The following is a 56161-nucleotide window of genomic DNA, read 5'->3' on the forward strand; positions in this document are numbered from 1 at the left end:
CGTCGCGCCGCAGATTATCTCGGAGATGAGCCGCTATAATTTGCTCACCGTTTACCACGATCAAATCGGGCAGATTATTGATTTAAAAAGCCACGCGTTACCGCCGCCGCAGGAAGAGAGCGATGACGCATGAGAGCAAGGCCGCCGTCGGCGGCCTGGACAGGTAAAACGCCGGGGATTAGCCGCCGGCTTTTTTGATGGCGGCTTCCAGCGAGGCTTTGTCTGCCAGCCCCGGGAAGACGGTGATGCTGGCTTCCGTGGCGCCGGTGGTCGGCATCACGATCACGCCCGGCGTGCCGCTCAGACCAATCTCCTGCGCCAGATCGTTTATGCTCTGCAGCACCGGTTCGACGTCGGCGGCCTTCTTCGCATCAAAGCCGGCTTTTTTCGCCTGCTGCTGGATATCCGCCGTCGTCAGCTTGCCTTCGTTATGGCCGGTAGCGTAAATCCCGTTATGGTAGGCCAGATAGGCATCCGCCCCTTTCTGTTGATAGATCTGCAGGCCGGTTTTTGCCGCCTCCAGCGAGCTTTCCCAGCGGCCGCCGAAAATCGGCCACTCTTTGAAGGCGAAGCGGGTCTGCGGGTGCGCTTTAATCACCTGCTCCATCACCGGCGCCAGACGGCTGCAGTAGACGCACTGGTAGTCGAAGAATTCGATCACCGTGACTTTGCCGTTGGCCGGGCCGTAGGTCGGGGTATTTTTATCCTGGGTCAGCACGGCGGCGTTCTTCAGCACCGCCTGAGTGGCCGCGCTGGCCTGCTGCTCAGCCTGAATTTGCTGCAGTTTCTGGCTCGCCTGCAGCAGGACTTCCGGGTGGGCGACCAGATAGTCGGCGGCGATTTTGCCGATTTTCGCCTCCTGTTCCGGGGTGAAAGTCGCCGGCGCGTCAGCGGCAGAGGCCATCGCCGGCAGTAAGACAGCGCTCAGCAGGGCGACAGAGAGGTATTTCTTGTGGCCAGACATAGTGGGGATCCTTGCGATAAGTGAACGGCAGGTGAGTCTGGGTGACAAAATATCACCCTTTTTCGCCGAAGCCTTGCCCAACGGCGCCTTGATTCGTAACTTTATTTTTCAGGCTCTCTCTTTCCCGCGCGATAGCGCAGGTCTGCGCCAGTGGTCAACGCGGCCCAGGCGGAGTACCCTGCGCAGCGGTTTTTCTTGCTCTTTTTTCAGGTGGTTTCTCTCGATATGTATGCATTTCTTCAACAATGGGACATGGCAGTGATTATGCTGCAGATTGTCGCCATCGACTTACTGCTGGGTGGCGACAATGCCGTGGTGATCGCCATGGCCTGCCGCAAACTGCCGCCGCAGAAACGCACCAAAGCGATCATCATCGGTACCGTGGGCGCCATCCTGGCGCGCGTTCTGCTGCTGGCGATCGCTTTGTATCTCCTGTCGCTGCCGTGGCTGAAAATAGTCGGCGCGCTGCTCCTGCTGTGGATTGGCATCAAGCTGGTCAGGAATGAGGAAGAAGAGAGCGAGGTTAGCAGCTCTGGCAGCCTGTGGCGCACCGCGATCACCATCACCGTTGCCGATGTGATTATGTCGCTGGATAACGTACTGGCGGTAGCTGCTGCGGGGAAAGGGCACATTGCGCTGGTCGCCCTCGGCGTGGCGATCAGCATTCCGGTTATTGTCGCCGGCAGCAAGCTGGTGCTGGTCCTGCTCACCCGCTTTCCCGCGGTGGTGCTGCTGGGCGGGATGCTCATCGGCTGGATTGCCGGGTCAATGCTGGTCAGCGACCCTACCATTCGCCAGCTGTTTCCCAGCGCCGGCGAGGGCACCGCGCGCCTGGCTGGCGCCGTCGGCGCGCTGCTGGTGCTATTCACCGGATGGCGCCGCCGCCCACGGCCGCAGGCGAAAGACTAATCTTATCCACGGCGCCGTCGACCCCGACGGCGTCAAGTTTCCGCCACTTTTCTTCCCCGTCAGGGCGCATTTGCCCTACGCTTTATACTGACGCCTGTTCCAGGGAATATGTAACCACCGCACTGAGCATAGATGAGATAAAATCATGGAATTGAAGGATTATTATGCCATTCTCGGGGTACAACCAACCGACGATCTGAAAACCATCAAGACCGCCTACCGCCGCCTGGCGCGCAAATATCACCCCGACGTCAGTAAAGAAAACGATGCCGAAGCCAAATTTAAGGATCTCGCCGAAGCCTGGGAAGTCCTGAAAGATGAGCAACGGCGCGCCGAATACGATCAGCTCTGGCAGCATCGCAACGATCCCGGCTTCGGTCGCCAGCGACAGACCCACGAGCAGAGCTACAGTCAGCAAGATTTCGACGACATCTTCTCCTCCATGTTTGGCCAGCAGGCGCATCAGCGTCGTCGTCAACACGCGGCGCGCGGCCACGATCTGGAGATCGAAGTGGCGGTGTTCCTTGAAGAGACGCTGGCCGAGCAGACGCGCACCATCAGCTATAACCTGCCGGTGTACAACGTGTTTGGCATGATCGAAAGCGAAACGCCGAAAACGCTGAATGTGAAGATCCCCGCCGGGGTAGTCGATGGTCAGCGTATCCGCCTGAAAGGCCAGGGAACGCCGGGGGAGAATGGCGGCCCGAACGGCGATCTGTGGCTGGTTATCCACATCGCCCCGCATCCGCTATTCGATATTGTCGGTCATAACCTGGAGATCGTCCTGCCGCTGGCACCATGGGAGGCCGCGCTGGGCGCGAAAGTGACGGTGCCCACCCTGAAAGAGAGCATTCTGCTGACGGTGCCGCCGGGCAGTCAGGCAGGGCAGCGACTGCGTATCAAAGGGAAAGGACTCGTGAGCAAAACCCACACCGGCGATTTGTTCGCCGTTATTAAAATAGTGATGCCGCCAAAACCAGATGAAAAAGCGCGTGAGCTCTGGCAACAATTGGCCGCCGCCGAAGCCAGCTTCGATCCGCGTAAGACATGGGGGAAAGCCTGATGGCTACAGTAACAGTGACGTTTACCATTACCGAATTGTGCCTGCGTACCGGGGTGTCGGAAGAGGAGCTGACGGAGATCGTCGGCTTAGGGATGATTGAGCCACACCAGCCGCAGGCGGACACCTGGCTGTTCGACGACAGCGCGGTGACAATCGTGCATCGCGCGGTACGCCTGCGTAACGAGCTGGAGCTGGACTGGCCGGGAATTGCGGTGGCGCTGACCCTGCTGGATGAGAACGCGCGGCTGACCCGCGAAAATCGCCTGCTGCAGCAGCGCCTGGCGCGCTTCCTCGCCCACGGATAGGGGCGACATCCCGGGTCGTGGCGTTCCGTCTTCGCGCCGGGTGGCGGCTACGCCATACCCGGCATACAAACTAAGCGCAGCGCAAGCCGGGGAGTTTCCCGGGTCGCGCAAACCGGGAATAGCGCTTAATCCGGTAACGAACCGGCGAGATTACGCGCGGAGACGCTCTCGCTCACCGGCGCGGGCGGCTCCGGCGCCTTAGCCGGGACGGCTGCTGGCGCGGCTGCCGGGGCGGGAGAGGCCGGCTGGATCTCAAGGAACGAGGCCAGCATCTTACGCAGCGTTTCCGGTTTAGTATCTTCCGCCAGCAACGCCGCCAGCATCGACGGCAAGCGGCTATCGACTTCCCCTAACGCCAGCCCCGCCAGCAGCGCGGTACGCGACATATCGCCGCGGTCGCCACGGTGATGGGCCTCAATTTTTGCGTCCGCGAAGCGCTCGCTGGCGCTGATATCCGGGCGCAGGTAAATCAGCACTTTTCTGCGATCCAGAGTCATAGACGCTCCTTAACCAATAATTTTCAGACCACGCACCAGGGCAAACTGCGGCTCTTCAGCCACCACGAAACGATCCTCGCGCAGACCCATCCGTTCACGAATGGCGTCGGCAACCAGCGGCGCGCCGCCGCCAATGACGATCGCGTGCGAATAGCCTTTAAAGCTATCGATGGCCGTCAGGACACGCGTGGTCAGACGTTCGATACTGTTATTGATCACCTTCTTCACCTCAGAAACCGCATCCGGATCGTTGATGTTGTCGGTCAGGTATTCTTCGTCGTGGCGGTTGATGATTATCTGGTCGACGTTATAGCTAGAGGTGTCGGTATTCGCCCGGGCCAGCGCCAGCTTAACGGCGTCGGTCACCAGCGATACGCCCAGCTTCGGGTCGCCGTAAATGCGCGAAACCGAGGTCATCTGCCCGGCGACCATTGAAATATCCAGCGTGGTGCCGCCAAGGTCGATAATCAGCACCGAATGCGACGGTTTCAGCTCATCACACAGGCTAATGCCCGCCGGAATCGATTCCGGGCGCACGGTAACTTTAGTGATATTGAACACCACGCCTTTATTCAGTTTAACGTCGCGCAGCAGGCTCTTTTTCTTGCGCTCAATATTGTCGAGGCGATATTGCGCATCTTCATCATAAAATTCGGTCAGCGGCAGGGTGACCACAATTTCAACATCCTGCGGCTCAAGACCGCTGGTCAGCAGCGCATGATGGACAGCGATGGAGTTCAACGGGCTGTATTGCCAGTCAATGTTATTGGTTGGGAGCGCATCGGGGGTGATCAGGTCGAATGAGTACTTTTCATCATCCACCGTGTAGTTAAAAGGCTTTCCCGAACCGAAGGTGGCAGACCAGCCGCGTTTAAAACTGTTGGGGCTGATATGGGTGAAAGTTTCGCCATCTTGCTCCCACAGCATTTTGATATTGGTTGAACCATCATCGATAAAAATGCGCATTGCATTGCTCCATCACTGAGACAAATAAGAGAAAAATGTAAGACCCAAAAAGAGTAGCAAGAGTTAAAAAGCAGCGCAAGATCACGAAAAAGAGACAATTCTGAGTTTTATTTGAGAACAATCGGAGAAACAAACAGTCCGGAACGCTCAAAAAGAGAAATAATTGAGATAAAATAGAGAACTACAGTTTTCTCTTTCTGTCTTTTTAAGACACTGTTTTTTGCTCAAAAAGAGAGCATCCCTCCCCTCTTTCGTCAGCGGTTTTCGCACGCTTTTTACACCTGATTGGGTACCACAATCGGCCGTTCCGGCTCGACGTCATTTTCCGGTACCCGGCGATATTTATCCAGCAGGTGAATCTGAATCCGTCGCAGCATATCGCCATTCAGTTTGTAATAACGGAAATAGAGAAACAGCGTCAGAGCAAAAAAGAGCGTCGGCAGCGCAATCATAATCACCTGCATCCCCAGCAGCGTGTGGGACGACTGCACAACATTCGGCACGTAACCGATGATACCGAGCACGATAGCGATAAACCAGGCCGCAAACGCCGAACCGGCTTTTACCACCAGCGTCTGCACCGAGTAGGCGATGCTTTCGCAGCGGATATTCATCGTATATTCGCCATAGTCGACGGTATCGGCCACCATAATAACCTGCAGCACCCAGAACAGCGCGGTGCCGATATTCAACAGCATCCCGGCCAGCGAAATCAGCGCGATGTTGTAAACGCCGCCCAGCGCCATCAGCAACAGCACGCCGCAGCCCAACACGGGCATGATCGAAGCACCCGCCCACAGAATGCGCCGCGACAGCCCTTTCACCAGTCGTGGGAACAGGATCAGCGTCAGCAAATTCGCCGCCCCGGCGTAGGACATGTAATACGGGAACATCTCCGCGCTGCCAATCACGTAGGTAAAGTAGTAAATCGCAAAGCCAGCGATAATGTTCGCCGCCGTGTTATAGGCCAGCGCCATGCCTAACAGGCAGGCCAGCTGATCGTTTTTATAGATCAGCGCCACCATCTGGCGCAGTGAGAGGTGGCTGGAGTCTTCGCTCACACCACTGTCGGAGGAGTAAACCTCATGCACGTTGCGCAGGGTGACGAGGGTGGAAACGACGAAAAAGGCGATCAGCACCAGAGTGAACATCTGAAAACCGAAACCGCGATCGGCGCCGCCGACGGCGTTGACGAACGGCAGCGTGACGCCGGCCGTGACAAATCCCGCCAGACTGGCGAAAAAGCGCGGGTAAGGCACCAGCTGCTCGCGTTCGCGTTTATCGAGGGTAATGGTCGGCACCAACGACCAGAACGGCACATCCATGATGGTGTAAGTGAAGCCCCACAGCAGGTAGGTTAGCCACACCCACGCCAGCAGCGCCCCGCCGCTGAAATGGTGGGCGCTGAACAGCATATACAGCACCACCGAGTTGGTTATCGTGCCGATCAGGATCCACGGTTTGAACTTTCCCCATCGCGACCGCGTACAGTTAACGATCCATCCCATAATCGGATCGGCTATCGCATCGAGGATCCTTGCCACCAGGAACAAGGTGCCAACCACCCCGACCGATAAGCCAACAATATCGGTGTAGTAATACATCAGGTACATGTAGACGATACCGATAGCGAAATCTTTACCAAAGGCACCAAATCCGTAGCTGAGCTTTGTTGTCATTGAAATACTCATAGGGTCCAGGTCGCTGTCGCCAGCGCCTCCTTCAGCGTTTGATAGAGCGTGACAGGCACCGCCGGGTTCGTTGCCCCCGGCGGCATAAGAGGATTAACGGTGCAGCCAGGCCGGCAGCCAGTCGCCGTGGCTGGCGATCAGATCGTCCACCAGCGCGTAGATCTCTTCGATCCCCAACACCGCGGCGGTGTGCGGATCCATCATCGTGGCGTAATAGACGTAATCGCGATTTTCGGTGAGGATCGCCTGCGTGAGCAGCGTCTGCACGTTGATATTGGTCTGCATGAGCGCCGCCAGATGCGCCGGCAGCGCGCCCACTTTGGTCGGCTGGATGCCGTTGGCGTCCACCAGGCAGGCCACTTCCACACAGCAGCCCTGAGGCAGGTTGTCGATGAGATTATCGTTGCGCACGTTGCCGTACACCACGCTTGGCTCGCCGGTCCAGATGGCGTTCATGATGGTGCTGGCATATTCGCGGGAGGGTTTCACCTCAATGCGCTCCCCGCGCTTATAGCTCTCCAGCTCCTGATGCCAGTTGGCCAGTTGCTCGACGCAGCGTTTAGGGTATTCATCCAGCGGCACTTTATAGCGAGCGATAAGGTCATCGCGGCCCGGCTTGATAAACCATGGCGTGTATTCCGCGAAATGCTCCGAGGACTCGGTGACGAAGTAGCCCAGCTTTTTGAACATTTCATAGCGGACAATGTTTTCGCAGCGCGGGTTGCCGTGCAGGTTCGGCTTCGGCGCCCGCCCGTCGGCGTAGGCCTGTAGCAGGTCGGGGTAGATACTGACGTAGCTGCCATCCGCGAGCTTTTTCTCCAGCGACAGATAGAACGCCATATGGTTAATCCCGGCGCAGCGGTAGCGTAAATCCGCCGGATCGAGATCGAGGTCGCGCGCCAGCTCTTCCGCTGTGCCTTGCACCGAGTGGCACAGACCCACCTGCTTGATATGCGGGTAGCGGGCGTACATCGCCCAGGTGTTCATCGCCATCGGGTTGACGTAGTTAAGCATGGTGGCGTCCGGGCAGACCTCGGTCATGTCGTCGCAGATAGCCCACAGGTGCGGGATGGTGCGCAGCGCGCGCATAATGCCTCCCGGCCCCAGCGTATCGGCAATGGTCTGCTCCAGGCCGTGGCGCTTGCAGACTGCAAAATCGGTGACGGTACAGGGCTCATAGCCGCCAATCTGGAAGGCAACAACGACAAAATCGGCGCCCTGCAGGGCGGTTTTCCGGTCGCGGTGGCAACTGATTTCGCCGTTCGCGCCCACGGAATCCATCAGCTTGCGCACCACGATATGCGACTCTTCCAGCCGGGTTTCATCGATATCCATCAGCGCGATATGCGCCGATTTCAGCGCCGGGCGCTGGAAAACATCACCGAGAATATTTTTGACGAACACCGTCGAACCGGCGCCGATAAAAGTAATTTTTGGGGCAGACATCACGCACTCTCCATCAGGTCATTGAACACTTGCAGAGTGGCACGCCGCTCCCCGCTGCGCTGCCCTGTTCCCGCCGGAGCATTCCCGAAAGCTCAGATCGGCCATTAAGCGCCACAAAATCTGAGATTTCGGGAACAGATTGAGCAAAAAGGAGAGAAAATGGGCCGATTCTTCCGCTAAGCTGTCGTCAGTTCTGGCGAAAAATGCAGCCACTCTGACAATTCAGGAATACGCTAACGATGGAACACCGCTTCACCTCTCTGCCCCCCGATCCCTTTATGTGCAGCAGCGACGAAAAGCAGAGCCGCAGCCCGCTGGCGCTCTACTCCGAGTATCAGCGTATGGATATTGAACTGCGCCCGCCGCACGCCATGCCCACCAGCCACTGGCACGGCCAGGTGGAGGTCAACGTGCCGTTCGATGGCGACGTGGAGTATTTGATTAATAACGAAGTGGTGCGCATTGAGAAAGGCTATATCACTCTGTTCTGGGCCTGTACGCCGCATCAGCTGACCCGCCCCGGCGATTGCCAGCAGATGGCGATATTCAACCTACCGATGCATCTGTTTCTCTCATGGCCGCTGGACCGGGAGCTTATCAACCACGTCACCCATGGGATGGTGATTAAATCCCTCGCTGCGCAGCAGTTGAGCGCCTTCGAAGTGCGCCGCTGGCAGCAGGAACTGAGCCACGAGAATGAACAGATACGCCAGCTGGCGATCGATGAAATCGCCCTGATGCTGAAGCGGCTGAGCCTCGCCGGCTGGCAGCCGATTCTGGTCAATAAAACCTCACGCACCCACAAGAACAGCGTCTCGCGCCACGCGCAGTTTTATGTCAGCCAGATGCTGGAGTTTATCGCTGCCCACTACGACCAGGCGCTGACCGTCAATGCCGTTGCCGAGCACGTGAAGCTCAACCCGAATTACGCGATGGGGGTCTTTCAGCGGGTGATGCAGCAGACCATGAAGCAGTACATTACCGCCATGCGTATCAATCATGTGCGGGCGCTGCTGAGCGATACCGACAAGACCATCCTGGATATTGCCCTTACCGCCGGTTTTCGCTCCAGCAGCCGCTTCTACAGCACCTTTACCCGCTACGTGGGCATGCCGCCGCAGCAGTACCGTAAACTCAGCCAGCAGCGGCGTCACGGCCTGGCCTTGCCGGAGGCATAAAAAATGCCGCCGGGGTTTCCCCAGGCGGCATGATTAACAGTGAAAACGGTTAGTCGTTGATACGCGGATGCTGCTGCACCAGACGCGACCGTTTTGCCTGCAGATCGGCGATCTCTTGATCGATATCTTCGATTTTTTGCTCGATGTTATCGTAGTGCTCGCCAAGGATTTCTTTCGCTTCCTGAATATCCGACGCCGCCGGGGTCGCCCCTTTCAGCGGACGGTTAGCCGTCTCTTTCATCGACAGGCCCGTCGCCATACCCACCACCGCGATAACCATCAGGTAGTACGCCGGCATCATCAGGTTTTGGGTGGTCTCCACCAGCCACGCCGCCAGGGTTGGCGTCAGACCGGCAATCAGCACCGAGATGTTAAAGGCGCTGGCCAGGGCGCTGAAGCGGATGTGCGTCGGGAACATCGCCGGCAGCGAGGAGGCCATCACCCCGATAAAGCAGTTCAGCACCACCGCCAGCAGCAGCAGGCCGGCGAAGATCAGGCTAGTCACGTTGCTGTTGATCATAATGAAGGCCGGGATCGACAGGGCAAACAGCGCCACGCTACCAATCAGGATAAACGGGCGACGGCCGAAACGGTCGCTGAGCATACCGATAACCGGCTGTACAAACAGCATCCCGACCATGATAGCGATGATGATCAGCACCCCATGATCTTCCGAGTAGTGCAGGTTATGCGACAGATAGCTCGGCATGTAGGTCAGCAGCATGTAGTAAGTCACGTTGGTGGAAATCACCAGACCGATACAGGTCAGCAGGCTACGCCAGTGCTTGGTGGCAATCTCTTTAAAAGAGACCTTCGGCCCGTCCTGCAGTCCTTCACGGTCGCCCTGCTCCATGGTGTCAACATGCTGCTGGAACGCCGGCGTCTCTTCCAGCGCATGGCGCAGGTAAAGACCAATGATACCTAACGGTAGCGCCAGGAAGAACGGGATACGCCAACCCCAGTCGAGAAAGTTCTGTTCACCCACCACGCTGGAGATGAGAACCACCACGCCGGCCCCCATCACAAACCCGGCGATGGAGCCAAAGTCCAGCCAGCTGCCCATAAAGCCGCGCTTGCGGTCAGGAGAGTATTCCGCGACGAAGATCGACGCCCCGGTATATTCACCGCCGACCGAGAAGCCTTGCGCCATTTTACACAGCAGCAGCAGGATCGGCGCCCAGATACCTATCGTGGCATACGACGGAATAAGGCCGATACAGAAAGTACTTATCGACATGATCACGATAGTTATCGCGAGAATTTTTTGCCGACCATATTTATCGCCCAGCATCCCGAAGAACAGGCCGCCTAACGGACGAATTAAAAATGGTACGGAGAAGGTACCCAGCGCGGCAATCATCTGCACGCTTGGGTTGGCATCGGGGAAGAAGACTTTACCTAAGGCGTAGGCCACAAAGCCATAGACGCCGAAATCGAACCACTCCATCGCGTTGCCCAGGGAGGCCGCGGTGATCGCCTTTTTCAGTTTACCATCATCGATGATGGTCACATCCTTAAGGGTGATGGGCTTTATTTTTTTCCTTTTAAGCATATTTTTCCTCTGCTACTCCGCCTTGAGTGCACGCCTCTTCGCCGAATGGCAAGGCCATTCGCATCGTGCGTCAGGAGCGGTGAATTGCTGTGCTCCTCATTTCAAGCGTAGCAGGTTTGCCTGCACTGTCTGCTGACAGAATGTACAACCGAACCTGTTGACGCCTGCTCTGGCTACTGGTGAATAAATGGAGCGGCTCATCGTGATGCTTGATGAAATTGACCTGCTCCCCTTTTTTACCCTAACAGTGTTTATATCTGCGATCAACTTCACAGAAATTTACCACCTCATTACAGAGTGTCGGAAAATAAATAAGTTCATTTCCTGCCGATCGCGCGGAAATTATTTCGTCGATTTTGCTCCACTTCGGGCGGTTAATTTCAGCGTTTATTCGCTTCTTTCCGGAATAACACCGCGGCTATTTTTTAGCAAAAAAAACACCCGACAAAAGTAGGTGATTGCGCTATAATCATATCCACTTTCGGCTATCAGCCGCTGTTTAAAGGACCAACGTCCTGTTTTTCGACGACATCATGAGGAGCGTCATGCAACTGCCACACTGCCCAAAATGCGATTCGACTTACACTTATGAAGATAGCGGCATGTACATCTGCCCGGAATGTGCCCATGAGTGGAACCCTGCCGAGGCGACGGAAGAGAGCGACATTCTGATCGTTAAAGATGCCAATGGCAATTTACTGGCCGATGGCGACAGCGTTACCGTCGTGAAAGATCTGAAGGTTAAAGGCAGCTCTTCGATGCTGAAAATCGGCACCAAAGTGAAAAATATCCGTCTGGTCGAAGGCGATCACAATATTGACTGCAAAATTGACGGTTTTGGTCCGATGAAGCTCAAATCGGAATTTGTGAAAAAGAACTGATTTAATTTCGGGTAGGCGGCGCGATTATTTTTTCACATAACCGTCGCCGCTCCCGATATCCTGGTGGCCGTTTGTCTCCCGGCGCATCCTGTTATTTCCCTCGCCGGCAACCGCTATTTACGCTGTCGCCTGCCGTCATATTTCAGCGCCCCTTTTCGCCCTGCCGTCTGGCCCAATCGTCTGCCGGGCGACTACGCTTTACGGGTTACGGTCACTGAGGTATTCACCATGTCCTTAAGTCCCTACCTTGCCTTTGCGGGCAACTGCGCCGAGGCGATCGCCTTCTACCAGCAGACGCTGGGCGCAGAGCTGATGTTTAAAATGACCTTTGGCGAAATGCCGCCCCCGGCGCAGGAAGCGTCAGACGGCTGCCCGTCTGGCCAGAAGATGGCGGATGATGCTATCGCCCACGCCAGCCTGCGCATCAATAATGGCGAGCTGATGCTGAGCGACAGCGCCTTCGGGCCCGATGTGCATTACGCCGGCTTCACCCTCGTCCTCGATCCCAGCGATGTCGCTGAAGGCCAGCGCTGGTTCGACGCGCTGGCTGTCGGCGGGCGCATTGAGATGGCCTGGCAGGAAACCTTCTGGGCCCACGGCTTCGGCAAAGTCGTCGACCGCTTTGGCGTCCCCTGGATGATCAACGTGGTCAAACAAGGCTGACGCCCCCAGGGCGGCCCGGCCGCCCTGTCATCCGCCTGGCATCAACTCTTCATCCTTTAGTCATCGTCACTTAACCGAAATGCAACATAAACCGGTCAGGATCGGCCCACAACGCGAGGAAGCTCCTCGCCTATGCTGTGTGAGGCTTGATGACCATGCACCTGTCCAGACATCCGACCAGTTACCCCACGCGCTATCAGGAAATCGCCGCCCGACTTGAGCAGGAGCTGCGCCACCACTATCGCTGCGGCGACTATCTGCCCGCCGAGCAGCAGCTGGCGACGCGCTTCGACGTTAACCGCCACACCCTGCGCCGGGCTATCGACCAGCTGGTTGAGCGCGGCTGGGTTCAGCGCCGTCAGGGCGTGGGTGTGCTGGTGCTGATGCGCCCCATCGACTACCCGCTTAACGCCCAGGCGCGCTTCAGCCAAAACCTGCTGGAACAAGGCAGCGATCCCACCAGCGAAAAGCTGCTGTCGGTGCTGCGCCCCGCCAGCGCCCATGTCGCCGAGGCCTTTGGCATCAATGAGGGCGAGAACGTGATCCACCTGCGTACCCTGCGCCGGGTCAATGGCGTCGCCCTGTGCCTGATTGACCACTACTTCGCTGACCTGCGCTTCTGGCCGGTGCTACAGACCTTCAGCCACGGCTCGCTGCACGATCTGCTACGCGATCGGCTCGACGTCGAACTGACCCGCGTACGCACCAAAATTAGCGCCCGCCGCGCGCAGGCAAAAGAGAGCAAGCTGCTGGAAATCCCCAATATGGCGCCGCTGCTCTGCGTCCGCACGCTCAATAGCCGCGAGGGCGAGTCGCTCACGGCGGAGTACTCCGTCAGCCTGACCCGCGCCGACATGATTGAATTTACCATGGAGCACTGAATGCACTTCGATACCGCCACCCGCCAGCGCTGGATGTCCGTGCTGGCCCACAGTGAACCGCAGGACCTTCTGGCGCGCATGCAGTCCCTGCAGCTGGCGCCGGAATATGAATTGATTCGCACCCCGGAGACCGGGCTGGTACAGCTCCAGGCCCGCATGGGCGGTATCGGCGACCGCTTCTTTGCCGGCGACGCCACCCTTACCCGCGCAGCGGTACGCCTGGCTGACGGTACCCTCGGTTACAGCTGGATCTTAGGCCGCGACCGCCCGCACGCTGAACGCTGCGCGGCGATCGACGCCCTGCTGCAGTCGCCCCGCCATTTTCACACCTTAATGGAAACCCTGATAACCCCGCTGGAAGCGCTACGCAGCGCGCGCATTGAAGCCCGACGCGCCGAAGTCAACGCCAGCCGGGTCGACTTCTTTACCCTGGTTCGCGGAGATAACGTATGACCTTACAACCCGCTTTTACCCTGGCTGTGCAGGATGCCCAACACAGTTTTCGTCGCCTGCTGAAAGCGATGAGCGAGCCGGGGGTGATTGTCTCCCTGCAGCAGCTTCAGCACGGCTGGCAGCCATTGAACGTGGCCTCCACCAGCCTGCTGTTGACCCTTGCCGATCATGAAACACCGGTCTGGCTCGCCAGCACTCTGCGTAACGATCTGGTGGGACAGAATCTGCGCTTTCATACCGGCGCGCCGCTGGTGGACCAGCCGCAGCAGGCGGTCTTTGCCGTCGCCAATGACGGTATCAGCGCCGAGCAGCTCAACGTCCTTTCCGCTGGCACCGTCACCGCGCCGGAAACCGGCGTCACACTGATCGTTCAGCTTGCCAGCCTCAGCGGCGGACGCATGCTGCGCCTGACCGGGGCAGGCATTGCCGAAGAGCGAATGATCGCGCCGCAGCTGCCGGACTGCATCATCGACGAATTAACCGAACGCCCGCATCCGTTCCCGCTGGGTATCGACCTGATCCTCACCTGCGGCGAGCGCCTGCTGGCGATCCCGCGCACCACCCACGTGGAGGTGTGCTAAATGTACGTTGCCGTCAAGGGCGGCGAGAAGGCGATCCGCGCCGCTCACGCCTTACAGGAACAGAAACGACGGGGCGATGGACGGCTTCCCGAACTGAGCGTCGAACAGATAGGCGACCAGCTCAGCCTGGCGGTGGACCGGGTGATGACCGAGGGCGGGATCGCCGACCGCGAACTGGCGGCGCTGGCGCTGAAGCAGGCCAGCGGCGATAACGTCGAAGCGATCTTCCTGCTGCGCGCCTACCGCACCACCCTGCCGCGGCTGGCGGTCAGCGAACCGATTAATACCGCGGAGATGCGCCTCGAACGCCGCATCTCCGCAGTGTATAAAGATATCCCCGGCGGCCAGCTGCTGGGCCCCACTTACGACTACACCCACCGCCTGCTCGATTTTACCCTGCTGGCCAATGGCGAAGCGCCGTCTGTGCAGCAAGCCGATGGCGAAGCAGAGCCGACGCCGCACGTCTTTAGCCTGCTCACGCAGCAGGGGCTGGCGAAGACCGAGGAAGATCGCGGCACGCCGCCCGACGATATCACCCGCACCCCGCCGGTCTACCCCTGCTCGCGTTCCTCGCGCCTGCAGCAGCTGATGCGCGGCGATGAAGGCTACCTGCTGGCGCTGGCCTATTCGACCCAGCGCGGCTATGGCCGCAACCATCCGTTTGCCGGCGAGATCCGCAGCGGCTACGTGCAGGTGGAAATCGTCCCGGAAGAGCTGGGCTTTAGCGTCAATATTGGCGAGCTGCTGCTGACCGAGTGCGAGATGGTTAATGGCTTCGTCGCCCCGCAGGAGGAGCCGCCGCACTTCACCCGCGGCTACGGCCTGACCTTCGGCATGAGCGAGCGCAAAGCGATGGCCATGGCGCTGGTCGACCGTGCGCTGCAGGCGCCGGACTATGACGAAGAGATTGCCGGCCCGGCGCAGGATGAAGAGTTTGTGCTGGCTCACGCCGATAACGTCGAAGCGGCCGGCTTCGTCTCGCATCTGAAGCTACCGCACTATGTCGATTTCCAGGCCGAACTGGCGCTGCTGAAACGCCTGCAACGGGAGAACGAACGTGGCTAACCCACTGACTGGCTATAACTTTGCTTACCTCGACGAGCAAACCAAGCGCATGATCCGCCGGGCTATTCTCAAAGCGGTAGCGATTCCCGGCTACCAGGTGCCGTTCGGCGGGCGCGAAATGCCAATGCCCTACGGCTGGGGCACCGGCGGCATCCAGCTGACCGCCAGCGTCATCGGTGAGAACGACGTGCTGAAGGTGATTGACCAGGGCGCGGATGACACCACCAACGCGGTGTCGATTCGTCAGTTCTTTAAGCGCGTCACCGGCGTCGCCACCACCGAGCGTACCGAAGACGCCACCCTGATCCAGACCCGCCACCGGATCCCGGAGACGCCGCTGGTGGAGGATCAGATCCTGATCTACCAGGTGCCGATCCCGGAGCCATTGCGCTTTATCGAGCCGCGTGAAACCGAAACCCGCACCATGCACGCCCTGGAAGAGTACGGCGTCATGCAGGTGAAACTGTATGAAGATATCGCCCGCTTCGGCCATATCGCCACCACCTACGCCTATCCGGTGAAGGTCAATGGCCGCTACGTGATGGACCCTTCGCCGATCCCGAAATTCGATAACCCGAAAATGCACATGATGCCGGCGCTGCAGCTGTTCGGCGCCGGGCGCGAAAAGCGGATCTACGCCGTGCCGCCCTATACCCCGGTGGAGAGTCTCGATTTCGACGACCATCCCTTTACCGTGCAGGAGTGGGATGAGCCCTGCGCCATCTGCGGCTCGCGCCACAGCTACCTCGACGAAGTGGTGCTGGATGACAGCGGCCAGCGGATGTTTGTCTGCTCCGATACCGACTATTGCCGCCAGCAGAGCGAGGGGCAGAAAAAATGAACCAGCCATTACTTGCTGTGAATAACCTGACCCATCTCTACGCCCCGGATAAAGGTTTTCGCGATGTCTCCTTCGAGCTGTGGCCGGGAGAAGTGCTCGGCATCGTCGGCGAGTCCGGCTCCGGTAAAACCACCCTGCTGAAGGCAATCTCCGCCCGCCTGACGCCGCAGCAGGGCGAGGTGCTGTACCAGCAGCGCTCGCTGTACGCCATGAGCGAAGCCGAACGCCGACGCCTGTTGCGCACCGAATGGGGCGTAGTGCATCAGCACCCGATGGACGGTCTGCGTCGCCAGGTCTCCGCCGGGGGCAACATCGGCGAACGGCTAATGGCCACCGGCGCCCGCCACTACGGCAACATTCGCGCCACCGCCGAAAAGTGGCTGCAGGAGGTGGAGATCCCGCCCTCGCGCATCGACGACCTGCCCACCACCTTCTCCGGCGGCATGCAGCAGCGTCTGCAGATCGCCCGCAATCTGGTCACCCAGCCGAAGCTGGTGTTTATGGATGAACCCACCGGCGGGCTGGATGTGTCCGTGCAGGCGCGGCTGCTAGACCTGCTGCGCGGCCTGGCGGTGGAGCTGAATCTGGCGGTGGTGATTGTTACCCACGATCTCGGCGTCGCTCGCCTGCTGGCGAACCGTCTGCTGGTGATGAAGCAGGGCCAGGTGGTGGAGAGTGGCTTAACCGACCGGGTGCTCGACGATCCGCACCATCCTTACACCCAGCTGCTGGTGTCGTCGGTGTTGCAGAATTAATGCTGTTTTGCCGGGTGGCGGCTGCGCCTTACCCGGCCCACAGGTGCGTTATTCGTAGGCCGGGTAAGCGAAGCGCCACCCGGCAACTCAACCCCGTGAGAGCTAACATGATCCGCGTTGAAAACGTCCATAAAACCTTTGTTCTGCACCAGCAGCACGGCGTGCGTCTGCCGGTGCTGGCCGACGCCTCGCTGACCGTTAACGCCGGGGAGTGCGTGGTGCTCCACGGTCACTCCGGCAGCGGCAAATCGACCCTGCTGCGTTCGCTGTACGCCAATTATCTGCCGGACAGCGGCCATATCCATATCCGCCACGGCGACGAATGGGTGGACCTGGTCACCGCCACCCCACGCAAGGTGCTGGAAGTGCGCAAAACCACCATCGGCTGGGTCAGCCAGTTTCTACGGGTGATCCCGCGCATTTCGGCGCTGGAGGTGGTGATGCAGCCGCTGCTCGATCTTGGGACGCCGCGCGAAGCGAGCGCCGCCAAAGCCGCCCAGCTCCTGACCCGCCTCAACGTTCCGGAACGCCTGTGGCACCTTGCGCCGTCCACCTTTTCCGGCGGCGAGCAGCAGCGGGTCAACATCGCCCGCGGTTTTGCGGTCGACTATCCGATCCTGCTCCTTGATGAACCCACCGCCTCACTGGATAGCAAAAACAGTGCTGCCGTGGTCAACCTGATCCACGATGCCAAAGCGCGCGGCGCGGCCATCGTGGGGATTTTCCATGACGAAGGGGTACGCCGTCAGGTCGCCGACCGACTGCACTCTATGGGAATGACAGCATGATTATCAATAACGTAAAACTGGTTCTCGACGACGAGGTGGTCCACGGTTCGCTGGAAGTCCATGACGGTCGCATCCTCGCCTTCGCCGAAAGCCAGAGCCGGCTGCCGCAGGCGCTGGATGGGGAAGGCGGCTGGCTGCTGCCGGGCCTTATCGAGCTGCATACCGATAACCTCGACAAGTTCTTTACCCCGCGGCCGAAGGTAGACTGGCCGGCCCACTCGGCGATGAGCAGCCATGACGCCATGATGGTCGCCAGCGGCATCACCACCGTGCTGGACGCCGTGGCGATTGGCGACGTGCGCGATGGCGGCGATCGTCTTGAGAATCTGGAGAAGATGGTCAATGCCGTGGAGGAGACGCAAAAGCGCGGTCTCAACCGCGCCGAACACCGCCTGCACCTGCGCTGCGAGCTGCCGCATCACACCACGCTGCCGCTGTTTGAAAAGCTGATCGATCGCGAGTCGGTGAGCATGGTCTCTCTGATGGACCACTCGCCGGGCCAGCGTCAGTACGCCGATCGCAGCAAGTACCGCGATTATTATCAGGGCAAATATCATCTGACGCATGACGAAATGGACCGTTTTGAAGCCGAGCAGATGGCTCTGGCCGCCACCTGGTCGCAGCCCAATCGCCAGACCATCGCCGCCATGTGCCGCGCCCGCCGTATCGCCCTCGCCAGCCACGACGACGCCACCGAGGCGCATGTGGCCGAATCCCACCAGCTAGGGAGCGTGATCGCCGAGTTTCCCACCACGCTGGCCGCGGCGCAGGCTTCACGTCAGCACGGGATGCACGTCCTGATGGGGGCGCCGAATATCGTGCGCGGCGGTTCCCACTCCGGCAACGTCGCCGCCCACCAGCTGGCGAGCCACGGTTTGCTGGACATCCTCTCATCTGACTATTACCCCGCCAGCCTGCTGGATGCCGCTTTCCGTATCGCCGACGCCGAGGACAATGCCTTCACCCTGCCACAGGCGATCCGTCTGGTCAGTCAGCATCCGGCGCAGGCGCTGGGCCTTGACGATCGCGGCGTCATCGCCGAGGGGAAACGCGCCGACCTGGTGCTGGCGCACCGTCGCGGCGAACATATCCAGATCGACCATGTCTGGCGCCAGGGAAAGAGGGTCTTTTAATGCCAGGAAAACTGATTTGGCTGGTGGGCCCCTCCGGCTCCGGTAAAGATAGCCTGCTGGCGGCGCTGCGCCAGCGCGAGCACCCGCAGCTGCTGGTGGCCCATCGTTACATAACCCGCCCGTTTAACGCGGGCAGCGAGAATCATATCGCCCTCAGCGAACATGAGTTTTTTACCCGCGCCGAGCAGCATCTTTTTGCTCTCAGCTGGCACGCCAACAATACTTACTATGGCATTGGCGTGGAGATCGACCTCTGGCTGCACGCCGGCTTTGACGTGGTGGCCAACGGCTCCCGCGCCCACCTGGCGCTGGCCCGGGAACGTTACGGCGAGGTGCTGGTGCCGATCTGTCTCGCCGTCTCGCCGCCGGTGCTGCGCCAGCGGCTGGAGCAGCGCGGCCGGGAAAACACGCTGGAAATCGCCCAGCGTCTGGAACGCGCCGCGCGCTATAAGCCGGACAACTGCCTGACATTGAATAACGACGGCAGTCTCCGACAATCGGTCGATGAATTTTTCCGCCTGCTGCGCAGCCACGCGGCGCGCGAAGCGGATCAACTGGTATAAACAAAAGGTGACACGATGAGCCTGACCCTCCGCTTAACCGGCACCGGCGGCGCTCAGCTGGTGCCGGTCTTCGGCTGCGACTGCGCGGCCTGCCGCCGCGCCCGCCGCGAGGAAAATCACCGCCGCCGCCCCTGTAGCGGAGTGGTCACGTTCAACAGCGCCGTGACGCTGCTCGATGCCGGACGACCGGATCTGATGGAGCATCATCCCGCCGGCAGCTTTCAACAGGTGCTGCTGACCCACTACCATCTGGATCATGTGCAGGGGCTGTTTCCGCTGCGCTGGGGAGTCGGCGCGTCGATTCCGGTCTATGGCCCGCCGGATGACGCCGGCTGCGACGATCTGCTCAAACACCCCGGTCTGCTTGACTTTAGCCATACCGTCACGCCGTTTGTGATGTTTAACCTGCAGGGGCTGCGGGTGACGCCCCTACCCCTTAATCACTCGAAGCTGACCTTTGGTTATCTGCTGGAGTCGGCCCACAGCCGGCTGGCCTGGCTCTCGGATACCGCCGGGCTGCCGGACAAAACGCTGAAGTTTTTGCTCAATAACCGCCCGCAGGCGATGATCATCGACTGCAGTCATGAGCCGCGCGCGCAGACCCCGCGTAACCATAACGATCTAAACACCGTCCGCAGCCTTAACCAGGTCATTGGCTGTCCGCGGGTGATCCTCACCCATATCAGCCACCAGTTTGACGTCTGGATGATGGATAACCCGCTGCCGACAGGTTTCGAAGCGGGCTATGACGGGATGGAAATAGCGCTGGATTAAGCGCTGGCCGCCGCGGGGCGATCAGTAGCTATCATCCAGACGACGCTGGTCGCTTTCTAACTGACGACGATCGCGGTCGAGCTGACGCTGGCGTTCATCCAGCTGGCGGCGGCGCTCGTCCAGCTGGCGTTGCCGCTCGTCATACTGGCGCTGACTGTCACGGCTCTGCTGACGGCTCCCCTGATAGCGCCCGTCATCATACCGGCCATCGTCATCGTATCTGTCGTCGTCATCGGAGCGACTGCTGCCCGGGTTATAGGCGTCGTTAATGGCTTGCTGAATATTGCCGATCGCGTCATCGATAATATCGGCGCGAGCGGCCAGGCTGGTCAGCGACAGAGTGCAAAAGAGCAGTGCGGTTGCGTAACGTTTCATCGGGGCCAATCTCATCAGAGTCCTGCCGCTACCTTAATCATCCGCATGAAACCCGGGTAGCGGAGGAATCTCAAATCCTCGCGTACGCCGCGCTCAGCGCCTGCGCCAGCTGGGCGCGGGTAAACGGCTTACGCAGCCACTCAACCTCCGGCAGGGCCGGGTTCTGCGCTGGACGCAAATCCTGGCCGCTGATCAGTAGCACCGGCAGCGCCGGAAAGCGGCGTCGGGCGGTATGGATCACATCGGCGCCGCTCAGGGCGCCGGGCAGCATCAGATCGCTAATCAGCAGGGCAATATCCGGCGAGGCCTCCAGCAGCTGCAGCGCCTCTTCACCGCTGGCGGTTTCCAGCGTCAGCCAGCCCAGCTGATGCAGCTGTTCACATAGCGTCTGGCGGACATCCTCTTCATCTTCCAGCACCAGCGCCAGCCGCTCGCCCGCCGGGGACGGCTCGTCCACCGCTGGCGCCACCTCCTTCTCAACCTCGGTCAACGCTCGCGGCAGCTGCAGCCGCACCGTCGTCCCCTGCCCCGGCGCGCTCTCCAGCGCCACCCGGCCGCCAGACTGGCGCACAAAGCCATACACCATCGACAGCCCCAGGCCGCTGCCGCTGCCGGTGGCTTTGGTGGTGAAGAAAGGTTCAAACACCCGGGCTTTCACCGCCTGCGACATCCCGCTGCCATGATCGATCACCTCCAGGGCCACCATATCCTGCCGCTGGCCGCTGCTGCGGGTGACCCGCTGATTCCAGGTGCGTATTTTGATGACCCCGTCGCGCCCCGCCATGGCGTCGCGGGCGTTCATCACCAGATTGATCAGGGCGTTTTCCAGCTGGCCAACGTCTATCCATGCCGGCCACGCCGGCGACTGCGCCTCAATCTCCAGGCTTAAGGTCGCCGGCAGGGAGTGACGCATCAGCTCGCTGAGGTTCTCCAGTAGCGGCGCCATCGCCACCGCCTGGGGATGCAGCGCCTGCTTGCGCGAAAAGGCCAGCAGCCGCTGGGTCAGAAGCGCCCCACGCTCCGCCGCCTTCAGCGCCCTGGAGAGGCGCGGCGCATCGCGCGCATCCGGCTCCACCAGCTCAAGGCTGCCGATAATCACCGCCAGCAGGTTGTTAAAGTCATGCGCCAGACCTCCGGTCAGCTGGCCGACGGCCTTCATCTTCTGACTATGCAGCAGCGCCTCCTCCAGCTCCTGGCGCTTAATCCGATCGATCTCCATCTGGTTGGTCTTCTCTTTCAGCAGCCGGGTGGTGTGCTCCAGCGACGCCATATTGCGGGCGAAAACGTTAAAGGCCCGCGCCAGCTCCCCCAGCTCGTCGCGCCGCTGCAGGGCCGGCACCGAGACGTTCGGCTCTCCCTGAGCCAGCCGCGACATCGCCCGCGAGATGGCGGTCAGGTTCGAGCCGAGATTACGGTATATGTACCACCCGGCGCAGCCGGTGATCGCCAGCGCCAGCAGTGCGGAAAGCAGAATAAACATACTGATGGAGCGCAGCTCCCGATGGCTCTGCGCCGCCCGCTGCTCTGAGGCTTCCGCCACCCGGGTCACGTACTGATTGATATCTTCGTTAAGCAACGCGACCAGCGCTTTGATGTGATACATGTACCAGCTGATCGTCAGGTCGCTCTCCTCCAGCTGGGCCGACAGCGGGGCCAGCGTCGCCAGCTCGCGGGTCACATCAGGGAGGACAAACGCCAGCGCGGGATCGGCGCTGCGTGTCGGCAGGGCGCCGCGCAGCTGGTCGAGTTGCAGGACGATCGACCGCGGCGTGACGGTATGGATCGCAGCCACGATCAGCCGGTCCATCTCGGCCAGCCGGCGCGGATCGATCGCCTTATCCCCGCCGCGATCGTTAAGATCGGCGAGATGGCGCAGGTTACTCTGATTCTGGTAAAGCGAACTCAGCAGCGCATTGCGCTGCAGATGGCGGCGCTGGCCGCGCTCCAGCATCTCCGCCACGCTCTGCTGCAGCGCGTTGCTGCGGCGAATAATATTGGCCACCCGCGCCTGCTCCTGCTGCGCCAGCGGGGCCGCCGCCAGCTGGGCCAGCGAGTGCTTCAGCGCCTGCTGCGTCGCCAGCAGCCGTTCCGCTTCGCTTTTGTACTCCAGCGCCCCCACCACCTGCGACAGGCGCACCGCCGCCGTGGCGACATTCGCCGTGTCCCGCGCCAGATCCATACTGCCGCGCATGTCGTTGAGAGTCTGGCGCTGCACCTGCTCCTGCAGCTGGCTGGCGTGGTGAAAGCCGAACACCGCCACGCCGCTGACCAACAGGGTGACCACGCCCATCAGCAGATTAAAGGAGAGCAGGCGGCCACGGGCGCTGGTGAAAAACGGGTGTCGGCGAGCGGTCATAACAACTCCGGTGAAGGATCGGTCGGCAGATAAGCGTGACGGTGCAGAAAATGACGCCGCGTAACTGTGATCGCGGTTAACTATTTATCACTATGACAAATATGAATGGATTCTGACATTCTGCATTTATTTTCCGGTGGTGGACTGCAGCTATTGTTCTTACAGACAGGAGCGCCGCGATGACCGCCACCCCGGTACTGGAAATGCGCCATATCGCCAAAGCTTTTGGCAAATTCTACGCGCTGAAGGGCGTCGACCTGACGGTCTGGCCCGGCGAGATCCATGCCCTGATGGGGGAGAACGGCGCCGGAAAAAGCACGCTGATGAAGATCCTCGCCGGCGCCTATACCGCCACCAGCGGCGAGATCCTGATCGACGGAAAACCGCAAACCATCCGCGGCCCCAAGGACGCGCTGGCCGCCGGGATCACATTGATCTACCAGGAGATGCAGCTGGCGCCGAACCTGACCGTCGCGGAAAACATTTTCCTCGGCAGCGAGCTGGCGCGCGGTGGTCTGGTGCAGCGCAAAGCCATGCTCAGCCAGGCGCAGGCGGTGATCGACCGTCTCGGCGCCCAGTTCAAAGCCAGCGACCGGGTGATGACCCTGACCATCGCCGAACAGCAGCAGGTGGAGATCGCTCGCGCCCTGCACCGTCAAAGCCGCATTCTGGTGATGGATGAACCCACCGCCGCCCTCTCCTCGCGGGAAACCCAGCGCCTGTTCGAGCTCATCCTGCGCCTGCGCGATGAGGGGATGGCGATCATCTATATCAGCCACCGCATGGCGGAAGTGTATGAGCTCTCCGACCGGGTCAGCGTCCTGCGCGATGGGCAGTATGTCGGCAGCCTGGTGCGCGACAAGCTCAACGCGCCGGAGCTGGTGCGCATGATGGTCGGTCGGCCGCTCAGCGATCTGTTCAATAAAGAACGTGACATTCCCCGCGGCCAGCCGCGCCTGCGGGTCGAGGATCTGACCGATGGCGGCAAGATTAAGCCCAGCAGCCTGGTGGTGCATGCCGGCGAAATCGTCGGCCTCGCCGGGCTGGTCGGCGCCGGGCGTTCCGAACTGGCGCAGCTGATCTTCGGGGTGCGCAAAGCCACCGCCGGGGTGATTGAGATCGACGGCGAGCCGGTGGTGATCCACTCGCCGCGGGAAGCCATCGACCTCGGGATCGGCTTTCTGACCGAAAACCGCAAAGAACAGGGGTTGTTTCTCGAACTGGCAGCCCAGGAAAACATCACCATGGCGACGCTGGAGCGCGACGCGACCTGGGGGATGCTCAACCGCCGGAAGGCGCAAACCATCTCCGATGACGCCATCCAGTTGCTTAACATCCGCGTGCCGCACGCCCAGGTGCGCGCCGGCGGACTGTCCGGCGGCAACCAGCAGAAGCTGTTAATTTCGCGCTGGGTGGCGATTGGCCCGCGCATTCTAATCCTCGATGAACCCACCCGCGGCGTCGACGTCGGCGCGAAAAGCGAAATTTACCGCATCATGAACGACATGGCGCGCCAGGGCGTCGCCATTCTGATGATCTCCAGCGAGCTGCCCGAAGTGGTGGGCATGAGCGACCGGGTCTATGTGATGCGCGAGGGCGTTATCGCCGGCGAGCTACAGGCCGGTGATATTAGCCAGGAAAGTATCATGACGCTGGCCACCGGCGTGACCGATTCTCACCTTAAGGCAGGGCAACTATGAGCATACCGAAAGAGACCTCCGCGCCGGTCGCGAAATCCGCTTCGGCGAAAAAAATGTTGATGGGCGACCTGATGCAGACCGTCGGCATTCTGCCGATCCTCATCCTGATCGTCGCCGTTTTCGGCTTTATCGCCCCCAACTTTTTCACGGAAAGCAATCTGCTGAATATCACCCGCCAGGCCTCGATCAACATTGTGCTGGCGGCGGGAATGACCTTCATCATCCTCACCGGCGGCATTGACCTTTCCGTCGGCTCCATCCTTGGCACCACCGCAGTGGCCGCGATGGTGGTGTCGCTGATCCCGGCGTTTGCGTTGCTGTCGATTCCGGCGGCGCTGATGCTCGGCCTGCTGCTCGGCCTGTTCAACGGCGCGCTGGTCGCCTTCGCCGGGCTGCCGCCGTTTATCGTCACCCTCGGCACCTACACGGCGCTGCGCGGCGCCGCCTATCTGCTGGCCGACGGCACCACGGTGATCAACTCCGATATCAGCTTCGAGTGGATCGGCAATGACTACCTCGGCCCGGTGCCGTGGCTGGTAGTCATCGCCCTGGCGGTGATCGCGGTGTGCTGGTTTATCCTGCGCCGCACCACCCTTGGGGTGCATATCTACGCGGTGGGCGGCAACATGCAGGCGGCGCGGCTGACCGGCATCAAAGTCTGGCTGGTGCTGCTGTTTGTCTATGGCATGAGCGGCCTGCTCTCCGGCCTTGGCGGGGTGATGAGCGCTTCGCGGCTGTACAGCGCCAACGGCAACCTCGGCGTCGGCTACGAGCTGGACGCCATCGCCGCGGTCATTCTCGGCGGCACCAGCTTCGTCGGCGGTATCGGCACCATCACCGGTACGCTGGTGGGGGCGCTAATTATCGCCACCCTCAATAACGGCATGACCCTGATGGGGGTCTCCTACTTCTGGCAACTGGTGATCAAAGGGGCGGTGATCATCATTGCGGTGCTGATCGACAAATACCGTACCCGACATCATCAAAGTGCATAACAACAACATCTTACCTGCGAGGAAAAGCGAATGCGTTTAAAACCGATAGTCACCGCGCTGTGTGCTGGCGCGCTGCTGGCCGCCTCCCCTTTTGCGTCGGCCAAAGAGCTGAAAGCGATTGGCGTGACGGTGGGCGACCTTGCCAACCCGTTCTTTGTACAGATCACCAAAGGGGCGGAGCTGGAGGCCCGCAAACTGGCGGGGGATAACGTCAAAGTGACGCTGGTCTCCAGCGGCTACGATCTGGGCCAGCAGGTGGCGCAGATCGATAACTTTATCGCCGCCAAAGTCGATATGATCATCCTCAACGCCGCAGATTCGAAAGGCATTGGCCCGGCGGTGAAGCGGGCCAAAGAGGCCGGGATCGTGGTGGTGGCGGTTGACGTCGCCGCCGAAGGGGCCGACGCCACCATCACCTCCGATAACACCCAGGCGGGCGAGCTGGCCTGTAAATACATTAGCGACCGCCTGAACAACAAAGGCAACGTGGTGATCATCAACGGGCCGCCGGTCTCCGCCGTACAAAACCGCGTCGAAGGCTGCGAAACGGAGTTCAAAAAACACCCGGACATTAAAATCCTCTCCGCCAACCAGAACGCCAAAGGCAGCCGGGAAGGCGGCCTGGAGGTGATGACCTCCCTGCTGGCGGCCAATCCGAAGATTGACGGCGTGTTCGCGATCAACGATCCGACGGCGATTGGTGCCGATCTGGCAGCGAAACAGGCGCAGCGCAGCGAGTTCTTCATCGTCGGCGTCGACGGCAGCCCGGACGGCGAAGAGGCGCTGAAGCGTAAGAACTCGCTGTTCGTCGCCACCCCAGCGCAGGACCCACAGGTGATGGCGGCGAAGGCGGTGGAGATTGGCTACGACATCCTGCAGGGAAAACCGGCGCCGACCGCGCCGGTACTGATCCCGGTGACGATGATCGACAAAAATAACGTCAGCTCTTACAAAGGCTGGACCGTGAAATAAGCGCAACCAGGCGCACAATCGTTCCGCCGATTGTGCGCTACGCTTAACGAATATGACGGCGCGGAGTAGCGATCATGGAACGGAAAGGCATTATTGCCGCAGGCAACATGCTGGTCGATCATGTCCATCAGATCGGGCAGTGGCCGGAGCGCGGCTGGCTGGTGGAAATTGTCCATAGTGAACGCGCCACCGGCGGCGCGCCGCTGAATGTCCTGCTGACCCTGGCCAAAATGCACGCCGGGCTGCCGCTGCAGGCGGTCGGCCTGATTGGCGAGGATAACGATGGCGACTACATCACCGCCATGCTCGATCAGTACCATATCAATCGCCAGCTCGTACAGCGCACCAGCTCCGCCCCCACCTCGATGACCCAGGTGATGACCGACGCCGAAGGCCAGCGCACTTTCTTTCACTCTCCCGGCGCCAACCGCCTGCTTGATCTCCCGGCTTTTGAGCCGCTGGATGCGCCGCTGAAAATTTTCCATCTCGGCTATCTGCTGCTGCTCGAAAGCCTCGATCGCCCCGATGAAGTGTACGGCACCCGCAGCGCGCGACTGCTGGCGCAGATGCGCGAGCGAGGCTATGAGGTGTCCCTCGATCTGGTGTCGCGCAAGGGCGACCCGCGCTACCGGCCGCTGGTCCTGCCGGCGCTGAAGCATCTTGACTACCTGACCATCAATGAACTGGAAGCCAGCGAGTTTAGCGGGCTGGAGATTCGTCTACCCAACGGCGAGCCGCACGTCGCCAATATCGCCCGCGCCGCCAGCGCATTGCTTGACGCCGGCGTACGCCAGCGGGTAGTGATCCATTGTCCGGAGGGGGCATGGGGCGTCTCCCGTACCGAAGCCGGGCGCTGGGTACCGTCATGGCGGCTGCCGCCGGAGGAGATTATCGGCAGCGTCGGCGCGGGGGACGCCTTCTGCGCCGGCCTGCTGTACGGCAGCCACGAACGCTGGCCGTTAACCGCCAGTCTGCAGCTGGCTCACGCTTGCGCCCGCGCCAGCCTGCAGGCCGCCAATGCGATCGACGGCGCCAAAACGCTCCCTGAGCTGCAGGCGTTTATTCAGTTGCAGAATGTTTAGATCGAGTAGATCCCGCTATCAGGGCGATGCCACAGGAGAACGGCGTGTCATGGCGAGAAAAGGGATACGGTTTATTCAAATCACGCCTGTTTTACGCTGAGTTCAACAAGGGCGGGCCAGGTAACTAACTGCGCCACTCGGCCAGCACCTTTTCCAGTTTATCTAATGACTCAGCGCGTTTTATCGCTGGCATCTGATGAATATTGCGCAATTTCCACTGCACGGCAGGCAAATCCTGAATACGCATTTCCGGCGCTAAACGCCAGTCTGGTTCGCCTCGTTTAAATGACAGTAAAAAATCGACATCCTGTTGTGTGAAACAGGATTTTAACGCAGCAATCATCCTGTTGGGGACTGCTGTCAGTTCCTCCAGGGCTATCGTCTCAAATGTCATCCCGCTGAATTCACGGTAAAAAGGTTCAGCAATATCTTTCCAGCGAGGATTCAGCACTTCAGCCAGAGGCCGATTATGGCTCAGTAAATACGCGATAAACCCATTGAAAATGGGACGGTCAAGCTCCTGCGCATCAAGAAGTAATTTCACGTCATAAAAATCTCTGGGATGCTGGCGATCCAGCGCCGCGCATAATTTTCCACCGTAGAGGTCAGGCAACGAAACCACTGGAAGGCTGGCATAGCCAAAAACGTCCTCTACCGCCCCCACCACTTCTCGCTCCTGTGATGGATATAATGTTCCCCGGGCGACCGGTGAAACCTCTATCTTTATTTGCGCGCTATCGGTAGTAACAATGACACGCATCTCATCTGAACGATTAGCTTGTAATACAGCGCTCATACCTGCCTGTTGTTGCAGATTGGCGGCAATACGTGCAAGCGCATCCCGTATATGAGGTAAAGCGATGGCTCTGCTTTCCAGGGGCACCCAGGCGAGGTCGATATCCACCGATAATCGAGGGAAATCGCGGATAAAGAGATTGATGGCAGTGCCACCTTTCAGCGCAAATTCCCGTTCGACAGCAACATAGGGTAAAACCTGCATTAGCAGAGCAACCTGCCGATAATAAGGCGCCTGTATATCCATATTTTTTATTCCTTTTGAAAGCGTTCAGGCACTGTGATTTGGTATTGAGCATTGAACTTTCCATTTTCCACGATTTGCCGCTTGCCCGCTCCCAGATCGATTTTTTGGCTATCGATTCGTTTGAGCCAGCCATGCTCGTAAAAACTGGCGAAGAAGAGATACAAACGCTTGGCCTGCACGGACTGGCTGACGGAAAGAAGATACTCTACTTTACGAGGATTAAGATTAACCAGCCCCTGGAAAAGCTCTGCAGCGTGGTTAAATGAGAGGGTCCCCGGCACCGCGCTCAGCAACTCGTAAGCAGCCAGTTCTGGCGCACTGCCGATGAGTTTTTTCCCTTTTATATCAAGCGTTACACGGTATCTATCATCCAGCACCGGCAGTTTTTTCCCCGATATGACTATCCACTCCACACCCGGGAATTCCCTGAACCATTTCGGCAGCAGCGCTTTATTTTCCACACTAAGCCAGCACTGGTTTTGTTTTAGCTGTAGATAGTGTGAACGGCCCTGCCAGACTAAGCTACTGAGCCCCGCAACATACACCGGAGCGGCAAGCTGATTTTGCAAACATGCTAATGCATCGTTCCACTCCGGCTCACGTCCCGCACGCGCATATACGCCGTTGCCTCTTTTTTTTAACCAGCCACTTTGCGCGTATTTAAAGGCCAGAGAGGGAGAGATGGCATGCTGGCTTAACCAGGACTGAAGGATCACATCTCCGGGAGCGCTGTTTTGCAGCAGCCAGTTTAATTTTGTTGCCATAGATTAACCCAGAGTGTCACTTTAATAAAAAAAGTAAACTCCCTGCGCCAAATAAAGTCAACAGCGGGTTGGCAGCAAACCCGCCCTACGCCGCCTTCTCGCTGTGGGTCACGTCGGCGGAAAAGACATAGCCCAGACCGCGCAGGGTTTTAATCAACGTCGGCTGATGCGGGTTGAGCTCAATTTTGCGCCGCAGGCGCATGATCAGCACATCGATGGTCCGGTCGAATACCTCGGTGCTTTCATTATGAGTCAGCGCCAGCAGCTGTTCGCGATTCAATACCCGGCGCGCGTTCTGCGCCAGCGCCAGCAGCAGGCCATATTCTCCCTGGGTCAGCGGGATCGCCTGCTGCTGCGGGTTATACAGTTCACAGCGCGTGGTATCCAGCCGCCAGCCGTTAAACGTCAGGCCAGCACCGGCGCCCGGCGCCTCGCCGGCCAGCGCCCCGCTGCGTCGCAGTACCGCTTTCACCCGGGCGACCACCACCCGCGAGCTGAACGGTTTGGCGATGTAATCATCGGCGCCCATCTCCAGGCCCACCACCACATCAGACTCACTGCCCAGACCGGAGAGCATCACCACCGGCAGCTCAGGCCGCGTGCGCTGCAGCTGCTGGAGCACCTGCAGGCCATAGGTATCCGGCAGGATCATGTCCAGTAAGACCAGCGCGATATCCGCCCGCTGCGCCACCGTCGCCAGCGCGTCGTTGCCGGTCTGGCTGACAAGCACTTCAAACGCGTGCGCGCCGAGCACATCGCTGAGCAGCTCGCCCATCGCCCTGTCATCATCCACCACTAAAATGACTGGTTTCATTTTTGCCTCTGCCCGCCGGGAATTAGTGTCAGTCTGATCGATTCTGCAAGCCTGCGCCGACAAATTCCTCTCCCGGTGACATTTTTTCAAGCGCCGTCACATCTCCAGGGTATCGACACGTCAAATCTGTCGACAGGCTGTTTTTCGTCAGCATTCCGCCCAAAAAACCCGCGTATCATCAAGGAATACCCACAATGAAAATATGGCATAGAAGATGCATAGTGACGGCGCGATAGCGCAAACGCGCCCATTGAATAACTGGAGCAAGACCGATGAAAAAAGTCGTCACGGTTTGCCCGTATTGCGCATCAGGTTGCAAAATCAACCTGGTGGTCGATAACGGCAAAATCGTTCGGGCTGAAGCGGCGCAGGGGAAAACCAACCAGGGAACCCTGTGCCTGAAGGGCTATTATGGCTGGGACTTCATTAACGATACCCAGATCCTAACGCCGCGCCTGAAAACCCCCATGATCCGCCGTCAACGCGGCGGCAAGCTGGAAGCCGTCTCCTGGGACGAGGCGCTGGATTACGTCGCCACCCGCCTCAGCGCCATTAAAGCCAAATATGGCCCGGATGCGATCCAAACCACCGGCTCCTCCCGCGGCACCGGTAATGAAACCAACTATGTGATGCAAAAATTCGCGCGCGCCGTTATTGGCACCAATAACGTCGATTGCTGCGCTCGCGTCTGACACGGCCCTTCGGTTGCAGGTCTGCACCAGTCGGTCGGTAACGGCGCCATGAGTAATGCCATCACGGAGATTGATAACACCGATCTGGTGTTTATCTTCGGTTACAACCCGGCGGATTCCCACCCTATCGTGGCGAATCACGTCATTAACGCTAAACGCAACGGGGCGAAAATTATCGTCTGCGACCCGCGCAAAATTGAAACCGCGCGCATCGCCGATATGCACATTGCGCTGAAGAACGGCTCGAACATCGCGCTGCTCAACGCCATTGGCCACGTGATTATTGAAGAGGATCTGTACGATAAATCCTTCGTCGCCAGCCGTTCCGAAGGCTTCGAGGAGTATCGCAAAATCGTTGAAGGCTATACGCCGGAGTCGGTGGAGGAGATCACTGGGGTCAGCGCCCAGGAGATCCGCGCCTGCGCCCGGATGTATGCCAGCGCCAAATCCGCCGCCATCCTGTGGGGCATGGGCGTCACCCAATTCTACCAGGGCGTGGAGACGGTGCGGTCGCTGACCAGCCTCGCGATCCTCACCGGCAACCTCGGCAAGCCGAGCGTCGGCGTCAACCCGGTACGCGGCCAAAACAACGTTCAGGGCGCCTGCGATATGGGTGCGCTACCGGATACCTATCCGGGCTATCAGTACGTCAAGTTCCCGGAGAACCGCGAAAAATTCGCCAAAGCCTGGGGCGTGGAAAGCCTGCCTGCGCATACCGGCTATCGCATCAGCGAATTGCCACACCGCGCGGCGCACGGTGAAGTGCGGGCGGCGTACATTATGGGTGAGGATCCGCTGCAGACCGACGCCGAACTCTCGGCGGTCCGCAAAGCGTTCGACGATCTGGAACTGGTTATCGTCCAGGACATTTTCATGACCAAAACCGCCTCCGCGGCCGACGTCATCCTGCCGTCCACCTCGTGGGGCGAGCACGAAGGCGTGTATACCGCAGCGGACCGCGGCTTCCAGCGCTTCTTTAAAGCGGTGGAGCCGAAGTGGGACCTGAAAACCGACTGGCAGATCATCAGCGAAATCGCCACCCGGATGGGCTATCCGATGCATTACAACAACACCCAGGAGATCTGGGACGAGTTGCGGCATCTGTGCCCGGACTTCTACGGCGCCACCTACGAGAAAATGGGTGAGCTCGGCTATGTCATGTGGCCGTGCCGCGATGAGTCCGACGCCGATCAGGGAACGTCGTATCTGTTTAAAGAGAAGTTCGATACCCCGAACGGACTGGCGCAGTTCTTCACCTGCGACTGGGTCGCGCCGATCGATAAGCTTACCGATGAGTACCCGATGGTATTGTCGACGGTGCGCGAGGTCGGCCACTACTCGTGCCGTTCAATGACCGGTAACTGCGCGGCGCTGGCGGCGCTGGCGGATGAACCAGGCTATGCGCAAATCAACACCGCCGACGCCGAACGGCTAGGCATCGAAGATGAAGAGCTGGTATGGGTCAATTCGCGTAAGGGGCGCATCATCACCCGCGCGCAGGTCAGCGATCGGCCGAATAAAGGCGCGGTGTACATGACCTACCAGTGGTGGATCGGCGCCTGTAACGAGCTGGTCTCAGAGAACCTGAGTCCGATAACCAAAACGCCGGAGTACAAGTACTGCGCGGTCAACGTTGAGCGGATTGCCGATCAGCGCGCCGCGGAACAGTACGTGATCGACGAGTACAACAAGCTGAAATCCCGCCTGCGCGAAAGCGCGATGGGTTAAGGTTCGGCGGTCTGACCCGGCTCGCGCGATGCGTAGGCCGGGTCAGGCGCAGCCGCCACCCGACACATAAACGGCTCCGTGTCCACAGTCTGCCGCCCGGCGGCGCTGCGCTTGCGCGGGCCTACGGTTGGCAGGAGCATCTCCATCCGTAGGCCGGGTCAGGCGCCGCCGCCACCCGGCACATAAACGGCTCCGTGTCCGCAGTCTGTCGCCCGGCGGCGCTGCGCTTGCGCGGGCCTACGGTTGGCAGGAGCACCTCCATCCGTAGGCCGGGTCAGGTGCCGCCGCCACCCGGCACATAAACGGCTCCGTGTCCGCAGTCTGTCGCCCGGCGGCGCTGCGCTTGCGCGGGCCTACGGCTGGCAGGAGCATCTCCATCCGTAGGCCGGGTCAGGCGCAGCCGCCACCCGGCACACAAGCGGCTCCGTGTCCGCAGTCTGTCGCCCGGCGGCGCTGCGCTGGCGCGGGCCTACGGTCAGGTAGCGCAAATCGGCCCTACCTACCGATACCCGCCATTTTCTTCTTTTTCGCCTCCCTTTATACTGCGCGCTATGTTCCTTACTGATAATAAATACAAATGAAATACCTCTTTTTATTTCTACTGGTTTTCACCAGCGGCGCAGCGGTGGCCACCGAACCTGGCAGTCAGTATCAACAGCAGGCCGAAGCCGGCGATCGACGCGCGCAATATTACCTTGCCGATACCTGGGTCAGCTCCGGCGATTATCAAAAAGCCGAATACTGGGCGCAGAAGGCGGCCGCCCAGGGCGATGGCGATGCGTTGGCGCTGCTGGCGCAGCTCAAAATCCGTAACCCCCAACAGGCGGACTATCCGCAGGCCCGCCAACTGGCGGAAAAAGCCGTCGAGGCCGGCAGTAAATCCGGAGAGATCGTCCTCGCGCGGGTGCTGGTCAACCGTCAGGCTGGCGCCACCGACGTAGCGCACGCCATCACGCTGCTGCAGGATGCTGCCCGGGATAGCGAAAGCGATGCGGCGGTAGATGCCCAGATGCTGCTGGGGCTGATCTACGCCAGCGGCGTACACGGCCCGGAGGATGATGTGAAAGCAAGCGAATACTTCAAAGGCAGTTCATCACTTTCCCGCACCGGCTATGCCGAATACTGGGCAGGGATGATGTTCCAGCAGGGAGAAAAAGGCTTTATCGAACCGAATAAGCAGAAGGCGCTGCACTGGCTCAACGTCAGTTGCCTGGAGGGGTTTGATACCGGCTGCGAAGAGTTTGACCGGATCAGTAAAGGATAAGAAAAAGCCCGGCGCTATCGCGCCGGGCTTTGTGTTTTATTGGGCGGTTTTATCAAACTTGCCCAGCACTTCGCGTTCATAGGCCAGCGCTTTTTTGCGATCGAACTTATGCTCCCACTTGGCGATAACCAGCACCGCCAGCGCATTACCCACCACGTTCAGCGCGGTACGCGCCATGTCGAGGATACGGTCGACGCCGGCAATAAAGGCAAGCCCTTCCAGCGGGATCCCGACGCTACCCAGGGTGGCCAGCAGCACCACGAAGGAGACGCCCGGCACGCCGGCGATCCCTTTCGAGGTCACCATCAGGGTCAGCACCAGGGTAATCTCCTGCCAGATAGAGAGGTCAATACCGTACAGCTGGGCGATAAAGATCGCCGCGATGCTCTGATACAGCGTTGAACCATCGAGGTTGAAGGAGTAACCGGTCGGCACCACAAAGCTGGTGATCGACGCCGGCGCGCCGTAGGCTTCCATCTTCTCAATAATGCGCGGCAGTACGCTCTCCGAACTGGCGGTAGAATAAGCCAGAATCAGCTCATCTTTCAGGATGCGGATCAGGATCCAGATGCTCAGACCACACAGGCGCGCGACAATCCCCAGCACCACCAGCGCGAAGAACAGGATCGCAAAGTAAACCAGCAACACTAGCTTGGCCAGCGGCCACAGCGAGGCGAAACCGAAGGTGGCGACGGTTACCGAAATCAGGGCGAATACCCCGACCGGCGCATAGCGCATCACCATATGGGTGACTTTAAACATGGTCTCGGAGATAGAGCGGAAGACCGTCACCAGCGGCTCACGGTGGGTCGCCGGCAGCGAGGAGAGCCCCAGGCCAAACAGCACCGAGAAGAAGATAATCGGCAGCATATCGCCTTTCGCCATCGATGCCACGATATTGGTCGGCACCAGCGACAGGATGGTGCCCATCAGGCCGTGCGCATGGCTCTGCACTTCGGCGGTGGTGTTCTGATATTTCGAAATATCAACTGCCGCCAGCTGCGACATATCAATGCCCGTCCCCGGCTGGAAGACGTTGGCCAGGGTGATACCCAGCACAATCGCCACCGTGGTGATCACTTCGAAATAGATAATGGTTTTGGCACCGATCCGCCCTAACTGTTTGGCGTCACCCACGCCGGCAATCCCGACCACCAGGGTCGAAATGACAATCGGGACCACGATCATTTTAATCAGATGGATAAAGATATCGCCCGCCGGCGTCAGCAAATTGCTAATTAACCAATCGCGACTTTCAGCGTGGTAATGCAGATAACTGCCCAGAAGGATACCCAGCACCAGGGCTAGCAAAATTTGCCAGGCCAGACTGACTTTTTTTGTTTTCTTCACTACTGACTTCCTCAATGAAAGGCACCATTCCTTTTCGTCATGGTACCCACTGCAGGGGGTATGAATTGTGTTGCGTTGCTTTGTGGGGTTATTTAACGCGCAATATCAGTATCATTTGCACGGCATGCTGCGCAAGCCTTTAAGAACAGGGCTTTCCTCTGCTTTTATGCATAAAGCAGCGAATTTCCCCCAGTTATATTGCATAAGTATTTGTAATAAAAAAATTTTCACAGCTTCCGTTTCTATAAATTCATTTGCGTAATTATTTCGCTTCAAAGTTTCATTTGATGAAATTTCACCCAGTTTAATCATTGCGTGATCTGCCCCCCAATTAACAAACAAAGCTGTCAAAACCCCTACTCTTAACGTTTGTTTGACATATATTTAACAAGTTCAAAGGAGAAAAAAAGCCATGAGCCAAATTCACAAACACCCTATTCCCGCTAATATTGCGGAACGTTGCCTGATTAACCCGGATCAGTACAAGGCGCAGTACCAACAATCCATAACCGACCCTGATACATTTTGGGGCGAGCAGGGCAAGATCCTTGACTGGATGCGGCCCTATACCCGTGTAAAGAACACCTCCTTCGCACCGGGTAATATTTCCATCAAATGGTATGAAGATGGCACCCTGAACCTCGCCGCTAACTGTCTCGACCGCCACCTCGCCGAACGCGGCGATCAAACCGCCATCATCTGGGAAGGCGACGACGCCAGCCAAAGCAAGCACATCACCTACCGTGAACTGCATGCCGACGTGTGCCGTTTCGCCAATGTGCTGCTCGACCTCGGGATTAAAAAAGGCGACGTGGTTGCTATCTATATGCCGATGGTGCCGGAAGCCGCGGTGGCGATGCTGGCCTGCGCCCGCATCGGGGCAATCCACTCGGTCATTTTCGGCGGCTTCTCGCCGGAGGCGGTGGCCGGACGCATTATCGACTCCAGCTCACGCCTGGTGATCACCGCTGACGAAGGGCTGCGCGCCGGTCGCGCCATCCCGCTGAAGAAAAACGTCGATGACGCGCTGAAAAACCCGAACGTGAAAAGCATTGAGCACGTGGTGGTCCTGAAACGCACCGGCGGCAATATCGACTGGCAGGAAGGCCGCGATCTGTGGTGGAGCGACCTGATTGCAAACGCCAGCGCCGAACACCGGCCCGTCGAAATGAACGCCGAAGATCCGCTGTTCATCCTCTATACCTCCGGCTCCACCGGTAAACCGAAAGGGGTGCTGCACACCACCGGCGGCTATCTGGTCTATGCGGCCACCACCTTTAAATACGTTTTCGACTACCATCCGGGCGATATTTATTGGTGCACCGCCGACGTGGGCTGGGTCACCGGCCATAGCTATCTGCTGTACGGCCCACTGGCCTGCGGCGCCACCACCCTGATGTTCGAAGGGGTGCCGAACTGGCCTACGCCGGCGCGCATGTGCCAGGTCGTCGATAAGCATAAGGTCAGCATTCTCTATACCGCCCCGACGGCTATTCGCGCCCTGATGGCGGAAGGCGACAAAGCTATCGAAGGCACAGACCGCTCCTCGCTGCGCATTCTTGGCTCGGTCGGCGAACCGATTAACCCGGAAGCCTGGGAGTGGTACTGGAAGAAGATCGGTAACGAGAAGTGCCCGGTGATGGACACCTGGTGGCAGACCGAAACCGGCGGCTTTATGATCACTCCGCTGCCGGGCGCGATTGAGCTGAAGGCCGGCTCCGCGACGCGTCCGTTCTTCGGCGTCCAGCCGGTGCTGGTGGATAACGAAGGCCTGCCGCTGGATGGCGCCACCGAGGGCAACCTCGCCATCGCCGACTCCTGGCCCGGCCAGGCGCGTACCCTGTTCGGCGACCATGAGCGCTTTGAGCAAACCTACTTCTCCACCTTCAAAAATATGTACTTTAGCGGCGACGGCGCGCGTCGTGATGAAGATGGCTATTACTGGATCACCGGCCGGGTGGATGACGTCCTGAACGTCTCCGGACACCGTCTGGGGACCGCCGAGATCGAATCGGCGCTGGTGTCGCACCCAAAAATCGCCGAAGCGGCGGTGGTGGGGATCCCGCATAACATCAAAGGCCAGGCCATCTATGCCTACGTGACGCTCAATCACGGCGAAGAACCGACGCCGGAGTTGTATGCCGAAGTGCGTAACTGGGTACGCAAAGAGATCGGTCCGCTGGCGACGCCGGATGTGCTGCACTGGACCGATTCGCTGCCGAAAACCCGCTCGGGCAAAATCATGCGCCGCATTCTGCGTAAGATTGCCGCAGGCGACACCAGCAACCTCGGCGATACCTCGACCCTCGCCGATCCTGGCGTCGTGGAAAAACTGCTCGAAGAGAAGCAGGCCATTACCATGCCATCGTAAGTAAGGACCGATTCCCTACACCCTCTCCCCTTCCGGGGAGAGGATAAAAATAAGTCCCTCCCCCAGGATTTCACTCGCAGGAACGCCGTCAGCAAAACCTGTCCCGGCTCCGTCGCCGGAGGGGTTGCTGTCGCCAGCGTCCGCCGAGTGGATGACGAAAGGGAGACCTCTGGAGACGCTAAGATGAATGAACAACTTTGTCAGCGGATAGAAAATAGTGCGCATTTCAGGGAGTTAGTTGCATCACGGCAACGGTTTGCCGCCATTCTGTCAGTGATTATGTTAGTGATCTACGTGGGCTTTATTTTGCTTATCGCCTTTGCACCCGGCTGGCTCGGCACCCCGCTGCACGCCGGAACCAGCGTCACCCGCGGGATCCCGCTCGGCATTGGCGTGATCGTCATTTCGTTTATCCTGACCGGTATTTATGTCTGGCGAGCTAACGGTGAATTCGACCGTTTGACCAAAAGCGTTCTCAACGAGGTAAAAGCATGATCAAGAGAGTCCTGACGGCGCTCGCCGCCACGCTGCTGCCCCTCGGCGCTCACGCCGCAGACGCTATTACCGGCGCGGTACAGCGCCAGCCGACCAACTGGCAGGCGATTGTCATGTTCCTGATTTTCGTTGCCCTGACGCTGTACATCACCTACTGGGCCTCAAAACGGGTGCGTTCGCGCAGCGATTACTACACCGCCGGCGGCAATATTACCGGCTTCCAGAACGGGCTGGCGATTGCCGGCGACTTTATGTCAGCGGCGTCGTTCCTCGGTATCTCCGCGCTGGTGTATACCTCCGGCTACGATGGGCTGATCTACTCGCTGGGCTTTCTCGTCGGCTGGCCGATTATCCTGTTTCTAATTGCTGAACGTCTGCGCAATCTTGGCCGCTATACTTTTGCCGACGTCGCCTCTTACCGCCTGAAGCAGGGGCCGATCCGTACCCTCTCCGCCTGCGGTTCGCTGGTGGTGGTGGCCCTGTATCTGATTGCCCAGATGGTGGGCGCCGGCAAGCTGATCCAGCTGCTGTTCGGCCTTAATTACCATGTCGCCGTAGTGCTGGTTGGCGTGCTGATGGTGCTCTATGTCCTGTTCGGCGGCATGCTGGCGACTACCTGGGTGCAGATTATTAAAGCGGTTCTGCTGCTGTGCGGCGCCAGTTTTATGGCCTTTATGGTCATGAAGCACGTCGGCTTCAGCTTCAATAACCTGTTTACCGAGGCGATGGCGGTCCACCCGAAAGGGGCGGCGATTATGAGTCCCGGCGGACTGGTGAAAGATCCGATATCGGCGCTCTCTCTGGGTCTGGGTCTGATGTTCGGTACCGCTGGCCTGCCGCATATTCTGATGCGCTTCTTTACCGTGAGCGACGCCAAAGAAGCACGTAAAAGCGTCTTCTACGCCACCGGTTTTATGGGCTATTTCTATATCCTGACCTTTATCATCGGCTTCGGCGCCATCATGCTGGTCGGCGCGAACCCGGCGTTTAAAGACGCGGCCGGACAGCTTATCGGCGGCAATAACATGGCGGCGGTGCACCTGGCGGATGCGGTTGGCGGCAACCTGTTCCTCGGGTTTATCTCTGCGGTAGCCTTCGCCACTATCCTGGCGGTGGTGGCGGGCCTGACCCTCGCCGGCGCGTCAGCGGTGTCGCACGACCTGTACGCCAACGTCTTCCGCAAGGGCGCGACCGAGCGTCAGGAGCTGAAGGTCTCCAAGATCACCGTGCTGATCCTTGGGGTGGTGGCCATTCTGCTGGGTATTCTGTTTGAAAATCAGAACATTGCTTTCATGGTCGGCCTGGCCTTCTCCATCGCCGCCAGCTGTAACTTCCCGATTATTCTGCTGTCGATGTACTGGTCGAAGCTGACCACCCGCGGCGCGATGGTCGGCGGCTGGCTGGGCCTGCTGACTGCGGTCATTCTGATGATCCTCGGTCCTACCATTTGGGTGCAGATCCTCGGCCATGAGAAAGCGCTGTTCCCGTATGAATATCCGGCGCTGTTCTCCATTGCCATCGCGTTCATTGGCATCTGGGTCTTCTCCGCCACCGATAACTCACCGGAAGGGATGCGCGAGCGCGAGCAGTTCCGCGCCCAGTTTATCCGTTCACAAACCGGGATCGGTATCGAACGCGGCCAGGCGCATTAATCGTCCTCTCCCTTCCCCGGCATCGTTCAGGGAAGGGATTCTCCCCTCAGTTATAAGTAAAGGTGATCACCCCGGTGGCGTTGGCTGTCCCCGCGGTCACCGCGCTCCCCGTCCTGTAATAGTTAGTGGATAAGGCGAGCGTCTGCATGGCCGCTGCGCCTCCGGGGCTGTCGGGGTTGGTGAAATAGCTGTAGCTGGCATCCGCGCCGCTGTTGGTCACCGTCGCGCGGCTCGAAGTATAGAGGCTGATATCGGTATTTAACGGCAGCGCTTCGCCATCCATATTCAACTGAACCCCCACCCCGGTAGCGACATTCTCCCCTGCCGTTAAGGCCATCACCGTGTTGCCAGGATTATCCCCACTCGCTTGCGCCGCCGCCACTCGCATTGAGACGTTGGTCCCCGGTTCGCAGGAGAGAGTCAAAGACTGGCGTGCTGACCCCACTTTCGTCGCCGTGTTAAACTCGCTGGCATTGATGCTGCCCATGGAAAAACTGAGATTATTGCTACTAACGATGCATCCCATCGGGATCATCTGGATGCTGGTGGTGCCGCTAATGTGCAGCCGGGAAATGGAGATTGTCCCGCCATTATCTTTTGCCGATACCGTGGCCACCGGATCGCTGAACGATAATTGACTGTTGCTGGCAATAGCGCCGCCGGTGGCCACCAGCTGCAGCTGATATGCCGGGGTATAATGGGTCGAGGCATAATAATCAAACAGACCGGTAGGCTTACCGAGGTAATAGTTCACATCCCCGATATAATGTACCTGCGAGTCGGGGCTGAAATCATCAGTATCACCTTCATATTCACCGCTGATATTGAGCCACACCTTGACGCGGAGGCCAATCCCCTGCACCGAGGTGGCATAGATATTATCCCCTATCAGCGCCCCGGCATTGTTCGAGGACCAGGCAAATACCGCATAGACGTTGCCCTGACAGTTGGTAAATGCTGTTTGCGCGCGGGTAATTTTTCCCGAGTCATACAGCACGGTGCCGGCGGTATAGCTCCCGGCGTTGACCAGGATCTTTTCCGGCAGGTTGGTCATTGAGACATCGCCAGAGTTAGTTCCGCTGCAGGTCGCCCAGCTATAGAGGGGGCACAGTACCAGCATGCATAAGAAGATCAGTTTTTTCATACTCATCCCTGTCGAAATATTATTTGTAGACCACATCAAACGTGGCGGTAAACCCGACGATGCCGGGGTTCGCCTGGCCATAGGGCGAATACATACGTGCCACCATATTAAAGGTATGGATATCCGCATCGTCCCCAAAGGTATAGAGATACTGGTCGCCGGGGCCAAGGGGCTGCTGGTCGGCCATGCTCTGCAGCTGCAAACCGACGCCGCTGGCACCGCTGCTGCCAGTCTGGAAGTTTTTATAGATTGAAGCGTGGGTGCTATCGAAGCTGGTGCCGCTAAACGCGATGGTCACCGCCGACGCATCGGCGGAACAGCTGGAAAAGACCAGCTTAACCGGCACGCTGGCGCCGCTCGCCCCGGCATGTCCGGAGAACGTCTGCGAGGAGACGGTGCCTAAATCGATACTGTTCGACGGCTCCACGGCCACCTCACAGGAAGGCGCTTCGATGGTGCCCGTGACGTTAAAATTGACCGTGCTGCTGCCCTCATAAGCCAGCGCCGGAAGGGAGAGCAGCAAAAGGCTGGCCACCAGGAGGCCCCTTGTGCTGCCGTCTCGCATATTCATATCAGCCCCTCTTCCATGTTGAAAACCTGCATCCATTACCGACATTCGGCCTGATAGAACAGAATATCGTCGCCAAGGGCCATGCCGGAGAAGTCATAATGAACGGTGCACTGCTCACTGCTTTTCTCCCCCCAGCGCGCTAACAGCTGGCCTTTTTTCTGCAGCCCCGTTAGATACACCTGCCCCTCATCGCCAACGATATTGCTGCGCGACGCGCTACCGTGATCATTATCGAGGGTCACCAGCGCGCCGAAAGGCACCACGCCATTGCGGGTACGCAGGGTGAGCATCGCCTTATAGCCAATTCGCGTGTCGTACTTCACTTTGACGATCGCATTGCGCGTCGGAACCACCGTTCTGGCGACGTTATCCACTTCAGCGCCAGGTATTTCCTGTTCATCCAGCGCCAAGCTGTTACGATGGTACGGACGGACGTAAGGCACCACCGCATATCCGGCGGCATCCGTCGTCACGTTTGTCTGACCGCGCACTGTCACATCGCTGACGCCAGGCGTTTCGACCAGCGCAGAACTCTCGCCCAGAAAGCGTGATAGCGTGAGTCCGCCCGCATGGGCGACCATGCCCCCGCGCAGCGAATAGTTGTAGTGATTGCTGTAGCGGTCGTAGCCATAGCCGCCAGCTACATCCCCTTTCGAGCCCTGGTAGTTGACGCTGAGGTTGCCGGAGGTGCTTTTATCCTGCGTGTTGTACCCTTCCAGTACGCTCCAGTTCAGGGAACGATCCTCAAACGCCGAGCCGTTGAGCCCCACGCTGTGCGTGGTATCGTTATGTCGACCATGGTTCATGGTGTAATTTGCCGAAAGCGTCTCACCAAGCGGAATACTTAACGTCAGGGAGATGACGGTATCGCTGGCCGGCCGGTTATTGTCGCTGTCATCGGTGCTTTGCACATTGCGGTTATAGGAATAGTTAATAAAGTAGGAGGCCTTGCCAATCGACCCGCTATAACCCACGCCCACCGATTCCATACGCGAGCTGTCCCAGTAGGTCTCATTGACCAACGAAAGCGAGAGCGAACCATAGCCAAACAGCGTCTGCGACAGCGATGCGTCAAACCGGCCTTTCGTTCTGCCGCTCTGCGTACAGCAGTCGCGCTGTGTGGAAGAGTTATCGACAAAGTCCTGAAACGAATAATATCCCGAGGTGGAGTAGCGATAACCGGCCACGGAAAAGCTGGTGCCCGTCTGCAGAAAGCTTTTACTGAAGCGGACGCGATACGATTGCCCTTGCTCTTTACTGGTTGACGAGGCCGTATCGCTGGTTTTCACGTCGGCCCACGACTGAGAGCCATCAAACGACAGCGCACCGATAGTACCGAGGTTAAAGCCAGCGCCTAACAACAGGTTGGTGTATTTATCTTCCGCCTGCTGGAAACCAGTATAAAAAGTGATGTTGCTGGTGGCGCCATAGGCCAGGGAAGACTGAATAAAGTTATATTCTTTATCGTCGGAGCTACCCGATCGCGTCCTGCCGCTGCTCAGCGCATAGTCCAGCTGGCCCTCACGTTGCAGGATCGCCAGCGACGCGAAAGGCACCACAAAGTTTTGCTCGCTGCCGTCAGACTCTTTAATGTTGACGTACAGGTCGCCGGCGCTGCCGGTGGCGTACAGATCGTTAATTTCAAAGGCGCCGGGAGCGACGGTGGTTTTATAAATGCTGTAACCATTCTGATAAACCGAGACCTCCGCGGTGGTGCGCGCGATCCCTCGAATCGTCGGCGCAAAGCCATGCAGGCTATCCGGCAGCATCTCTTTGTCCGAACTGAGCTGCAGACCGGTAAAACTCAAACTGTCGAAAATGCCGGAAGAGGTATACGTATTACCGACCACCAGCTGGCTGCGTAGGGTGTGAATATCGCGGGCAAGATAGGAGTAAACCGACTCCCAGCGGCTGTTGTTATCGCTGTGGCTATAGGTGCTGTAGTTACGCAGGCGCCATGGTCCCAGATTCAGCCCAGGCTGCAGGCTGACGAACTGACTGTCGATAGTGGCGCCGTTATGCCGCGGCGCATTACGCTGCCCGGTGACGCTATAGTTGAGAAGACCGGCATTGATCCCCTGTTGCCACTGGCTCTCGGGAATATAGTCTCTGGGGCGATTCAGCATGGCGGCCTGCGGCACGGTAAAATCAATGCGCTGCTGGGCAAGAGATACCGAGAACGTCATCCCGGGGATCGCCGACAGCCGGGCGCAGGTTTCCCCTGCCTCGAACAACTGCGGATAGGCGGTGGTATTAATCAACCATGAATTCAGATACTCCGCGGACAGGCAGGGAGAAGCAGTCGCGCCTGCGTCATGGCTAATTTCCTGAAAAGTCAGCGAGTCTGAACTGACGTACTTATCGTTGATGTAAACATCCAGGTGATAGGTGCCCGGCGGTATGCCATCTTGCGAAAAATAGGATAGATCAACCGAAGCCGCAGGACTCTCAGCGACTTCGAGTAAATTTGGGTTGAAATATTCGCCGGCCTCCGCGCGAGAGGGCAGAGTACTTAGGCACAGAATAATAGCGACGCAGATACTTTTAGTTGAAAATAGCAGCTCAACGCTACTGAATGATAGCGGTATATTTCTTCCCTGACATACCATAATCATTAATCACGCTCCATGTGATCTCTTTTTTTCCTGTCGCCGACAGGCTACTCTGCACGGGTATTTTTAAGGTGGAAAACGGGGCAGCAAACCATGCGCCAGAAATATTTTTACCGTTAAGGCTAACCTGTGAGAAATTCATATACAGCGGTGAGTTATTTTTTACCGTCACCGACGTCCCCTCTTTCCCCCACTGTAATTTTTCAGCGTACGCTTCCGGTGTATTACCTTTTAACGCAGCGGGTCGATAAATCAATTTTATTTTCGAATTAATCGCAAACTGTACGACATTTTTATCAGGTACATACTCTGTTGCCGGGATCCCTTTAATATTGAGCCAAAACATCGACTCGCGATCGTCGGGTAATTTCTTTCCTGATCGAACTACGCGGACAAATCCTTTCTCCCCGGCTTTGAGACGAAACAGCGGCGGCGTAATAATAAATGCGTCTTTGGCAGGTGAGGCGGCATCGATCACCGAGAGCCAGGACTGAACGATATTGCTGTTCTGATCTTTATTCTCAACCGTTATTACAGCGTTATTTTTCGTACCATCAAAAACCAGACGCGTACCGCCAACGACCACGCTGGCCTGCGCGAAGGAAGAAGACAGCAATAAACCGATCGCAAAAAAAGGATATCTCATATGTTTAATTTAAGGGGAATAGCAGGCGATTCCCCTTTCTCCATTCAACAAGAAGCCGAATTAATGATAGGTCACGTTATAAGTCACGGTTGTCTGAACGGTACCTTTCGTCGGATCGGCATCACCCGATTTCACCATTTTAACGGTGAACGGAATGGTTGCTGCACCCGAAGAGATATCAACATCAGAACCCTCTTCGTTATTCTTCATCACATTGCCCGCTTCGTCGAAAAGGGCCACTGCGACGCCGGTTGCCGGCTCATCAGTTGCCTGGTTTTTAAAATAATCGCTGTTCGCAGTATCGGAAACACCGCCAAAAGTGACGCGGGCGATACTGTTGCCACCTTCTTCCGCGGTCGGGCAATCAGCTAAGCTAAAGGAGAAGTTCTTGGCAGCGCCGAAGGTATACGCTTTCAGATCCGCCACTGAGGTGGTGCCCATATCAATAGCCGTTACACCGCCATCAATGGTCGCCGTACAGGTGGTATCGGAAACAATACCATTAAAGGTAATGGTGTTATCAGCCTGCGCAACGGTAGACAGCGCGCTGCAGGCAGAGAAAATCAGGGCACCCGCCAGAAATTTTTTACTCATCTTCATATTTATTCCCATATCCATTATAAACGACAATCAGTCCGTCAATTGCTTTATGCAGCGATATTAGAGAATGAAATTCAAGCAGCGCGGCGTCATGCATGTATTTACATGACATATGGTTTATGACAATTAATATTATTCATAAATAAACGACCAGCATTTGAATCCATTCAATAATACAAGCTCGCGTAAAAATAATAACTAGCATGAGGTAAGAACTCAATTATTAATGTAAAAATTGATTTTTTGCGACATAGCATCGCGACGCATGCGTGGGTATATTCAAAACCATAAAAAATCAAAGAGTTACGAAGTAATAAAATTCGCAAAGATAATTGGATATTTATATAATATTTGCCCCATAATTAAATACGGGTATGCAGAGAAACATTTAGTTACAAAGTCAGTGCTGATATAAGAATTGGCTTAATCTTTTATGATGAACCGTTAAATCCATCAATAACAAAAACAGGGAATAGCCGATAGCTATTCCTCTCCTCAATATTTATTAACATTCACTCTGGCGATAATGTTAAAACAGCAGCCAGCGGACGACCGGCGCAGCCAGCACCACCACTACGCCTGACAGCATCATCACCAGGCTGGCCACCACGCCCTCCTGCTGGCCCAGCTCATACGAGCGCGCCGTTCCCGCACCATGGGAAGCCGCGCCGAACCCGGCTCCTTTCGCCATCCCCTCCCGGATAGCAAGACGTAAAAACAGCATATCTCCCACCGCCATGCCAAACACGCCGGTGATCACCACAAACAGCGCCACCAGATCGGGTTGACCGCCGAGCGGTTTCGCCGCCGCCAGCGCAAAGGGCGTGGTCACCGAGCGCACCGCCAGGCTACGCTGAATTTCATCAGACAACATAAACCCGCGCGCCAGCCATACGGAACTGGTGACAGCCACCACTACCGCCGTCACCACCCCGGCGCTGAGCGACATCCAGTGGCGTTTAATCACCGCGACATTTTCATACACCGGAACGGCAAAGGCGATGGTCGCCGGGCCCAGCAGCCACAGCAGCCAGTGGGTCTCTCCCATATAGCTCTGATAAGAGATATGGCCTACCACCAGAATCAGCACCAGCAGGATCGGCGTGAACACCAGCGGCATCAGAGGGAGTTTATGAAAACGTCGATACAGTTTTTTGTTGGCGTAATAGAGGACCAGCGTCGCCACCAGGCACAGGATACTCAGCACGGCATCGCTCATTTTTTTAACCTGCCTACTTCGTAACGATAGACCTTGTCAACGACCCAGGCGGTGGCGCCGAGCACCATCAGCGTGCTTAAGGCAATCACCAGAAATATCCGCCAACCATCGACCATCAACAGCTGGGCGTAGTTCACCACCGCGACCACCGCCGGGACGAAAAACAGCAGCATCTCCGCCAGCAGCCAGCGGGCGCCGGCGCGCACCCAGCTTACCGGTATCACCCGGCAGACGATCAGCAGCAGGAGCATCACCATGCCGACCAGGTTAGCCGGCAGCGGTACCTGCCACCTGTTCACCAGATATTGTGCGAAGATGAATAACCCGACGTAGAGAAGTACCTGTACCGGGATCTGAAGTCGTTGCGCCACGGCGGGGGCAACGCGAGCTGGCGCGAAGGCCATGTGCGATAGTCCTGAAAAAAAGAAGTCAGGCGAGCAGTATAGAGAGCCGCCGAAGCGGACAGAAATGAATTAAAATCATCGCAGGTATAGTCTCAGGGAATAATTATGGATATCCGAACGCTGCGCTATTTCGTTGAAGTGGTTCGTCAGCAGAGTTTTACTCGCGCGGCGGAAAAGCTGTTTGTCACACAGCCCACCATCAGCAAGATGCTCAAGAATCTCGAAGATGAGCTGAACTGCACGCTGTTGATCCGCGACGGCCGCAAACTACTGCTCACCGATACCGGGCGCGTCGTTTTTGAACGCGGCCAGGCGATCTTGGGCGAGTTCAGCCAGCTGGAGTCAGAGCTGAGCGATATCAACCACCTGCATAAAGGGGTGCTGCGGCTTGGCATTCCGCCGATGGTCGGGATGCTGATGGCCGAGCCGATCAGTCGCTTCCGCCAGCGCTATCCGGGCGTCGAGCTGAAGATCGCCGAGTTTGGCGGCCTGACGGTCCAGCAGGCGGTCAGCAATGGCGAACTTGATATGGCGATGACCGCCCTGCCTGTCGAGGAGGATAGCAGCCTCACCATTCTGCCGTTGTTCAATCACCCGCTGTGCGTCCTGACGCCAAGGACCGCGGAGTGGGAAGGTAAAACCTCGCTCTCGCCGGCCGAGCTGGCGTCGCATCCGCTGGTTATCTACAACGAGGAATTTGCCCTTAGCCAGCAGCTGATGCGGCTGTTTGCCGAGCATGACGTGAAGCCACGTATCGCGGTGCGCAGCGGCCAGTGGGATTTTCTCGCCGCCATGGTGCAGGCGGGCATTGGCGTAGCGATCCTGCCGGAACCGATTTGCCAGCGTCTCGACCGGCAGAATTTTTGCTGGATCCCGTTGCAAAGCGAGCTGCGCTGGGAGCTGGGGATGATTTGGCGGGAAGGCGTATATATGTCGCGCAGCGCTGAAGCCTGGCTGACGTGCAGCAAAGCGTTCTGGCTGGAATAATTCTCTGGTGACAACGCGTTCCGCAAGGGAAGGGGTAGCCCGGGTCAGGCGCTTGCGCCGCTGCCCGGGTTTCCCCCGGTCGCGCTAACGCTTACCGGGGCTACACATTTACTGCAGTCTCGCCAGTAGTCCGAATAAGCGTCGCGCTATCCGGATTACAGGTTATTGATCTTCGATTAACAGCGCTTCCAGCAGGTCGAGATCGTGGAGCAGCTTCTGCAGCGTCTCGTTACTGATCTGCCGGGTGGCGCGCAGATGATACAGCTCGCCGCGCTCAGAGCGCAGCGCCGCCAGGCGGAAGCGGCGTTCCAGACTCTCTTCGAGCATAGAGGTTTCCACGTCGTTACGCCCATCGGCGCGCCGGCGCAGGTTACCGATCACCCGCGAACTGACTTCGGTCAGCAGCTGGGTATCGATATTCTCTTTGGTATCCGCCGCCAGACGCTCTTCCATCTTCTGGATCGCCACAATCGCCACGTCAGCCGTTGCCGCGCGCGCCAGACGCTCCTCTTTCCGCTGCTGCACATTATCGCTCGATTCAATGTGACGTAGCAGGATCGGCAGCGCAATCACCCCGACGAACAGCGAGAACAGGATCACCCCGGCGGCGAGGAAAATCAGCTCATAGCGCGCCGGAAAGACATTCCCGTCAGGCAGCAGCAGAGGAATGGAGAGCACACCGGCGAGGGTAATCGCCCCGCGCACCCCGGCAACGGAGGAGATCAGCAGCTCGCGCGTAGTCCAGGAGCCAAACTCCATCGGCTTCTTCTTCAGGAAGCGCTGACTGAGCTTACGCATCGACCACAGCCAGCCAAAACGCACCAGCATCAGCGCGGCATAGATCAGGATAATGTCAGTAAACAGCATCCAGGTCTCAACGTTGGGGTCGGCCTCCGCCGCCACCAGCGAACTGGAGAGGATATCCGGCAGTTGCAGGCCCAACAACAGGAAGACCATGCCGTTGAAGACAAACTCCAACATTGCCCAGGTGCTGTTGGCGCGCAGGCGCATGGCCAAGGGCGCGGTGCGCATCACGCCGGAACGGGTGATGGTCATCCCCGCCGCTACCGCCGCCAGGATGCCGGAGACACCGATATGTTCGGCAATCAGATAGGAGGCAAACGGCAGCAGGAACAGCAGGACAATCTGCGTGGCGGGTTCATCCCCGCCCCAGCGGCTGAGGAAGCGCATCGAGCGGCCATACGACCAGCTCACCACAAACCCGGCCAGCACGCCGCCAATCGCCACCTTCAGAAATTCTACGGTGGCGCCGCCAACGGTAAAGACCATGGTGCCCATCGCCACCGCGACGGCAAACTTGAGCGAGACCAGGCCGGAGGCGTCGTTCATTAGCGCCTCCCCCTGCAGAATGCCCATGATTTTCTTCGGTATCCGCCCTTCCCCAACGATGCCCGAAAGCGCCACGGCGTCGGTCGGCGACAGCACGGCCGCCAGCGCGAACGCCGGGATCAGCGGAATGCCCGGCACAATCCAGTAGATCAGAAAGCCGATGCCGACCACCGTCACGACCACCAGCGCTAGCGCCAGGCCGAGGATCTCGCGCCCGTGTTCAATAAATTCGCGGGTTGGCGTTTTCCAGCCGTCGGCGAATAGCAGCGGCGGGATAAACAGTACCAGAAACAGCTCTGGATCAAATTCAACGTGCAAACCAAAGGTCGGCCACGCCAGAAGCGCGCCAATGGCGATTTGCATCAGTGGAAGTGGAACCTGAAAGGGCAGTACGCGCGTCACTACCCCGGAGAGTGAGACCACAAGGGTCATGATGAGGATGGTAAAGAATATTTCCATGTGTTCCCTGTTTGCTGCGTTTTCTTTTATACCTGTAAGGCGTCGTGCCTGTGAATCATACGCTACCCAGATTAACGCAAATGGAAACAGGATGTGGCTTAAAAATAAAACGGGCGGCCTGAGCCGCCCGTGAGGAGCACGAAGGGTTTAAATCGCCCAGCCGCCGGCGTAGAACACCACCAGCGCCACAGCGATAATCACCGTGCCGAGGTTCAGTTTGCGCCACTCGCCGGAGACCAGACGGCCAATAACCAGGGTCGCGAAACCGATCATGATGCCCGTCACGATGTTACAGGTCAGCACGATAAACACCGCGGTGATCAGGCCAGCCATCGCGTCAACAAAGTCATTGAAATCGATTTTCGCCACGTTGCTCAGCATCAGCAGGCCAACGTACATCAGCGCCGGCGCGGTCGCGTAGGCCGGCACCAGATAAGAGAGCGGGGAGAGGAACAGGATCAGCAGGAACAGGACACCGACCGTCACCGCGGTCAGACCGGTTTTACCACCGGCCGCGGTACCCGCCGCCGATTCGATATAAACCGCCGCCGGCGCCGCCCCGACTAAACCGGAGAAGACGCTGCTCAGGGAGTCGGTGGTCAGCGCTTTACCGCCGTTGATGATCTGTCCGTCCTTATCCAGCAGGTTCGCCTGGCCAGCCACCGCGCGGATGGTGCCGGTGGCGTCAAAGACCGCCGTCATCACCAGCGCCAGCACGCTTGGCAGCACGACCGGGTTGAGCGCGCCGACGATATCCAGGCTGCCGATCAAGGAATTACCCTGGCCATCGCTCAGGGATGGCATAGCGAAAATGCCGGAGAAATGGACGTTGGGATCGAAAATCAGGCCGACAATCGACACGCCGATAATGGTCAGCAGAATGCCGCCCGGCACCTTCATTTTTTCCAGACCAATGATCACCGCGAGGCCAATCAGCGACATCACCACCGGGAAACTGTCAAAGTTGCCCAACGCCACCGGCAAACCGTCCAGCGGGTTTTTGATCACCAGACCAACGCCGTTGGCGGCGATCAGCAGCAGGAACAGGCCAATGCCGATCCCGGTACCGTGCGCCACGCCCTGCGGCAGGTTACGCAAGATCCAGCTGCGGATGCCGGTTGCCGAGATCACCGTAAACAGGACCCCCATCAGGAATACTGCGCCGAGGGCTACCGGAATACTGATCTGCTGCCCCAGCACCAGGCTGAAGGCGGTGAAGGCGGTCAACGAGATAGCGCAACCGATCGCCATCGGCAGATTCGCCCATAATCCCATCGCCAGCGAGCCAACGCCCGCTACCAGACAGGTCGAGACAAACACCGCGGCCGGCGGGAAGCCCGCTTTACCGAGCATGCCCGGCACCACGATGACGGAGTACACCATCGCCAGAAAGGTAGTAAGACCTGCAACAATCTCCTGACGCACGGTGCTGCCGCGCGCCGAAATTTTAAACCAGGCGTCCAATGAGCCGCCGGTACGCGCTGAAGGCGTAGACATAGAAAACTTCCCCTGAAAATTTTTATCGTTCGTTGATATGCGTGGTGGACCGTCCACTGCCAGTTAAACGCGATCTCCATGTACCGAATCGCAGCGCCAGGGGGGCCGCAAAAAAGCAAACGTTTAACTCCGCGCATACACTACGGTGGTCAACCTTATCGCCTCCCCCGGACAGCAGAAAAAAGGGGGAGCGAAACAGAAAGGCAAACGATTATCCGGCCTTTAGATAACCCTTTTCAACCGATGTTTATCGTATTTCGCTAAATTTCGCTTATGACGAACAGAAAATGACCAGCCGATGCGCAAACGTTATCGTCCATGCGCAATCCGCTAACAATTTTTTAGTGAGTTGCTTTCATTTATCGACGTCATCGGATCCGCTGATATCTCAGGCGCCGGGTAAGGTGAAGGGGCCGCCGCGCTCGATGGCGCGTTGCCAGGCCGGTCGCTGTTCCACTCGCTGACGCCAGGCCTCGATATGGACAAGGTCATGCATGCCGCCGCGCGCCAACAATGCCATCACCGGGAAGCTCATCTGGATATCAGCCATGCTCAGCCGCTCGCCAGCGAACCATGGCCGTGCGGCAAGATGGTCGTCAATGAACCGCGCATGGGTGGCCAGCTGCGGATCGAGCCACGTTTTCTGTATCCCCTTGCCCAGCAGCGAACCCAGCGAGCGAACGCCAAAGGGCACAGGGGGTTTGCCAAGGCTGGCGAACACCAGCTTCATTAACAGCAGCGGCATCAGCGAGCCTTCGGCATAGTGCAGCCAGAAGCGGTACTGCAGTTTGTCGTCAATTCCCTGCGGCTTCAACAACCCGCCGCTGTCCCAGGTTTCCTGCAAATACTCGAGGATCGCCCCGGACTCCGCCAGCACATAGCCGTTGTCTTCCAGTACCGGTGATTTGCCCAACGGATGGATTTTTTTCAGCGCCGCCGGCGCCAGCATCGTTTTCTCCCGCTGATAGCGGACTATCTGATAAGGCAGCTGCAGCTCTTCCAGTGCCCACAGTACGCGTTGCGATCGTGATTGATTAAGATGATGTACCGTCAGCATGAGCCTCTCCCGTAGTTTGTTCAAATTAACTATAGAAACAGGCGCTCATTGCCGGGAAAATTTCAGCAAAATAGTGAGGAAAAAGCGACGACAGATGCCATAGTTAAAGTGTCGACGCAAACCGGAACCTCCATCAACAGATTGCGCAATACTGAGGGACGTCGACGTCGGGGGAAACCCTCTCGCGAACCAGCGAGATAATGCGAAAGACCAAGACCGGAAAACAACTAAAGCGCCCAGTTGTGGCGCTTTAGTTTTATCACTCGTCTTCCAGCAGCCGGGCGCCGGTTCCCTCTTCCCCCAGTTTATCGCCCGGGTTGCGCAGCGGGCAGTCGCGTCGCGATAAACAGCCGCAGCCGATACAGCCGTCGAGCTGGTCGCGTAGCGCCGTCAGGGTATGAATGCGCCGATCCAGCTCCTCACGCCACTGCGATGACAGCATCTTCCACTCTTTTGCGCTGAGATTGTGCCCTTCCGGCAGCACGCCAAACGCGTCGCCGATAGTGGCCAGTGGGATGCCAATACGTTGCGCAATTTTGATAATCGCCACCGCGCGCAGAACGTCACGCCGGTAGCGCCGCTGATTGCCGGCATTCCGCTGACTGTGGATCAGTCCTTTACTCTCATAAAAATGGAGGGCCGAGACCGCCACGCCGGTTCGTTTTGCCACTTCTCCAGGCGTCAACAGCATTTTGATGCGGGGTGATTTCTTTTCCATAAAGCGCTTTACCTCAAGTTAACTTGAGGAATTATACTCGCCTGCAGACAAAACGACGAATCGAGAATTGAGAGAGGCCGCTTTATGTCCCATCAGGATATTATTCAAACTTTGATTGAATGGATTGATGAACATATCGATCAACCACTTAACATTGATATAGTCGCCAGAAAGTCAGGATACTCGAAGTGGTACCTGCAGCGGATGTTCCGTACCGTGATGCATCAGACGCTGGGGGACTATATTCGCCAGCGCCGCCTGCTGCTGGCGGCGGAAGCGTTGCGAACCACCCAGCGGCCGATCTTTGATATCGCCATGGACCTGGGCTACGTCTCGCAGCAAACCTTCTCCCGGGTGTTCCGCCGCGAGTTTGACCGCACTCCCAGCGACTATCGCCATCAGATCTCCGCGTGACGCGGCGGCTGAGGCACGTTCGCGGGCGCGGGAGCATTGGCTAACCACTGCATAAACTCCCGCGCCGGCATCGCTTTCGCAAACAGCCAGCCCTGGCAATACTGTACGCCGCGCTTGTAGAGCCAGCTTACCTGCTCCGGCGTCTCCACGCCTTCTGCAATCGTCTTTAACCGCAACCCGCGCGCCATCTCGATGATATGTTCAGCAATCAGGTGGCTGGTGTTGTTGGTGGTGAGCGTATCGACGAAGGTTTTATCGATTTTAAGGATATCGACGTTCAGCGCGTGCAGATTATGCAGATTCGAGTAGCCGGTGCCGAAATCGTCGATGGCAATTTCATAGCCTGCTTCGCGGAACGCCTGGATCACCGGCGTGGTCTTCGGTACGTCGATAAACCCGCGCTCGGTCACTTCGATTTTGATTTGTCCGATACAGACCGCGTAGCTATGCGCTTTCTCACTGATCTGTGAAATCAGCCGCGCCGAATGGAAATCCGACGCAGAGAGGTTGATGGCTATATACAACTGTGGATGGCTGGCCAGAAACTCACCCATTTCATAAAACAGTTCATCCACCACGTAGTCCGTGACCTGGGCAATCATGCCTTCATTTTCCGCCAGCGGAATGAACTCCGCCGGGTTCATCACCGGACCGTCAAACCCAGGCCAGCGCAGCAGCGCTTCCGCCCCAACGCAGCGGTTATTTTTAATATCGATAATCGGCTGGTAGTGCAGGCGCAGCTGGCGGCAGCTCAGAGCCCGCTGCAGCATATTGCGCGGCGAGTGATACTGTCGGCGGGTGCGCGACCACACCAGCACCAGTAAAATACTGCAAATTATCCCCAGCGGCAGCGTCAGACTGGCCTGGTCACAAAAGTTGTGATAGTAGCTGGCCCGCGAGGTGGACATAATGACGGCGATGGGGCGAATAGCGGAGCGGGCGATCGTATACACCCGGCCATTCTGATTAAAAAAGGTATCGCCTTCGCGAATTAACGCATGGAGTTCCGCGGGCTCGACATTGTTACTTACCGAGAAAAAGAGGTTGGTTTTGGTATCGAAAACGCCATAGGCTAAATCGCGGTCGCTGGCGATCACTGAGCTGTACGAGAAGGGATTAACCACCACAACATAGGGCCCCTTCTGCATATAATTCATGGCAAAGCCTGGATAAAACGGCGTGTCCCGGTAATAGTAAATCGCGACATCCGGCTTTTTGGTGTAATTAGCCGCCGGCATCCGCCAGCCGGTTTGCTGATGAACGGACGTTGAACAGATAAAGCGCTGGCCGTTAGCGTAGATCAGATCTTCCACATACAGCAGGCCGCGCACAATATGCAGTAAATAACGCTGGTGATCCGCTGAACACAACTCACCGCGATACTGGCTGGCTTTAGCCCGAGCCTGATCCGCTTCCCGGATGACCATTTCCGTTTTTTGCAGCGCCAGCTGCGAAAATGAGTGTAATTGATCAATGGTTTCGGCTTTAGCCCGCAGCTGGGCAAACCACAATGCCAGCACCACTGGCAATAAAATAACCAAACCTGTTCCGATGAGTCTTAGCGCCTTATGCGGCGCACTGTCACCCATTTACGCTTACATCCATGCGATATGCCTTAATTAAGGTAGCCCGAACACGTTAGCAATCGCGATTGCGATAGACATCAGCTGACATCCGACAGCCCTCACGAGCGTCAGTTTTACCTCTGATGGTGATGAATAATACTTATTTATCAGGTATTCGGAAGATATTCCGGCAAGATTAAGAATAGACGCGCATCTGACTCGGTTTCTCCGTGTAATAAACAAGAACAGGTAATAAAACCCGCAGAATAATAATCATTAGGCAGTGAATGAAAATATGCTTCCCGGGGTTGCTCACCAATATCCACACAAACTTCATAGTTATTAAACGCAGCAAAAGCTCATTTTTTGACTGGTGAATAAAGCGCCAAGTGTGATATAGTTCACACAAGTTGATGAAACAGAAATGGCGTTTCATCACTCTCTAGTACGCCAGTTGAGACCAGAGCGCTATGCCATCGTCAGTCGCGTCAGGTCGTCCATGGCTCCCGACTTTCTTTGAGGATAGGTTAATGGCTTCCATTACTACCAGTGTCGTATTATTGCGCTGGCCCCTGGTGAGCGCGGTACTGATGTTTCTCGCCAGCTCACTGAATATTCAGCTTCGCAAAAGCGATTACGCCGGTCTGGCGGTGATCTGCAGCTGCCTCGGCCTGGCCGCCGCCTGCTGGTTCGCCACCGGTTTGCTCGGTATCACCCTGCTTGATATAGCCAAAATCTGGGGCAATATCAAAGATGTGATGATTGAAGTCATGAGTCAGACGCCGCCAGAATGGCCAATGATGATGACCTGAGGTTAAAAAGCTTCCCGACGGGAAGCTTTTTCGTTTTCTGCAGCCCTTATTTCCCTAATTTCGCCATCATCTCCGGACGCATAAATTTATGGATCACCACCATAAAGAGCAGCGATGGGGCCAGCAAAATCAGCGCGGTAATCGACGAGACCTGATAGTTACCCGACATGCTGGCGTTATAGAGCAGCAGCGGCAGCGTGGTGATATCCGGCGCCCCGACGAAGAAAGTGCCGGTAAACTCATCCAGCGACTCCAGAAAAACAAAGATGCTGGCGGCAACGATCCCCGGCGCCGCCTGCGGCAGCACAATGTGCCAGAAGGTATACACCGGCCCGGCGCCCAGGTTACGCGATGCCCGCGCCAGCAGCGGGTCGATGGCTGAAAACGCGGCCACACAGATCCACACCGAGTACATCAGACCGTGGACGCTATGCACCAGCACCACCCCTGCGATACTGCCGTTCAATCCCCACTGATAAAACAATCGGGCAACATTCATGTATAC

General features: G+C 58.1%; 58 protein-coding genes and 1 pseudogene (2 of these 59 cut by a window edge). 30 read left to right on the top strand and 29 right to left on the bottom strand.

Features of this window, described 5'->3' with window-relative positions; all coding sequences use genetic code 11:
• Positions 1 to 133, top strand: the final stretch of a protein-coding gene (gene pgaD / locus KB890_RS12330) for a poly-beta-1,6-N-acetyl-D-glucosamine biosynthesis protein PgaD (protein ID WP_002885392.1). It extends 317 nt beyond the left edge of the window; 133 of the gene's 450 nt are visible here — the last part of the coding sequence; its start codon lies beyond the left edge, outside the window; it ends in the stop codon at positions 131 to 133.
• A gap of 45 nt (positions 134 to 178) precedes the next feature.
• Here the strand turns inward: pgaD and KB890_RS12335 are convergent, their stop codons facing one another.
• Complete coding sequence (locus tag KB890_RS12335) at positions 179 to 964, bottom strand: DsbA family protein (RefSeq protein WP_002885391.1); 786 nt, start codon at positions 962 to 964, stop codon at positions 179 to 181.
• A 225-nt stretch (positions 965 to 1189) separates the two neighbouring features.
• Between KB890_RS12335 and KB890_RS12340 the strand changes: the two genes are divergently transcribed.
• Positions 1190 to 1873: a TerC family protein gene (locus tag KB890_RS12340; RefSeq protein WP_004221988.1), complete on the top strand. Its 684-nt coding sequence runs from the start codon at positions 1190 to 1192 to the stop codon at positions 1871 to 1873.
• On the opposite strand, the gene KB890_RS12345 is transcribed toward KB890_RS12340, so the two are convergent.
• The gene (locus tag KB890_RS12345) at positions 1830 to 1943 is read right to left on the bottom strand and encodes a hypothetical protein (RefSeq protein ID WP_020316611.1); all 114 of its coding nucleotides are present in this window, start codon (positions 1941 to 1943) and stop codon (positions 1830 to 1832) included. The two genes, KB890_RS12340 and KB890_RS12345, sit on opposite strands and share 44 nt — an antisense overlap.
• Positions 1944 to 2018: 75 nt before the next feature.
• Between KB890_RS12345 and cbpA the strand changes: the two genes are divergently transcribed.
• Together cbpA and cbpM are read left to right on the top strand one after the other, a co-directional pair.
• Positions 2019 to 2936, top strand: coding sequence for a curved DNA-binding protein (gene cbpA, locus KB890_RS12350; protein ID WP_002885338.1), 918 nt, complete (start codon positions 2019 to 2021; stop codon positions 2934 to 2936).
• Positions 2936 to 3241 carry a chaperone modulator CbpM gene (gene cbpM / locus KB890_RS12355; RefSeq protein WP_002885324.1) on the top strand — a complete coding sequence of 102 codons (306 nt, stop codon included), beginning with the start codon at positions 2936 to 2938 and terminating at the stop codon, positions 3239 to 3241. Before cbpA ends, cbpM begins: the two co-directional genes overlap by 1 nt.
• Before the next feature lie 125 nt (positions 3242 to 3366).
• Here cbpM and KB890_RS12360 read toward each other — a convergent pair whose 3' ends face one another.
• The 5 genes from KB890_RS12360 to KB890_RS12380 form a co-directional block, all read right to left on the bottom strand.
• The gene (locus KB890_RS12360) at positions 3367 to 3738 is read right to left on the bottom strand and encodes a plasmid partitioning/stability family protein (protein ID WP_004178312.1); all 372 of its coding nucleotides are present in this window, start codon (positions 3736 to 3738) and stop codon (positions 3367 to 3369) included.
• Between the two features lie 9 nt (positions 3739 to 3747).
• Positions 3748 to 4704 (bottom strand): plasmid segregation protein ParM domain-containing protein, encoded by a 957-nt coding sequence (gene parM, locus KB890_RS12365; protein ID WP_004146678.1) that lies wholly within the window; start codon positions 4702 to 4704, stop codon positions 3748 to 3750.
• A gap of 147 nt (positions 4705 to 4851) precedes the next feature.
• Positions 4852 to 4974: a hypothetical protein gene (locus KB890_RS12370; RefSeq protein WP_004146677.1), complete on the bottom strand. Its 123-nt coding sequence runs from the start codon at positions 4972 to 4974 to the stop codon at positions 4852 to 4854.
• A gap of 5 nt (positions 4975 to 4979) precedes the next feature.
• On the bottom strand, positions 4980 to 6395 hold the full coding sequence (gene melB / locus KB890_RS12375; RefSeq protein WP_016831375.1) for a melibiose:sodium transporter MelB: 1416 nt from the start codon (positions 6393 to 6395) through the stop codon (positions 4980 to 4982).
• A gap of 93 nt (positions 6396 to 6488) precedes the next feature.
• The gene (locus tag KB890_RS12380; protein ID WP_004146675.1) at positions 6489 to 7841 is read right to left on the bottom strand and encodes an alpha-glucosidase/alpha-galactosidase; all 1353 of its coding nucleotides are present in this window, start codon (positions 7839 to 7841) and stop codon (positions 6489 to 6491) included.
• A gap of 239 nt (positions 7842 to 8080) precedes the next feature.
• Here KB890_RS12380 and melR point away from each other — a divergent pair, with 239 nt between their 5' ends.
• Positions 8081 to 9019 carry a transcriptional regulator MelR gene (gene melR / locus KB890_RS12385; protein WP_002885229.1) on the top strand — a complete coding sequence of 313 codons (939 nt, stop codon included), beginning with the start codon at positions 8081 to 8083 and terminating at the stop codon, positions 9017 to 9019.
• Positions 9020 to 9068: 49 nt separating this feature from the next.
• On the opposite strand, the gene proP is transcribed toward melR, so the two are convergent.
• Positions 9069 to 10571, bottom strand: coding sequence for a glycine betaine/L-proline transporter ProP (gene proP, locus KB890_RS12390; RefSeq protein WP_002885227.1), 1503 nt, complete (start codon positions 10569 to 10571; stop codon positions 9069 to 9071).
• A gap of 187 nt (positions 10572 to 10758) precedes the next feature.
• Here proP and KB890_RS27740 point away from each other — a divergent pair.
• From KB890_RS27740 to phnP, 13 genes and pseudogenes are all read left to right on the top strand, one after another.
• Positions 10759 to 11029, top strand: a pseudogene (locus tag KB890_RS27740) (hypothetical protein).
• 87 nt (positions 11030 to 11116) lie between these two features.
• A complete protein-coding gene (locus tag KB890_RS12395; protein ID WP_004177783.1) occupies positions 11117 to 11452 on the top strand; it encodes a zinc ribbon domain-containing protein YjdM in 336 nt (111 codons plus the stop codon).
• 228 nt (positions 11453 to 11680) lie between these two features.
• Positions 11681 to 12115, top strand: a complete 435-nt coding sequence (yjdN, locus tag KB890_RS12400) for a VOC family metalloprotein YjdN (protein WP_002885221.1) — start codon at positions 11681 to 11683, stop codon at positions 12113 to 12115.
• Between the two features lie 155 nt (positions 12116 to 12270).
• Positions 12271 to 12996 (top strand): phosphonate metabolism transcriptional regulator PhnF, encoded by a 726-nt coding sequence (gene phnF, locus KB890_RS12405; protein WP_004177785.1) that lies wholly within the window; start codon positions 12271 to 12273, stop codon positions 12994 to 12996.
• Entirely contained in the window at positions 12997 to 13449 is a 453-nt protein-coding gene (gene phnG, locus KB890_RS12410) for a phosphonate C-P lyase system protein PhnG (protein ID WP_002885214.1), read from the top strand.
• The gene (phnH, locus tag KB890_RS12415) at positions 13446 to 14030 is read left to right on the top strand and encodes a phosphonate C-P lyase system protein PhnH (protein ID WP_020324977.1); all 585 of its coding nucleotides are present in this window, start codon (positions 13446 to 13448) and stop codon (positions 14028 to 14030) included. The genes phnG and phnH overlap by 4 nt, the downstream gene beginning before the upstream one ends.
• Positions 14031 to 15095, top strand: a complete 1065-nt coding sequence (locus tag KB890_RS12420) for a carbon-phosphorus lyase complex subunit (protein WP_004177786.1) — start codon at positions 14031 to 14033, stop codon at positions 15093 to 15095. It abuts the gene before it with no gap.
• Positions 15088 to 15936, top strand: a complete 849-nt coding sequence (locus KB890_RS12425; RefSeq protein ID WP_002885202.1) for an alpha-D-ribose 1-methylphosphonate 5-phosphate C-P-lyase PhnJ — start codon at positions 15088 to 15090, stop codon at positions 15934 to 15936. Before KB890_RS12420 ends, KB890_RS12425 begins: the two co-directional genes overlap by 8 nt.
• Entirely contained in the window at positions 15933 to 16691 is a 759-nt protein-coding gene (gene phnK, locus KB890_RS12430) for a phosphonate C-P lyase system protein PhnK (RefSeq protein ID WP_004178305.1), read from the top strand. Before KB890_RS12425 ends, phnK begins: the two co-directional genes overlap by 4 nt.
• 107 nt (positions 16692 to 16798) lie before the next feature.
• Positions 16799 to 17479 carry a phosphonate C-P lyase system protein PhnL gene (gene phnL / locus KB890_RS12435; protein ID WP_020324981.1) on the top strand — a complete coding sequence of 227 codons (681 nt, stop codon included), beginning with the start codon at positions 16799 to 16801 and terminating at the stop codon, positions 17477 to 17479.
• A complete protein-coding gene (phnM, locus tag KB890_RS12440; RefSeq protein WP_004151726.1) occupies positions 17476 to 18612 on the top strand; it encodes an alpha-D-ribose 1-methylphosphonate 5-triphosphate diphosphatase in 1137 nt (378 codons plus the stop codon). The genes phnL and phnM overlap by 4 nt, the downstream gene beginning before the upstream one ends.
• The gene (gene phnN / locus KB890_RS12445) at positions 18612 to 19175 is read left to right on the top strand and encodes a ribose 1,5-bisphosphokinase (RefSeq protein ID WP_004178304.1); all 564 of its coding nucleotides are present in this window, start codon (positions 18612 to 18614) and stop codon (positions 19173 to 19175) included. Before phnM ends, phnN begins: the two co-directional genes overlap by 1 nt.
• Before the next feature lie 15 nt (positions 19176 to 19190).
• Positions 19191 to 19949 (top strand): phosphonate metabolism protein PhnP, encoded by a 759-nt coding sequence (gene phnP, locus KB890_RS12450; protein ID WP_004178303.1) that lies wholly within the window; start codon positions 19191 to 19193, stop codon positions 19947 to 19949.
• 21 nt (positions 19950 to 19970) lie between these two features.
• Here the strand turns inward: phnP and yjdP are convergent, their stop codons facing one another.
• Entirely contained in the window at positions 19971 to 20324 is a 354-nt protein-coding gene (gene yjdP, locus KB890_RS12455; protein WP_004151729.1) for a DDRRRQL repeat protein YjdP, read from the bottom strand.
• Positions 20325 to 20394: 70 nt separating this feature from the next.
• Positions 20395 to 22680 carry an ATP-binding protein gene (locus KB890_RS12460; protein WP_004178301.1) on the bottom strand — a complete coding sequence of 762 codons (2286 nt, stop codon included), beginning with the start codon at positions 22678 to 22680 and terminating at the stop codon, positions 20395 to 20397.
• 179 nt (positions 22681 to 22859) lie between these two features.
• Here KB890_RS12460 and KB890_RS12465 point away from each other — a divergent pair, with 179 nt between their 5' ends.
• The 4 genes from KB890_RS12465 (at position 22860) to KB890_RS12480 (ending at position 27429) form a co-directional block, all read left to right on the top strand.
• Entirely contained in the window at positions 22860 to 24380 is a 1521-nt protein-coding gene (locus KB890_RS12465; RefSeq protein WP_002885173.1) for a sugar ABC transporter ATP-binding protein, read from the top strand.
• On the top strand, positions 24377 to 25375 hold the full coding sequence (locus KB890_RS12470) for an ABC transporter permease subunit (RefSeq protein ID WP_002885172.1): 999 nt from the start codon (positions 24377 to 24379) through the stop codon (positions 25373 to 25375). The genes KB890_RS12465 and KB890_RS12470 overlap by 4 nt, the downstream gene beginning before the upstream one ends.
• 30 nt (positions 25376 to 25405) lie before the next feature.
• Complete coding sequence (locus tag KB890_RS12475) at positions 25406 to 26347, top strand: ABC transporter substrate-binding protein (protein ID WP_002885156.1); 942 nt, start codon at positions 25406 to 25408, stop codon at positions 26345 to 26347.
• A 74-nt stretch (positions 26348 to 26421) separates the two neighbouring features.
• Positions 26422 to 27429 (top strand): carbohydrate kinase family protein, encoded by a 1008-nt coding sequence (locus KB890_RS12480; RefSeq protein WP_004178300.1) that lies wholly within the window; start codon positions 26422 to 26424, stop codon positions 27427 to 27429.
• 124 nt (positions 27430 to 27553) lie between these two features.
• Here KB890_RS12480 and KB890_RS12485 read toward each other — a convergent pair whose 3' ends face one another.
• The 3 genes from KB890_RS12485 to KB890_RS12495 form a co-directional block, all read right to left on the bottom strand.
• Positions 27554 to 28471, bottom strand: a complete 918-nt coding sequence (locus KB890_RS12485; protein WP_004178299.1) for a nucleotidyl transferase AbiEii/AbiGii toxin family protein — start codon at positions 28469 to 28471, stop codon at positions 27554 to 27556.
• Positions 28472 to 28476: 5 nt separating this feature from the next.
• The gene (locus KB890_RS12490) at positions 28477 to 29235 is read right to left on the bottom strand and encodes a type IV toxin-antitoxin system AbiEi family antitoxin (protein WP_004177809.1); all 759 of its coding nucleotides are present in this window, start codon (positions 29233 to 29235) and stop codon (positions 28477 to 28479) included.
• 85 nt (positions 29236 to 29320) lie between these two features.
• Positions 29321 to 30049 carry a response regulator transcription factor gene (locus KB890_RS12495; RefSeq protein ID WP_004178298.1) on the bottom strand — a complete coding sequence of 243 codons (729 nt, stop codon included), beginning with the start codon at positions 30047 to 30049 and terminating at the stop codon, positions 29321 to 29323.
• 272 nt (positions 30050 to 30321) lie between these two features.
• On the opposite strand from KB890_RS12495, the gene KB890_RS12500 reads away from it, so the two are divergent.
• Positions 30322 to 32469: a formate dehydrogenase H subunit alpha, selenocysteine-containing gene (locus tag KB890_RS12500; protein ID WP_012737173.1), complete on the top strand. Its 2148-nt coding sequence runs from the start codon at positions 30322 to 30324 to the stop codon at positions 32467 to 32469.
• Here KB890_RS12500 and KB890_RS12505 read toward each other — a convergent pair.
• Positions 32466 to 32609: a hypothetical protein gene (locus KB890_RS12505; protein WP_022631365.1), complete on the bottom strand. Its 144-nt coding sequence runs from the start codon at positions 32607 to 32609 to the stop codon at positions 32466 to 32468. The two genes, KB890_RS12500 and KB890_RS12505, sit on opposite strands and share 4 nt — an antisense overlap.
• A gap of 437 nt (positions 32610 to 33046) precedes the next feature.
• Here KB890_RS12505 and KB890_RS12510 point away from each other — a divergent pair, with 437 nt between their 5' ends.
• Positions 33047 to 33733 carry a tetratricopeptide repeat protein gene (locus KB890_RS12510; RefSeq protein ID WP_004151733.1) on the top strand — a complete coding sequence of 229 codons (687 nt, stop codon included), beginning with the start codon at positions 33047 to 33049 and terminating at the stop codon, positions 33731 to 33733.
• A 36-nt stretch (positions 33734 to 33769) separates the two neighbouring features.
• On the opposite strand, the gene gltP is transcribed toward KB890_RS12510, so the two are convergent.
• Together gltP and KB890_RS12520 are read right to left on the bottom strand one after the other, a co-directional pair.
• A complete protein-coding gene (gene gltP / locus KB890_RS12515; protein ID WP_004146659.1) occupies positions 33770 to 35083 on the bottom strand; it encodes a glutamate/aspartate:proton symporter GltP in 1314 nt (437 codons plus the stop codon).
• Positions 35084 to 35194: 111 nt separating this feature from the next.
• Complete coding sequence (locus KB890_RS12520; protein ID WP_004226113.1) at positions 35195 to 35395, bottom strand: hypothetical protein; 201 nt, start codon at positions 35393 to 35395, stop codon at positions 35195 to 35197.
• Between the two features lie 100 nt (positions 35396 to 35495).
• On the opposite strand from KB890_RS12520, the gene acs reads away from it, so the two are divergent.
• From acs to actP, 3 genes are all read left to right on the top strand, one after another.
• On the top strand, positions 35496 to 37454 hold the full coding sequence (acs, locus tag KB890_RS12525; protein WP_002885145.1) for an acetate--CoA ligase: 1959 nt from the start codon (positions 35496 to 35498) through the stop codon (positions 37452 to 37454).
• Between the two features lie 183 nt (positions 37455 to 37637).
• Positions 37638 to 37949: a DUF485 domain-containing protein gene (locus tag KB890_RS12530; RefSeq protein ID WP_004177812.1), complete on the top strand. Its 312-nt coding sequence runs from the start codon at positions 37638 to 37640 to the stop codon at positions 37947 to 37949.
• Entirely contained in the window at positions 37949 to 39601 is a 1653-nt protein-coding gene (gene actP, locus KB890_RS12535) for a cation/acetate symporter ActP (RefSeq protein WP_024623073.1), read from the top strand. Before KB890_RS12530 ends, actP begins: the two co-directional genes overlap by 1 nt.
• Before the next feature lie 46 nt (positions 39602 to 39647).
• Here the strand turns inward: actP and KB890_RS12540 are convergent, their stop codons facing one another.
• The 7 genes from KB890_RS12540 to KB890_RS12570 all read right to left on the bottom strand — a co-directional run bounded on the left by KB890_RS12540 (position 39648) and on the right by KB890_RS12570 (position 46797).
• The gene (locus KB890_RS12540; protein WP_020324840.1) at positions 39648 to 40745 is read right to left on the bottom strand and encodes a type 1 fimbrial protein; all 1098 of its coding nucleotides are present in this window, start codon (positions 40743 to 40745) and stop codon (positions 39648 to 39650) included.
• Between the two features lie 19 nt (positions 40746 to 40764).
• Positions 40765 to 41316: a fimbrial protein gene (locus KB890_RS12545; RefSeq protein WP_044816513.1), complete on the bottom strand. Its 552-nt coding sequence runs from the start codon at positions 41314 to 41316 to the stop codon at positions 40765 to 40767.
• Positions 41317 to 41351: 35 nt separating this feature from the next.
• Complete coding sequence (locus tag KB890_RS12550) at positions 41352 to 43931, bottom strand: fimbria/pilus outer membrane usher protein (protein ID WP_020324833.1); 2580 nt, start codon at positions 43929 to 43931, stop codon at positions 41352 to 41354.
• Positions 43885 to 44574, bottom strand: a complete 690-nt coding sequence (locus KB890_RS12555; protein ID WP_019704726.1) for a fimbrial assembly chaperone — start codon at positions 44572 to 44574, stop codon at positions 43885 to 43887. Before KB890_RS12555 ends, KB890_RS12550 begins: the two co-directional genes overlap by 47 nt.
• Positions 44575 to 44634: 60 nt before the next feature.
• Positions 44635 to 45192 carry a fimbrial protein gene (locus KB890_RS12560; RefSeq protein WP_004192602.1) on the bottom strand — a complete coding sequence of 186 codons (558 nt, stop codon included), beginning with the start codon at positions 45190 to 45192 and terminating at the stop codon, positions 44635 to 44637.
• Between the two features lie 511 nt (positions 45193 to 45703).
• Positions 45704 to 46393: an LrgB family protein gene (locus KB890_RS12565; protein WP_002885088.1), complete on the bottom strand. Its 690-nt coding sequence runs from the start codon at positions 46391 to 46393 to the stop codon at positions 45704 to 45706.
• Positions 46390 to 46797 carry a CidA/LrgA family protein gene (locus KB890_RS12570; protein WP_002885086.1) on the bottom strand — a complete coding sequence of 136 codons (408 nt, stop codon included), beginning with the start codon at positions 46795 to 46797 and terminating at the stop codon, positions 46390 to 46392. Before KB890_RS12570 ends, KB890_RS12565 begins: the two co-directional genes overlap by 4 nt.
• 105 nt (positions 46798 to 46902) lie before the next feature.
• On the opposite strand from KB890_RS12570, the gene KB890_RS12575 reads away from it, so the two are divergent.
• Positions 46903 to 47784 (top strand): LysR family transcriptional regulator, encoded by an 882-nt coding sequence (locus KB890_RS12575; RefSeq protein ID WP_002885085.1) that lies wholly within the window; start codon positions 46903 to 46905, stop codon positions 47782 to 47784.
• Between the two features lie 162 nt (positions 47785 to 47946).
• On the opposite strand, the gene KB890_RS12580 is transcribed toward KB890_RS12575, so the two are convergent.
• The 4 genes from KB890_RS12580 to soxR all read right to left on the bottom strand — a co-directional run bounded on the left by KB890_RS12580 (position 47947) and on the right by soxR (position 52865).
• Positions 47947 to 49593, bottom strand: coding sequence for a Na+/H+ antiporter (locus tag KB890_RS12580; RefSeq protein ID WP_002885082.1), 1647 nt, complete (start codon positions 49591 to 49593; stop codon positions 47947 to 47949).
• 147 nt (positions 49594 to 49740) lie between these two features.
• Positions 49741 to 51090, bottom strand: coding sequence for an NCS2 family permease (locus KB890_RS12585; protein WP_002885079.1), 1350 nt, complete (start codon positions 51088 to 51090; stop codon positions 49741 to 49743).
• 388 nt (positions 51091 to 51478) lie between these two features.
• A complete protein-coding gene (locus tag KB890_RS12590) occupies positions 51479 to 52147 on the bottom strand; it encodes a glutathione S-transferase family protein (protein WP_002885078.1) in 669 nt (222 codons plus the stop codon).
• Between the two features lie 259 nt (positions 52148 to 52406).
• Positions 52407 to 52865: a redox-sensitive transcriptional activator SoxR gene (gene soxR, locus KB890_RS12595; protein ID WP_002885077.1), complete on the bottom strand. Its 459-nt coding sequence runs from the start codon at positions 52863 to 52865 to the stop codon at positions 52407 to 52409.
• A gap of 84 nt (positions 52866 to 52949) precedes the next feature.
• On the opposite strand from soxR, the gene soxS reads away from it, so the two are divergent.
• The gene (gene soxS / locus KB890_RS12600) at positions 52950 to 53279 is read left to right on the top strand and encodes a superoxide response transcriptional regulator SoxS (protein WP_004151738.1); all 330 of its coding nucleotides are present in this window, start codon (positions 52950 to 52952) and stop codon (positions 53277 to 53279) included.
• Here the strand turns inward: soxS and KB890_RS12605 are convergent.
• A complete protein-coding gene (locus KB890_RS12605) occupies positions 53264 to 54868 on the bottom strand; it encodes an EAL domain-containing protein (RefSeq protein WP_004177824.1) in 1605 nt (534 codons plus the stop codon). The genes soxS and KB890_RS12605 overlap by 16 nt on opposite strands.
• Positions 54869 to 55374: 506 nt before the next feature.
• Between KB890_RS12605 and KB890_RS12610 the strand changes: the two genes are divergently transcribed.
• Positions 55375 to 55656, top strand: coding sequence for a YjcB family protein (locus tag KB890_RS12610; protein ID WP_002885064.1), 282 nt, complete (start codon positions 55375 to 55377; stop codon positions 55654 to 55656).
• Between the two features lie 46 nt (positions 55657 to 55702).
• On the opposite strand, the gene KB890_RS12615 is transcribed toward KB890_RS12610, so the two are convergent.
• Positions 55703 to 56161, bottom strand: the 3' portion of a protein-coding gene (locus KB890_RS12615) for an ABC transporter permease (RefSeq protein WP_004186517.1). The gene runs 399 nt beyond the window's last position; the window shows 459 of its 858 coding nt (coding positions 400–858); the start codon falls outside the window, past its right edge — the gene reads right to left on this strand; it ends in the stop codon at positions 55703 to 55705.

The organism is Klebsiella sp. P1954, from assembly GCF_018199955.1.
GTDB lineage: Bacteria > Pseudomonadota > Gammaproteobacteria > Enterobacterales > Enterobacteriaceae > Klebsiella > Klebsiella pneumoniae.

Excerpts from the sequence above, each read along its gene's own strand:
- KB890_RS12335 (WP_002885391.1), bottom strand. The coding sequence starts at position 964 with ATGTCTGGCCACAAGAAATACCTCTCTGTCGCCCTGCTGAGCGCTGTC.
- KB890_RS12340 (WP_004221988.1), top strand. The coding sequence starts at position 1,190 with ATGTATGCATTTCTTCAACAATGGGACATGGCAGTGATTATGCTGCAG.
- KB890_RS12345 (WP_020316611.1), bottom strand. The coding sequence starts at position 1,943 with ATGCGCCCTGACGGGGAAGAAAAGTGGCGGAAACTTGACGCCGTCGGG.
- cbpA (WP_002885338.1), top strand. The coding sequence starts at position 2,019 with ATGGAATTGAAGGATTATTATGCCATTCTCGGGGTACAACCAACCGAC.
- cbpM (WP_002885324.1), top strand. The coding sequence starts at position 2,936 with ATGGCTACAGTAACAGTGACGTTTACCATTACCGAATTGTGCCTGCGT.
- KB890_RS12360 (WP_004178312.1), bottom strand. The coding sequence starts at position 3,738 with ATGACTCTGGATCGCAGAAAAGTGCTGATTTACCTGCGCCCGGATATC.
- parM (WP_004146678.1), bottom strand. The coding sequence starts at position 4,704 with ATGCGCATTTTTATCGATGATGGTTCAACCAATATCAAAATGCTGTGG.
- melB (WP_016831375.1), bottom strand. The coding sequence starts at position 6,395 with ATGAGTATTTCAATGACAACAAAGCTCAGCTACGGATTTGGTGCCTTT.
- KB890_RS12380 (WP_004146675.1), bottom strand. The coding sequence starts at position 7,841 with ATGTCTGCCCCAAAAATTACTTTTATCGGCGCCGGTTCGACGGTGTTC.
- melR (WP_002885229.1), top strand. The coding sequence starts at position 8,081 with ATGGAACACCGCTTCACCTCTCTGCCCCCCGATCCCTTTATGTGCAGC.
- proP (WP_002885227.1), bottom strand. The coding sequence starts at position 10,571 with ATGCTTAAAAGGAAAAAAATAAAGCCCATCACCCTTAAGGATGTGACC.
- KB890_RS12395 (WP_004177783.1), top strand. The coding sequence starts at position 11,117 with ATGCAACTGCCACACTGCCCAAAATGCGATTCGACTTACACTTATGAA.
- yjdN (WP_002885221.1), top strand. The coding sequence starts at position 11,681 with ATGTCCTTAAGTCCCTACCTTGCCTTTGCGGGCAACTGCGCCGAGGCG.
- phnF (WP_004177785.1), top strand. The coding sequence starts at position 12,271 with ATGCACCTGTCCAGACATCCGACCAGTTACCCCACGCGCTATCAGGAA.
- phnG (WP_002885214.1), top strand. The coding sequence starts at position 12,997 with ATGCACTTCGATACCGCCACCCGCCAGCGCTGGATGTCCGTGCTGGCC.
- phnH (WP_020324977.1), top strand. The coding sequence starts at position 13,446 with ATGACCTTACAACCCGCTTTTACCCTGGCTGTGCAGGATGCCCAACAC.
- KB890_RS12420 (WP_004177786.1), top strand. The coding sequence starts at position 14,031 with ATGTACGTTGCCGTCAAGGGCGGCGAGAAGGCGATCCGCGCCGCTCAC.
- phnK (WP_004178305.1), top strand. The coding sequence starts at position 15,933 with ATGAACCAGCCATTACTTGCTGTGAATAACCTGACCCATCTCTACGCC.
- phnL (WP_020324981.1), top strand. The coding sequence starts at position 16,799 with ATGATCCGCGTTGAAAACGTCCATAAAACCTTTGTTCTGCACCAGCAG.
- phnM (WP_004151726.1), top strand. The coding sequence starts at position 17,476 with ATGATTATCAATAACGTAAAACTGGTTCTCGACGACGAGGTGGTCCAC.
- phnN (WP_004178304.1), top strand. The coding sequence starts at position 18,612 with ATGCCAGGAAAACTGATTTGGCTGGTGGGCCCCTCCGGCTCCGGTAAA.
- phnP (WP_004178303.1), top strand. The coding sequence starts at position 19,191 with ATGAGCCTGACCCTCCGCTTAACCGGCACCGGCGGCGCTCAGCTGGTG.
- yjdP (WP_004151729.1), bottom strand. The coding sequence starts at position 20,324 with ATGAAACGTTACGCAACCGCACTGCTCTTTTGCACTCTGTCGCTGACC.
- KB890_RS12460 (WP_004178301.1), bottom strand. The coding sequence starts at position 22,680 with ATGACCGCTCGCCGACACCCGTTTTTCACCAGCGCCCGTGGCCGCCTG.
- KB890_RS12465 (WP_002885173.1), top strand. The coding sequence starts at position 22,860 with ATGACCGCCACCCCGGTACTGGAAATGCGCCATATCGCCAAAGCTTTT.
- KB890_RS12470 (WP_002885172.1), top strand. The coding sequence starts at position 24,377 with ATGAGCATACCGAAAGAGACCTCCGCGCCGGTCGCGAAATCCGCTTCG.
- KB890_RS12475 (WP_002885156.1), top strand. The coding sequence starts at position 25,406 with ATGCGTTTAAAACCGATAGTCACCGCGCTGTGTGCTGGCGCGCTGCTG.
- KB890_RS12480 (WP_004178300.1), top strand. The coding sequence starts at position 26,422 with ATGGAACGGAAAGGCATTATTGCCGCAGGCAACATGCTGGTCGATCAT.
- KB890_RS12485 (WP_004178299.1), bottom strand. The coding sequence starts at position 28,471 with ATGGATATACAGGCGCCTTATTATCGGCAGGTTGCTCTGCTAATGCAG.
- KB890_RS12490 (WP_004177809.1), bottom strand. The coding sequence starts at position 29,235 with ATGGCAACAAAATTAAACTGGCTGCTGCAAAACAGCGCTCCCGGAGAT.
- KB890_RS12495 (WP_004178298.1), bottom strand. The coding sequence starts at position 30,049 with ATGAAACCAGTCATTTTAGTGGTGGATGATGACAGGGCGATGGGCGAG.
- KB890_RS12505 (WP_022631365.1), bottom strand. The coding sequence starts at position 32,609 with ATGCTCCTGCCAACCGTAGGCCCGCGCAAGCGCAGCGCCGCCGGGCGG.
- KB890_RS12510 (WP_004151733.1), top strand. The coding sequence starts at position 33,047 with ATGAAATACCTCTTTTTATTTCTACTGGTTTTCACCAGCGGCGCAGCG.
- KB890_RS12520 (WP_004226113.1), bottom strand. The coding sequence starts at position 35,395 with ATGATTAAACTGGGTGAAATTTCATCAAATGAAACTTTGAAGCGAAAT.
- acs (WP_002885145.1), top strand. The coding sequence starts at position 35,496 with ATGAGCCAAATTCACAAACACCCTATTCCCGCTAATATTGCGGAACGT.
- KB890_RS12530 (WP_004177812.1), top strand. The coding sequence starts at position 37,638 with ATGAATGAACAACTTTGTCAGCGGATAGAAAATAGTGCGCATTTCAGG.
- KB890_RS12540 (WP_020324840.1), bottom strand. The coding sequence starts at position 40,745 with ATGAAAAAACTGATCTTCTTATGCATGCTGGTACTGTGCCCCCTCTAT.
- KB890_RS12545 (WP_044816513.1), bottom strand. The coding sequence starts at position 41,316 with ATGAATATGCGAGACGGCAGCACAAGGGGCCTCCTGGTGGCCAGCCTT.
- KB890_RS12550 (WP_020324833.1), bottom strand. The coding sequence starts at position 43,931 with ATGATTATGGTATGTCAGGGAAGAAATATACCGCTATCATTCAGTAGC.
- KB890_RS12555 (WP_019704726.1), bottom strand. The coding sequence starts at position 44,574 with ATGAGATATCCTTTTTTTGCGATCGGTTTATTGCTGTCTTCTTCCTTC.
- KB890_RS12560 (WP_004192602.1), bottom strand. The coding sequence starts at position 45,192 with ATGGATATGGGAATAAATATGAAGATGAGTAAAAAATTTCTGGCGGGT.
- KB890_RS12565 (WP_002885088.1), bottom strand. The coding sequence starts at position 46,393 with ATGAGCGATGCCGTGCTGAGTATCCTGTGCCTGGTGGCGACGCTGGTC.
- KB890_RS12570 (WP_002885086.1), bottom strand. The coding sequence starts at position 46,797 with ATGGCCTTCGCGCCAGCTCGCGTTGCCCCCGCCGTGGCGCAACGACTT.
- KB890_RS12575 (WP_002885085.1), top strand. The coding sequence starts at position 46,903 with ATGGATATCCGAACGCTGCGCTATTTCGTTGAAGTGGTTCGTCAGCAG.
- KB890_RS12580 (WP_002885082.1), bottom strand. The coding sequence starts at position 49,593 with ATGGAAATATTCTTTACCATCCTCATCATGACCCTTGTGGTCTCACTC.
- KB890_RS12585 (WP_002885079.1), bottom strand. The coding sequence starts at position 51,090 with ATGTCTACGCCTTCAGCGCGTACCGGCGGCTCATTGGACGCCTGGTTT.
- KB890_RS12590 (WP_002885078.1), bottom strand. The coding sequence starts at position 52,147 with ATGCTGACGGTACATCATCTTAATCAATCACGATCGCAACGCGTACTG.
- soxR (WP_002885077.1), bottom strand. The coding sequence starts at position 52,865 with ATGGAAAAGAAATCACCCCGCATCAAAATGCTGTTGACGCCTGGAGAA.
- soxS (WP_004151738.1), top strand. The coding sequence starts at position 52,950 with ATGTCCCATCAGGATATTATTCAAACTTTGATTGAATGGATTGATGAA.
- KB890_RS12605 (WP_004177824.1), bottom strand. The coding sequence starts at position 54,868 with ATGGGTGACAGTGCGCCGCATAAGGCGCTAAGACTCATCGGAACAGGT.
- KB890_RS12610 (WP_002885064.1), top strand. The coding sequence starts at position 55,375 with ATGGCTTCCATTACTACCAGTGTCGTATTATTGCGCTGGCCCCTGGTG.